This window comes from Vibrio sp. NFR (assembly GCF_027587095.1).
In the GTDB taxonomy this organism is placed as follows: domain Bacteria; phylum Pseudomonadota; class Gammaproteobacteria; order Enterobacterales; family Vibrionaceae; genus Vibrio; species Vibrio harveyi.
On record NZ_JAPPTN010000014.1, the window covers coordinates 57,672 to 115,342 of the forward strand.

52 protein-coding genes and 1 pseudogene (2 of these 53 cut by a window edge) are annotated in these 57,671 nt (G+C 47.0%); 36 read left to right on the top strand and 17 right to left on the bottom strand.

What is annotated here, in order from left to right; genetic code table 11:
- Both OH463_RS21905 and OH463_RS21910 read left to right on the top strand, forming a co-directional pair.
- Nucleotides 1-424 carry the 3' end of a methyl-accepting chemotaxis protein gene (locus OH463_RS21905; protein WP_017190943.1) on the top strand. The gene continues 1,457 nt to the left of window position 1, outside the view, so only the last 424 of its 1,881 coding nucleotides appear in the window; the start codon falls outside the window, past its left edge; it ends in the stop codon at nt 422-424.
- A gap of 123 nt (nt 425-547) precedes the next feature.
- Nucleotides 548-1,435 carry a DMT family transporter gene (locus OH463_RS21910; RefSeq protein ID WP_009702506.1) on the top strand — a complete coding sequence of 296 codons (888 nt, stop codon included), beginning with the start codon at nt 548-550 and terminating at the stop codon, nt 1,433-1,435.
- Between the two features lie 119 nt (nt 1,436-1,554).
- Here OH463_RS21910 and gpmM read toward each other — a convergent pair whose 3' ends face one another.
- A complete protein-coding gene (gpmM, locus tag OH463_RS21915; protein ID WP_005448323.1) occupies nt 1,555-3,087 on the bottom strand; it encodes a 2,3-bisphosphoglycerate-independent phosphoglycerate mutase in 1,533 nt (510 codons plus the stop codon).
- 486 nt (nt 3,088-3,573) lie between these two features.
- On the opposite strand from gpmM, the gene OH463_RS21920 reads away from it, so the two are divergent.
- From OH463_RS21920 to OH463_RS21940, 5 genes are all read left to right on the top strand, one after another.
- Nucleotides 3,574-4,008 carry a rhodanese-like domain-containing protein gene (locus OH463_RS21920; RefSeq protein WP_005448321.1) on the top strand — a complete coding sequence of 145 codons (435 nt, stop codon included), beginning with the start codon at nt 3,574-3,576 and terminating at the stop codon, nt 4,006-4,008.
- A 201-nt stretch (nt 4,009-4,209) separates the two neighbouring features.
- Nucleotides 4,210-4,674, top strand: a complete 465-nt coding sequence (gene secB / locus OH463_RS21925; RefSeq protein ID WP_005386410.1) for a protein-export chaperone SecB — start codon at nt 4,210-4,212, stop codon at nt 4,672-4,674.
- Between the two features lie 204 nt (nt 4,675-4,878).
- Nucleotides 4,879-5,916, top strand: coding sequence for an NAD(P)H-dependent glycerol-3-phosphate dehydrogenase (gene gpsA, locus OH463_RS21930; RefSeq protein WP_017190946.1), 1,038 nt, complete (start codon nt 4,879-4,881; stop codon nt 5,914-5,916).
- Nucleotides 5,917-5,994: 78 nt separating this feature from the next.
- Nucleotides 5,995-6,816: a serine O-acetyltransferase gene (gene cysE / locus OH463_RS21935; RefSeq protein WP_005381475.1), complete on the top strand. Its 822-nt coding sequence runs from the start codon at nt 5,995-5,997 to the stop codon at nt 6,814-6,816.
- A 26-nt stretch (nt 6,817-6,842) separates the two neighbouring features.
- The gene (locus tag OH463_RS21940; protein ID WP_269992635.1) at nt 6,843-7,991 is read left to right on the top strand and encodes a murein hydrolase activator EnvC family protein; all 1,149 of its coding nucleotides are present in this window, start codon (nt 6,843-6,845) and stop codon (nt 7,989-7,991) included.
- 95 nt (nt 7,992-8,086) lie between these two features.
- On the opposite strand, the gene OH463_RS21945 is transcribed toward OH463_RS21940, so the two are convergent.
- From OH463_RS21945 to epmA, 4 genes are all read right to left on the bottom strand, one after another.
- Nucleotides 8,087-9,043 (bottom strand): DHH family phosphoesterase, encoded by a 957-nt coding sequence (locus OH463_RS21945; protein ID WP_269992637.1) that lies wholly within the window; start codon nt 9,041-9,043, stop codon nt 8,087-8,089.
- Nucleotides 9,044-9,229: 186 nt separating this feature from the next.
- Complete coding sequence (locus OH463_RS21950; RefSeq protein ID WP_009704004.1) at nt 9,230-9,865, bottom strand: TetR/AcrR family transcriptional regulator; 636 nt, start codon at nt 9,863-9,865, stop codon at nt 9,230-9,232.
- A gap of 21 nt (nt 9,866-9,886) precedes the next feature.
- Nucleotides 9,887-10,261: a VanZ family protein gene (locus OH463_RS21955; RefSeq protein WP_269992640.1), complete on the bottom strand. Its 375-nt coding sequence runs from the start codon at nt 10,259-10,261 to the stop codon at nt 9,887-9,889.
- A gap of 9 nt (nt 10,262-10,270) precedes the next feature.
- Nucleotides 10,271-11,242, bottom strand: coding sequence for an elongation factor P--(R)-beta-lysine ligase (gene epmA, locus OH463_RS21960; RefSeq protein ID WP_029789516.1), 972 nt, complete (start codon nt 11,240-11,242; stop codon nt 10,271-10,273).
- Nucleotides 11,243-11,691: 449 nt separating this feature from the next.
- On the opposite strand from epmA, the gene frdA reads away from it, so the two are divergent.
- From frdA to frdD, 4 genes are read left to right on the top strand one after another with little or no spacing between them, the layout of a single operon-like run.
- Nucleotides 11,692-13,512, top strand: coding sequence for a fumarate reductase (quinol) flavoprotein subunit (gene frdA, locus OH463_RS21965; protein WP_005448312.1), 1,821 nt, complete (start codon nt 11,692-11,694; stop codon nt 13,510-13,512).
- Nucleotides 13,512-14,270, top strand: coding sequence for a succinate dehydrogenase/fumarate reductase iron-sulfur subunit (locus OH463_RS21970; protein ID WP_005425032.1), 759 nt, complete (start codon nt 13,512-13,514; stop codon nt 14,268-14,270). Before frdA ends, OH463_RS21970 begins: the two co-directional genes overlap by 1 nt.
- A gap of 2 nt (nt 14,271-14,272) precedes the next feature.
- Nucleotides 14,273-14,656, top strand: coding sequence for a fumarate reductase subunit FrdC (frdC, locus tag OH463_RS21975; RefSeq protein ID WP_005425044.1), 384 nt, complete (start codon nt 14,273-14,275; stop codon nt 14,654-14,656).
- Between the two features lie 12 nt (nt 14,657-14,668).
- Nucleotides 14,669-15,046, top strand: coding sequence for a fumarate reductase subunit FrdD (gene frdD, locus OH463_RS21980; RefSeq protein ID WP_005425034.1), 378 nt, complete (start codon nt 14,669-14,671; stop codon nt 15,044-15,046).
- Nucleotides 15,047-15,137: 91 nt separating this feature from the next.
- On the opposite strand, the pseudogene OH463_RS21985 reads toward frdD, so the two are convergent.
- The 3 genes and pseudogenes from OH463_RS21985 to efp all read right to left on the bottom strand — a co-directional run bounded on the left by OH463_RS21985 (nt 15,138) and on the right by efp (nt 18,307).
- Nucleotides 15,138-15,820 (bottom strand): annotated as a pseudogene (locus OH463_RS21985) (nitroreductase family protein).
- Between the two features lie 243 nt (nt 15,821-16,063).
- Entirely contained in the window at nt 16,064-17,467 is a 1,404-nt protein-coding gene (locus OH463_RS21990; protein WP_005425046.1) for an SPFH domain-containing protein, read from the bottom strand.
- Nucleotides 17,468-17,740: 273 nt separating this feature from the next.
- Entirely contained in the window at nt 17,741-18,307 is a 567-nt protein-coding gene (gene efp / locus OH463_RS21995) for an elongation factor P (protein ID WP_005425036.1), read from the bottom strand.
- 32 nt (nt 18,308-18,339) lie between these two features.
- On the opposite strand from efp, the gene epmB reads away from it, so the two are divergent.
- Together epmB and OH463_RS22005 are read left to right on the top strand one after the other, a co-directional pair.
- Nucleotides 18,340-19,362 (top strand): EF-P beta-lysylation protein EpmB, encoded by a 1,023-nt coding sequence (epmB, locus tag OH463_RS22000; protein WP_009698894.1) that lies wholly within the window; start codon nt 18,340-18,342, stop codon nt 19,360-19,362.
- A 94-nt stretch (nt 19,363-19,456) separates the two neighbouring features.
- Nucleotides 19,457-19,954 (top strand): MgtC/SapB family protein, encoded by a 498-nt coding sequence (locus OH463_RS22005; protein WP_005425045.1) that lies wholly within the window; start codon nt 19,457-19,459, stop codon nt 19,952-19,954.
- Nucleotides 19,955-20,030: 76 nt separating this feature from the next.
- Here OH463_RS22005 and OH463_RS22010 read toward each other — a convergent pair whose 3' ends face one another.
- The 3 genes from OH463_RS22010 to OH463_RS22020 form a co-directional block, all read right to left on the bottom strand.
- Nucleotides 20,031-20,594 carry a VC2662 family protein gene (locus OH463_RS22010; protein WP_005448292.1) on the bottom strand — a complete coding sequence of 188 codons (564 nt, stop codon included), beginning with the start codon at nt 20,592-20,594 and terminating at the stop codon, nt 20,031-20,033.
- Between the two features lie 473 nt (nt 20,595-21,067).
- Nucleotides 21,068-22,714, bottom strand: a complete 1,647-nt coding sequence (gene groL / locus OH463_RS22015) for a chaperonin GroEL (RefSeq protein WP_009698895.1) — start codon at nt 22,712-22,714, stop codon at nt 21,068-21,070.
- Between the two features lie 74 nt (nt 22,715-22,788).
- Nucleotides 22,789-23,079 (bottom strand): co-chaperone GroES, encoded by a 291-nt coding sequence (locus OH463_RS22020; RefSeq protein ID WP_005448290.1) that lies wholly within the window; start codon nt 23,077-23,079, stop codon nt 22,789-22,791.
- Nucleotides 23,080-23,308: 229 nt separating this feature from the next.
- On the opposite strand from OH463_RS22020, the gene OH463_RS22025 reads away from it, so the two are divergent.
- A complete protein-coding gene (locus tag OH463_RS22025) occupies nt 23,309-24,688 on the top strand; it encodes an MATE family efflux transporter (RefSeq protein ID WP_005448289.1) in 1,380 nt (459 codons plus the stop codon).
- Between the two features lie 112 nt (nt 24,689-24,800).
- Here the strand turns inward: OH463_RS22025 and pfkA are convergent, their stop codons facing one another.
- The 3 genes from pfkA to OH463_RS22040 all read right to left on the bottom strand — a co-directional run bounded on the left by pfkA (nt 24,801) and on the right by OH463_RS22040 (nt 27,589).
- Nucleotides 24,801-25,763 (bottom strand): 6-phosphofructokinase, encoded by a 963-nt coding sequence (gene pfkA / locus OH463_RS22030; protein WP_005448288.1) that lies wholly within the window; start codon nt 25,761-25,763, stop codon nt 24,801-24,803.
- Between the two features lie 284 nt (nt 25,764-26,047).
- Nucleotides 26,048-26,956: a CDF family cation-efflux transporter FieF gene (gene fieF, locus OH463_RS22035; RefSeq protein WP_005448287.1), complete on the bottom strand. Its 909-nt coding sequence runs from the start codon at nt 26,954-26,956 to the stop codon at nt 26,048-26,050.
- A gap of 123 nt (nt 26,957-27,079) precedes the next feature.
- On the bottom strand, nt 27,080-27,589 hold the full coding sequence (locus OH463_RS22040; RefSeq protein ID WP_005448285.1) for a CpxP family protein: 510 nt from the start codon (nt 27,587-27,589) through the stop codon (nt 27,080-27,082).
- 191 nt (nt 27,590-27,780) lie between these two features.
- Here OH463_RS22040 and OH463_RS22045 point away from each other — a divergent pair, with 191 nt between their 5' ends.
- The 4 genes from OH463_RS22045 to trmL all read left to right on the top strand — a co-directional run bounded on the left by OH463_RS22045 (nt 27,781) and on the right by trmL (nt 31,164).
- The gene (locus OH463_RS22045) at nt 27,781-28,470 is read left to right on the top strand and encodes a response regulator (RefSeq protein ID WP_005448283.1); all 690 of its coding nucleotides are present in this window, start codon (nt 27,781-27,783) and stop codon (nt 28,468-28,470) included.
- Nucleotides 28,470-29,873 (top strand): envelope stress sensor histidine kinase CpxA, encoded by a 1,404-nt coding sequence (cpxA, locus tag OH463_RS22050; RefSeq protein ID WP_029789519.1) that lies wholly within the window; start codon nt 28,470-28,472, stop codon nt 29,871-29,873. Before OH463_RS22045 ends, cpxA begins: the two co-directional genes overlap by 1 nt.
- A 72-nt stretch (nt 29,874-29,945) precedes the next feature.
- Complete coding sequence (locus OH463_RS22055) at nt 29,946-30,554, top strand: superoxide dismutase (RefSeq protein ID WP_029789520.1); 609 nt, start codon at nt 29,946-29,948, stop codon at nt 30,552-30,554.
- Nucleotides 30,555-30,684: 130 nt separating this feature from the next.
- The gene (gene trmL, locus OH463_RS22060; protein WP_005440442.1) at nt 30,685-31,164 is read left to right on the top strand and encodes a tRNA (uridine(34)/cytosine(34)/5-carboxymethylaminomethyluridine(34)-2'-O)-methyltransferase TrmL; all 480 of its coding nucleotides are present in this window, start codon (nt 30,685-30,687) and stop codon (nt 31,162-31,164) included.
- 70 nt (nt 31,165-31,234) lie between these two features.
- Here the strand turns inward: trmL and OH463_RS22065 are convergent, their stop codons facing one another.
- Nucleotides 31,235-31,753 carry an FxsA family protein gene (locus OH463_RS22065; RefSeq protein WP_005448278.1) on the bottom strand — a complete coding sequence of 173 codons (519 nt, stop codon included), beginning with the start codon at nt 31,751-31,753 and terminating at the stop codon, nt 31,235-31,237.
- Nucleotides 31,754-32,177: 424 nt separating this feature from the next.
- On the opposite strand from OH463_RS22065, the gene aspA reads away from it, so the two are divergent.
- The 10 genes from aspA to OH463_RS22115 all read left to right on the top strand — a co-directional run bounded on the left by aspA (nt 32,178) and on the right by OH463_RS22115 (nt 43,809).
- A complete protein-coding gene (gene aspA / locus OH463_RS22070) occupies nt 32,178-33,629 on the top strand; it encodes an aspartate ammonia-lyase (RefSeq protein ID WP_005428778.1) in 1,452 nt (483 codons plus the stop codon).
- A gap of 178 nt (nt 33,630-33,807) precedes the next feature.
- Nucleotides 33,808-35,115 carry an anaerobic C4-dicarboxylate transporter gene (locus OH463_RS22075; protein WP_005448277.1) on the top strand — a complete coding sequence of 436 codons (1,308 nt, stop codon included), beginning with the start codon at nt 33,808-33,810 and terminating at the stop codon, nt 35,113-35,115.
- Nucleotides 35,116-35,276: 161 nt separating this feature from the next.
- The gene (locus tag OH463_RS22080) at nt 35,277-37,112 is read left to right on the top strand and encodes a protein-disulfide reductase DsbD (protein WP_269992647.1); all 1,836 of its coding nucleotides are present in this window, start codon (nt 35,277-35,279) and stop codon (nt 37,110-37,112) included.
- Nucleotides 37,113-37,307: 195 nt separating this feature from the next.
- Entirely contained in the window at nt 37,308-37,943 is a 636-nt protein-coding gene (locus OH463_RS22085) for a response regulator (RefSeq protein WP_005448275.1), read from the top strand.
- 291 nt (nt 37,944-38,234) lie between these two features.
- Nucleotides 38,235-38,861 carry a MarC family protein gene (locus tag OH463_RS22090; protein WP_005448274.1) on the top strand — a complete coding sequence of 209 codons (627 nt, stop codon included), beginning with the start codon at nt 38,235-38,237 and terminating at the stop codon, nt 38,859-38,861.
- 200 nt (nt 38,862-39,061) lie between these two features.
- Nucleotides 39,062-39,325 carry a DUF4212 domain-containing protein gene (locus tag OH463_RS22095; RefSeq protein WP_005448273.1) on the top strand — a complete coding sequence of 88 codons (264 nt, stop codon included), beginning with the start codon at nt 39,062-39,064 and terminating at the stop codon, nt 39,323-39,325.
- A 12-nt stretch (nt 39,326-39,337) separates the two neighbouring features.
- Nucleotides 39,338-41,065 (top strand): sodium:solute symporter family protein, encoded by a 1,728-nt coding sequence (locus OH463_RS22100; RefSeq protein ID WP_005448271.1) that lies wholly within the window; start codon nt 39,338-39,340, stop codon nt 41,063-41,065.
- Between the two features lie 260 nt (nt 41,066-41,325).
- Complete coding sequence (locus OH463_RS22105; RefSeq protein ID WP_017190956.1) at nt 41,326-41,811, top strand: hypothetical protein; 486 nt, start codon at nt 41,326-41,328, stop codon at nt 41,809-41,811.
- 215 nt (nt 41,812-42,026) lie between these two features.
- Nucleotides 42,027-42,407: a hypothetical protein gene (locus OH463_RS22110; protein ID WP_269992650.1), complete on the top strand. Its 381-nt coding sequence runs from the start codon at nt 42,027-42,029 to the stop codon at nt 42,405-42,407.
- Between the two features lie 16 nt (nt 42,408-42,423).
- Nucleotides 42,424-43,809: a class II fumarate hydratase gene (locus OH463_RS22115; RefSeq protein WP_269992652.1), complete on the top strand. Its 1,386-nt coding sequence runs from the start codon at nt 42,424-42,426 to the stop codon at nt 43,807-43,809.
- 57 nt (nt 43,810-43,866) lie between these two features.
- Here OH463_RS22115 and OH463_RS22120 read toward each other — a convergent pair whose 3' ends face one another.
- Both OH463_RS22120 and OH463_RS22125 read right to left on the bottom strand, forming a co-directional pair.
- Nucleotides 43,867-47,298, bottom strand: a complete 3,432-nt coding sequence (locus tag OH463_RS22120; protein WP_009698905.1) for a hybrid sensor histidine kinase/response regulator — start codon at nt 47,296-47,298, stop codon at nt 43,867-43,869.
- 143 nt (nt 47,299-47,441) lie between these two features.
- Nucleotides 47,442-48,632, bottom strand: coding sequence for a 3-phenylpropionate MFS transporter (locus tag OH463_RS22125; RefSeq protein ID WP_269992654.1), 1,191 nt, complete (start codon nt 48,630-48,632; stop codon nt 47,442-47,444).
- Between the two features lie 241 nt (nt 48,633-48,873).
- On the opposite strand from OH463_RS22125, the gene OH463_RS22130 reads away from it, so the two are divergent.
- From OH463_RS22130 to dusB, 8 genes are all read left to right on the top strand, one after another.
- A complete protein-coding gene (locus OH463_RS22130; RefSeq protein ID WP_269992656.1) occupies nt 48,874-50,700 on the top strand; it encodes a DUF294 nucleotidyltransferase-like domain-containing protein in 1,827 nt (608 codons plus the stop codon).
- A 35-nt stretch (nt 50,701-50,735) separates the two neighbouring features.
- Nucleotides 50,736-51,368 (top strand): 3'-5' exonuclease, encoded by a 633-nt coding sequence (locus OH463_RS22135; RefSeq protein ID WP_167425338.1) that lies wholly within the window; start codon nt 50,736-50,738, stop codon nt 51,366-51,368.
- A gap of 218 nt (nt 51,369-51,586) precedes the next feature.
- Nucleotides 51,587-53,539: an acetate--CoA ligase gene (gene acs / locus OH463_RS22140; protein ID WP_269992660.1), complete on the top strand. Its 1,953-nt coding sequence runs from the start codon at nt 51,587-51,589 to the stop codon at nt 53,537-53,539.
- Between the two features lie 307 nt (nt 53,540-53,846).
- A complete protein-coding gene (aroQ, locus tag OH463_RS22145) occupies nt 53,847-54,296 on the top strand; it encodes a type II 3-dehydroquinate dehydratase (RefSeq protein ID WP_005448261.1) in 450 nt (149 codons plus the stop codon).
- A 60-nt stretch (nt 54,297-54,356) separates the two neighbouring features.
- Complete coding sequence (gene accB, locus OH463_RS22150) at nt 54,357-54,824, top strand: acetyl-CoA carboxylase biotin carboxyl carrier protein (RefSeq protein WP_009698908.1); 468 nt, start codon at nt 54,357-54,359, stop codon at nt 54,822-54,824.
- Nucleotides 54,825-54,838: 14 nt separating this feature from the next.
- Nucleotides 54,839-56,182, top strand: coding sequence for an acetyl-CoA carboxylase biotin carboxylase subunit (gene accC, locus OH463_RS22155; RefSeq protein WP_005440401.1), 1,344 nt, complete (start codon nt 54,839-54,841; stop codon nt 56,180-56,182).
- A 130-nt stretch (nt 56,183-56,312) separates the two neighbouring features.
- Entirely contained in the window at nt 56,313-57,200 is an 888-nt protein-coding gene (prmA, locus tag OH463_RS22160; RefSeq protein WP_009698909.1) for a 50S ribosomal protein L11 methyltransferase, read from the top strand.
- Nucleotides 57,201-57,339: 139 nt separating this feature from the next.
- On the top strand, nt 57,340-57,671 hold the 5' portion of the coding sequence (gene dusB / locus OH463_RS22165; protein WP_005448258.1) for a tRNA dihydrouridine synthase DusB. The gene runs 637 nt beyond the window's last position; 332 of the gene's 969 nt are visible here — the first part of the coding sequence; the start codon lies at nt 57,340-57,342; the stop codon falls past the right edge of the window.

Here is a 57,671-nt window from a genome sequence, read left to right on the forward strand (position 1 = left end):
GCAAGGTCGCGGCTTTGCCGTGGTTGCCGATGAAGTACGCGTACTTAGCCAACGCACCCATGGTTCGACGGAAGAAATCCGCACCATGATCGAAACGTTGCAAAACAACACCAAACTGGCAGTAAATAGCATGCAAACCAGTACCAGTTTGGCAGATACTAGCGTGGATTATGCTCAGCAAGCACACGACAGCTTAACCAGCATTACTAACTCGATCACTGAGATCAACGACATGGCAATGCAAATCGCAAGCGCAGCAGAAGAGCAACGCGCGGTAAGCGAAGACATCAGCCGTAACACGCAAGGCATTAAAGACGATGCCGATATGATTGCCGAGCAATCACTTAAGAGCAGTGAAGGTTCACGTCAGATGTACGATACCGCCAATACGATGCGTGAAAACATCAGTCGCTTTAAAGTGTAATCCTCCCCATCAAAAGCAGCTCAACGAGCTGCTTTTTTATTGGCATAAATATGCGCTTTTAGATCTTTATAAATTCATGCATATTAAAGCCTCTCCCCTGCTCTACAAGGATGTCTCGCAATCATGGGTTATGAATGGCTGGCGCTGTGCGCTGCTTTCTTATGGGCTGTTTCTAGCTTAATTTCTGTTGTTCCCGCTCAACATCTCGGGGCGTTTGCTTATAGTCGATGGCGTATGGGCTGTACCGCAGTCATCCTCTCCACGATGGCGTGGTTCACGGGGGGCTGGCTAAGTGTCTCCACCGAACATATTACGCCAATGATGGCGTCCGGTTTAATTGGCATCTTTATTGGCGATACCGCGTTGTTCGCCTGTTTGAATCGCATGGGACCACGCCAAGCAGGCTTGTTGTTTTCTTGCCATGCGGTGTTCTCTGCCATCTTGGGTTACTTCCTATTTAGCGAAAGCATGACTGGCACGGAGTTGATTGGTGCAACCTTAGTCTTCAGCGGTGTCGTAATGGCGATTTTCTATGGTCGACGCGGGCAAGCTAGCAACGCGCTAGAAGAGATCAAAGGCAACGTTTGGATTGGTATCGGGCTCGGTTTAACCGCCGCTATGTGTCAGGCTCTGGGTGGCATCATCGCTAAACCTGTCATGCAAACCACTGTTGACCCTGTCGCCGCCTCTGCCATTCGTATGATCAGTGCTTTCGTCGCACATTGTGCACTTTGGTTAATTGGCGCCAAAGTCGCTCGCGCGACTCAAACCATCACATGGAAAGTCTTTGGCATTACAGCATTAAATGGCTTTTTGGCTATGGCGATTGGTATGACATTGATTCTTTACGCCCTGCGTGAGGGTAACGTGGGAATGGTAGCGCTGCTTTCTTCAACAACACCTATCATGTTGTTGCCACTACTGTGGATTTATACCAAGAAACGCCCAAATCGATTTGCTTGGTTAGGCGCTGCACTAGCGGTTATTGGTACGGGCATCCTAGTGCAATAGTTCAGGTTCAATTAGGGTCTATTGACCTTAATAACTCTTCGCCTTACTCAACACAGGATCGCAGACACAAAAAAGCCCGAGTCGAACTCGGGCTTTTATCATTCTGAATCGTCAGTTAATTACTTAACTAGCACTTCACCAGACATTTCTGCAGGGATTTCTAGACCTGCTAGAGAAAGCATTGTTGGCGCAAGGTCAGACAGTTTACCGCCTTCTTTGAACTCAACCGCTTTGTCACCTACGTAGATTAGAGGTACTGGTAGGTTAGTGTGAGCAGTGTGGATGCCGCCAGTTTCAGGGTCGATCATCATTTCTGCGTTACCGTGGTCTGCCGTGATCAACAGTTGACCGCCAACTTCTTTGATCGCTTCAACCACTTTACCAACGCTTTCGTCTAGAGCTTCGATTGCTTTCTCTGCAGCTTCGTAAACGCCAGTGTGGCCAACCATATCTGCGTTCGGGTAGTTACAGATGATAGTATCGAACTTACCAGACTTGATAGCAGCAACCATCTTCTCTGTTAGCTCTGGAGAGCTCATTTCTGGCTGCATGTCGTAAGTTGCTACTTTTGGAGAAGCAACAAGTTGACGCTCTTCACCTTCAAATTCGTTCTCAACACCGCCGTTGAAGAAGAAAGTCACGTGTGCGTATTTCTCTGTTTCAGAGATACGTAGCTGAGTTTGACCTTGCTTAGATAGCCACTCACCGTAAGTGTTTTCTAGAGACGCAGGTGGGAATGCGATAGCTAGAGGGATATCAGCCGCGTATTGAGTCAGCATTACAAAGTTGATTGCTGGGAATGCAGCACGCTCGAAGCCGTCAAATGCAGGAACGAATGCACGCGTGATTTGACGCGCACGGTCAGCACGGTAGTTCATGAAGATAACTGCATCGCCATCTTGCATGATTGCGTCTTCTTGACCTTCCGCTTTAATAGCTGTTGCTTTAACGAACTCATCGTTTTCGTCACGAGCGTAAGCCGCTTCTAGACCAGCAACCGCTGTTTCTGCAGTGAACTCAGCTTTCGCTTGAGTTAGAAGATCGTAAGCAACTTGAACACGATCCCAGTTGTTGTCACGGTCCATTGCATAGTAACGACCAACTAGAGAAGCAACACGACCTTTACCTAGTTTCGCAAATAGATCTTGGAAACGTTGTAGTGAGTTTTCGGCACTACGTGGTGGCGTATCACGACCGTCTAGGAAGCAGTGTAGGTAGATCTTTTCAGCGCCACGAGCTGCTGCCATTTCAACGGCTGCATAGATGTGGTCTTCGTGAGAGTGAACACCACCTGGAGACATAAGACCCATGATGTGTACTGCTTTTTCAGCTTTTACTGCAGAATCGATAGCTTCTACTAGTGCCGCTGTCTCAGCAAATTCACCATCAGCGATAGACTTAGTGATGCGAGTTAGATCTTGGTATACAACGCGACCTGCACCGATGTTGGTGTGACCAACTTCTGAGTTACCCATTTGACCATCAGGTAGACCAACGTCCATGCCTGAAGCAGAGATAAGAGTGTGTGGGTTATTCGCAATCAGTGCATCCATTACTGGTGTTTTAGCATTTGCAATTGCGTTACTTGCTGTGTCTTCACGGTAACCGTAACCGTCAAGGATAACTAGAGCCAATGGCTTCTTAGCAGACATAGTGATGACCTCATCAAATTTAAGTAACTTTCGGTGTAGAGCTTCGCTGCTCCATCTAACCTTGAAACAAAACTAGCGTAATTTTACTACACTTTTTAACCAAAACTGTAGGTTAAGATCAAATAATGTTTGCGATTTATTGTTGCTATCTTACAAGTTAGCAAGCAATCCGACCTAGTCAGCAAACGTGTTCCACAAGCATAGTCACTTTCAAGATGCTTTGTACGACCACCGAAATACTTTGTTGAAAAACTTTTTGTTGTAACCCATTGTGCGCTTTTTCGACCAGAAGTGAAGTCAATTACGCCGATTGAATTGATAGGAGGAAGTGATAATAAGATTGCATGAATGACTAGCTTCAACCAGTTTGCTGGGAGCGCTTAGATCTCAATTATTCGTTAGAAAATTTTAACCCTCTCGCCTAAGGCGGCTATCCCCGCTATACTCCTGCTTTATTTTTCCGCCAACAGTGTAAGAGCTCAGGACATGCAAGAGTACATTGATTTTTTCCAACAGAACATGATTCTATCTTTGGTTTGGGTAGGTCTTCTTGTCGCATTCATCATGAACATCGTGAAATCTGCGACGGCAGCATACAAAGAGATTAACGTGAACCAATTGACTCACCTTATGAACCGTGAAAACGGCGTTGTGGTGGATATCCGCTCTAAAGATGAGTTCAAACAAGGTCACATCACCGACGCACTTCACATTTTGCCGTCTGATATCAAAGCAGGTAACTTTGGTAGCCTTGAAAACCGTAAATCAGACCCAATCATTGTGGTATGCAAAACGGGTCAAACCGCTCAAGAAAGTGCAAACCTACTAGCGAAAGCAGGCTTCGAAAACGTAAGCCTACTGAAGAACGGTTTGATTGCATGGAACGAAGCGAACCTTCCACTAGTACGTGGTAAGAAATAAGGTCGCGGTAAAACAATTTTGCCAGCCTCGTTTATATAAACTGAGCAAATAGAAAGCAGTTGAAGCACTAAGTTGTGATGCTTTGCACGTAATACGCGCTTCATCTAGTCAAGGTAGATTTGCTCAGTTAGTCTCAGGACAAACCATATTTCTGGGTTTAGAAAATCCTAGACCCAACAAATGTTTATTAAGGATTTAAAAATGGCTGAAGCAGCACCACAAGACGCACAACAAAACTTTGCAATTCAACGCATCTTCCTAAAAGACGTTTCTTTCGAAGCGCCTAACTCTCCAGTAATCTTCCAAAAAGAGTGGAACCCAGACGTTAAACTAGACCTAGACACTCAAAGCCGTGAGCTTGGTGAAGGTGTTTACGAAGTTGTTCTACGTCTAACAGTTACTGTTAAGAACGAAGAAGAAACAGCGTTCCTATGTGAAGTTCAACAAGGTGGTATCTTCACAGCTGAGCAAATGGAAGCAGGTCAACTTGCACATTGCCTAGGCGCATTCTGCCCGAACATCCTATTCCCATACGCTCGTGAAACTATCTCTAGCCTAGTAGTTAAAGGTACGTTCCCTCAACTGAACCTAGCACCAGTTAACTTCGACGCGCTATTCATGAACTACCTACAACAGCAAGCTCAACAAGGCGAAGCTGAAGCGTAATTCACGTTTTGTAAGTGACGTGTTGCCCTTCCTAAGAACGAGCTCACGTCATATACCTGAAGAAAATGCACAAAGCGTCCTCTCTGCGATGCAATGTGCATTTTTTATTTCTGATAAAAGTTCCTAGTTCCTAACCCCTAGAGAGCGTAAACTCTGGCGATTATGAACTAGATTCTACTAGTAGAAAGGCAATTAGGCGGTAGCATGACACAAGCAAATACAAACAATGCTTACGGTAAAGACATCGCAATGACTGTGATTGGTGCAGGCTCATACGGCACTTCTTTGGCAATCTCCCTTGCTCGTAACGGCGCAAACGTCATCCTATGGGGTCACGAGCCAGAGCATATGGCACGCCTTGAAGCAGACCGTGCCAACCACGAATTCCTACCTGGTATTGATTTCCCAGAGAGCTTGATTATTGAATCGGATTTAAAAAAAGCCGTTCAAGCAAGCCGTGACTTGTTAGTTGTGGTTCCTAGCCACGTTTTTGGCATCGTACTGAACAGCTGTAAGCCTTTCTTACGTGAAGATTCTCGTATTTGTTGGGCAACCAAAGGTCTTGAGCCAGAAACGGGTCGTCTACTAAAAGAAGTAGCATTCGATATCATCGGTGACAGCTACTCGTTGGCAGTTTTATCCGGTCCTACATTTGCTAAAGAGCTTGCGATGGGAATGCCAACAGCAATTTCTGTAGCTTCTCCAGACGCGAACTTTGTTGCTGATCTGCAAGAGAAAATCCACTGCAGCAAAACCTTCCGTGTCTACGCAAACAACGACTTTATCGGCATGCAATTGGGCGGTGCGGTGAAAAACGTTATTGCCATTGGTGCAGGTATGTCTGATGGTATCGGTTTTGGTGCCAATGCCCGTACAGCACTGATTACACGTGGTTTGGCAGAAATGAGCCGTCTCGGTGCCGCACTAGGCGCACAACCAGAAACCTTTATGGGTATGGCTGGCTTGGGCGACCTCGTCTTAACTTGTACCGATAACCAATCACGTAACCGCCGTTTTGGTTTGGCACTAGGTCAAGGTAAAGACGTCGACACTGCGCAAGAAGAAATCGGTCAAGTCGTTGAAGGCTACCGCAACACCAAAGAAGTTTGGATGCTCTCTCAGCGCATGGGCGTAGAGATGCCAATTGTTGACCAAATTTATCAAGTATTGTATCAAGGAAAGGATGCACGCCTGGCAGCGCAAGATTTACTTGCTCGTGACAAAAAAGCCGAAGGAAAGTAGCAATCTACCGCCTTTTGCACCTCATCTGAGAAGAATAGAAGTTGTCGGGTCACGGAAGAACCACTCAGGATATTGAGAATGAAACACTGCGAAAAACAAAAAGTCTGGAACAAAATTGTTTCAGAAGCCCGTGAGATGTCAGAGCAAGAGCCTATGCTGGCGAGCTTTTATCATGCGACCATCATCAAGCATGAAAGTCTATGTGCCGCATTGAGCTACATTCTGGCCAACAAATTGAACACCGCTTCCATGCCAGCAATGGCAGTGCGTGAAGTGGTTGAAGAAGCCTTTGCCGCCGATCCAACCATCACCGACGGCGCGGCTTGTGACATTTGTGCCACGGTTAATCGCGACCCTGCTGTTTCAATGTACTCAATGCCATTGTTGTACCTGAAAGGCTACCATGCTCTGCAAGGGTACCGAGTGGCAAACTGGTTATGGAAGCAAGGTCGTCACGCTCTTGCGACTTACCTGCAAAATCAGATTTCTGTAGCATGTCAGGTCGATATTCACCCTGCAGCGCGTATTGGTAGTGGTATCATGCTAGACCATGCAACTGGCATCGTGATTGGTGAAACCGCCGTTGTCGAAAACGACGTATCTATTCTGCAAGATGTCACTCTAGGTGGTACCGGTAAAGAATGCGGTGACCGTCACCCGAAAATTCGCGAAGGTGTAATGATCGGAGCTGGTGCTAAAATTCTTGGCAATATCGAAGTGGGCGAAGGCGCAAAAATTGGCTCTTGCTCTGTGGTATTGCAAGCAGTGCCGCCACACACAACCGTGGCTGGTGTGCCTGCAAAAATTGTTGGTCGTCCGAAAACGGACAAACCTTCTCTCGATATGGATCAAGGCTTTAACGGTAAATCGCAAAGCTTTATCCATGGGGATGGTATTTAATCGTCATCTGATCCTTTGACAATAATGTGGTAGGTAACTCTCAAGTGCGAAAACAAAATCACCCAGTGCTACGCTCGGCTATTTTATTAACTTGTGCTTTATCTGCCACATATCCCCTCACCTCTTTCGCCGCAAGCCAACAAGAGCTCAAAGGCGTATCTAGCGAAATCAATCGCCAGAAAAAATCGCTAACTTCTCAAGAAAAACAGCTCAACGATCTACAAAAATCGCTGAAAAGCCAAGAACTCGGTATCTCCAAGTTAGAACGCGAGATCAAACAAACCAAAGCAGACTTGGCACAAGCGGATCAAAACATCAGTAAATTGGAAGAGAAGATTACGCTGCAAGAAGCTCAACGTCAGGCACAAGAAGAAGAGCTCAAACAACTGATTCAAACCTACTACGTCACGGAGCGTGCGAAAGCCAATGGGCATCTCCTTAACGAAGGCGTAGAAGAAGATCGCATCAGCCAATACTTTCAACATCTTGCCAAAGCTCGCGCAGAAGTCATTGATGCGATCACCAAAACCACCCAAGAGTTGGCGCACAACAAAAACCAACTCGAACTGGAAAAAGACCAAATTGAAACCTTGCTCAAACAGCAATCAGAAAAACGTTCGTCTTTAGCAAGCACGCAGTCGAAACGTAAAGGTACGCTGAGCAAGATTCAAAAGAGCATCAAAGATGACAAACGTTACTTAGCAGAACTGCAACGTAACGAAACCCGTCTAAAGGCCGAGATAGCGAAAGCAGCAAAACGTAATGCAGTACCGATGGACGGTATTGCAAAACAACGTGGAAAACTACCGTGGCCGTTGAAAGGTCGCGTACTGCACAGCTTCGGTACCAAACAAACAGGACAGGTAAACTGGAAAGGCATGGTGTTGTCTGCCAGATACGGTCAGCAAGTCAAAGCCGTTTACCCAGGCACCGTGGTATTTGCTGAATACCTGCGAGGCTACGGCTTAGTCGTGCTGCTTGATCACGGGAAAGGCGACATGACGCTTTACGGTTACAACCAAGCTTTGACCAAGAAAGAAGGTGATAAGGTGACCGCAGGTGAAGTGATTGCACTTGCAGGTGATACTGGTGGTCAAGACAGACCTTCACTGTACTTCGAAATTCGCCGTAACAGTGAAGCGCAAAACCCGAAATCTTGGTTAAAGCGTTTATAACTGCCGTTTATCATCGCAGTTCTAAACTGCACTATCGCGACACAAAAACAAAGGAGCCACTCGGCTCCTTTGTCGTATTCGCATTCAGAAAAATGCTAGGCGTAGTAAGTCTCTACTGCGTCGATGAAAGCACTGACATCGTCTTTGCTTAATGCATTAATGCCTGCTGCGGCTTCTCGCCCCCCACCTGTTGGGAACTGCCCACACACTGCCACCGCACCTTGCTTGTTATTCAGTGGCGCACGAAGAGAAACAGTGTAAGTGCCGTCAGCGTTTTCCGTTAACACCGCATGCGCAGAGTCTGGAGTTTGGTTTGCAAGCCAGTTGCCATAAACACCACTGATTCGGCGTGATGCCGCATTGTCTGGCAATTCAAACAGCTTGAACTTAGTGCTTTCGTGAGTCGCAGGGACGGCGAGTGCTGCGTCCATATCTTGCTGATAAGCCGATTGTAATTGATAGTAAGGTGACGCTTTATCTGCTATCGCATCGAATGGTGAAGCGTATTGCTTTAATGCTTGATACAAGTCCGCAGGATGGAAATGAAGGTCGTCGACTTTCGAGCCATAACCGTTGTAATTAATCAACGTCCCGAGCTCTTTTAACTGCGCTTTTTGCGCTTCATTGAGTCCGGCTTTATCCGCCAACACATCCGCCTTAGCAATCAAGTTATCGCCATAAGCAGCAGTGATTGCCCAAGTATGGAAACGTCCTTCCAACAACTGATCGACAATCAAAGCAGTACACATATTAGCATCGAGGTCGATGTGCGCGTCCAAATTACCATGCTGAGGGATCTCACCCGCTTTGTGGTGATCGGCGTAGAAAACATGCGCGCCTTGAGCTAAAGCTTGCTCTAAACCTACCATGTTCTTTTCCATTGAAATGTCCAACACCGTCAGTTCATCACCCGCTTGCACATCCACTTTCTCCACCAGCTTGATGTCGCGCTTTACGCCCGTCACCAACTCAGCGTTGATAGGATCCGCTAAACGCAATTGCAGCAATGCGATGATGCCGTCGGCATCGCCATTAAAAATGTCGTAATTCATTGAACGATAGTTCCTTTATCGAGAGTCATACCCCAACGGATGCTTTTAGGGTGCATGAATCCTATTGTGCGAAATGAGCACAGCAAGTCAACTCAAGGAGGGAGTTGAAAATGAGAGCTGCGCTCTAAACTTTAAGCGTAGAACCATACTCTCATTTTCTAGATTTAATAAGGAGGGAAAATAGTATTAACTGTGCAGTCGGCTCACCGCTTCTTCAAGCAGTAGCAATTGCTCCATACCTTGCTCGGTTGCCACTGGTTTAACGACATTGAGCATTTGCAGCATACCTTGTTTTACCATTTGCTCGGTAATTTCGGTCTTTGGTGACATCGCTGACTGGTAAGCTAACCAACTACACGCAATAAGGTGCAGTGTACAAACCAGTGATTTCAACTGCTCTTTATCAACATTCAATAATTTCAAAGACACAAACTCTTGCATGATCGCAATCAGGTTGGCTTGTAGCTTCTCTTGAACATCAATGTATTCATCATGAAGTTGTTCGTCTCGAGAAAGGATTTCGGGAAGATTCGCGTAGAAAAAACGGTACTTCCACATCAAAGTGAAGATCGAGTCGAGGTAGCTTTTCAGCATGGTCAGGCTCTCTTGAGAACCTTGAATAGGGGTAAAGCGTTCTAGCAGTTCCGCAGAGTATAGCGCGAAGATCTCACGCACAATTTCCTGCTTATTACGGAAGTGGTAGTAAAGGTTGCCTGGGCTAATTTCAATATGGTCAGCAATGTGATTGGTTGTGATATTGCGCTCACCATGTTGGTTGAACAACTCCAGTGCGGCATAGACGATTTTGTCGCGCGTTTTCATGGTTATCGTATTCCCTCTTCATTAACGAATCGAGTATAGCGACTTCACCAACCTAGGTCGATAGAGGCTCCAAATACGGTAACATAGCAGACCAGTTAGAATACCAATCGAGTTCGCAATCAAGTCGAGCCAAGAGGTTTGGCGTCCCACATAACCTTGTAAAACTTCAATCACAGCGCTGAATAAAAGAATACTCAGTGCCACAATCCAACTCTGACGCCAACTTGCTACACAGAAGCAGCCCAAAAAGCCAAAACCACTGTACGCCATCGCATGCTGCATCTTATCCAAATATGCAATGTTGCCCCAATCTTGCAACTCTCCCGAGCTCAGAGACAAGTACGCAATCAAAGTCGCATAACTAAGCAGCACCAAACGTCCAGCAGTCAGGTTCATTATTTATCCTTAAGCAATAGGGAATGGAAAAGCGGTCACTTGGTCGATATGGTCACAACCCAGCGCCAACATGATCAGGCGATCAACGCCTAACGCCACACCTGCGCAATCCGGCAAACCTGCTTCTAATGCGCCAATCAAATGGTAATCAATCGGCTGTGGTTTCAAACCCATTTCCAGACGCTTAGCATTATCTTGTTCAAAACGCGCCAATTGCTCTTTCGGGTTATCCAGCTCGTGGAAACCGTTCGCCAGCTCAATGCCTTTGAAGTACACCTCGAAACGATCCGCCACTCGGTTGTCTTGCGGATTGATCTTTGCCAGCGCCGCTTGCGATGCAGGGAAGTCATACACAAATGCAGGCGCTTGTTGACCAATCTTAGCTTCGACACCAATACTGAAAAGTAGTTGCAGCAAGGTATCGCGATCCTCCTCTGGCTCAGCAATATCACTTAGCCCTAGCTTAGCCGCGACCACTTTTAGCTCTTGCATCGAGCCTTCTAAAGGGCACACGCCTAGCACATCAATAAAAGCTTGCTGGTAAGTCATACGTTCTGCCGCACCACACTTCAGCACCAGTTGAAGTAGGTCATCCATCTCATCCATCAACTTATGGTGATCAAAACCAATCCGGTACCACTCCAGCATGGTGAACTCGGGGTTGTGATGACGACCATTCTCTTCGTTACGAAACGCTTTGTTAATTTGGTAGATACAGCCGCTGCCCGCCGCCAACAAGCGCTTCATATGGAATTCAGGGCTGGTCATAAAGAACAGTTTGCTACCGTCGGCATAACCCGGTCCAACAAACTCTGTTTGGAAGGTATGCAAATGAATGTCCGTCACCGTGGCGTGACTCATGGCTGGCGTGTCAACTTCCATCACCTGTCGCTCGGCAAAGAATTGACGAATAGCGGTGATCAACGCAGCACGTTGACGAAGTTGTTCCATAGAAGCGGTAGGTTGCCAGGTCGTTTGCATAACAAGAGTCTCAATACATTGGTGAGCGAGGAAAATAGCAATTTTGGCACGCTTTGCCTAGTTCATCGATAGGGGATTCCTCTTAATTTCATCCGTCTAAATACGAATAAAACTCGATTAAAACTGAAGCAAGCATTTCACGTTCCACAGTACAAAAAACACTCACAATTAATCCTATTATCAATGAGGGTAATGTCGTGCAACACCTATGTAACATTGAGCGAGTTTACGTTTATCCCTCAACCGTTTCGTGCCGTGATAGCAGTCACATAACCTAGAATTTCTATGCTCTTGTGTGCATTACCGGAGAAAAAACCCAAATACATCAATTTTTCTGCCATAAGGCTCCCCTACACTAACCCTACTACTTTTGAGGGATTGCCTTAAAACCCTTCCCTCACACTCACAATAACAAGCGGATTTCCGCAATCACACACTGGAGGATAACTGTGCAAATTATCACCACAGATATCGCAGTCATCGGCGCAGGCGGCGCTGGTCTTCGTACTGCTATTGCAGCGGCTGAAGCAAACCCGGACTTAGAAGTAGCACTTATTTCTAAAGTTTACCCAATGCGCTCCCACACGGTTGCTGCAGAAGGTGGCTCAGCAGCAGTTATCAAGGATGAAGATAGCTTAGACAACCACTTCAACGACACTGTTGGCGGTGGTGACTGGCTATGTGAACAGGACGTTGTTGAATACTTTGTAGAGAACGCGACTCGCGAAATGATCCAAATGGAGCAATGGGGTTGCCCATGGAGTCGTAAAGAGAACGGTGAAGTCAACGTACGCCGCTTTGGTGGTATGAAGGTTGAACGTACTTGGTTCGCTGCAGATAAAACTGGCTTCCACATGCTTCACACGCTATTCCAGACGTCGATGAAGTACGACAACATCAAGCGCTTTGATGAGTACTTTGTTGTCGACTTGCTTGTTGATGAAGGTGAAGTACAAGGTCTGATTGCAATCCACATGTCTGAAGGTGAACTGGTTACGATTAAGGCGAAGTCTGTCGTACTAGCAACGGGTGGCGCAGGTCGCGTTTACCACTGTAACACCAACGGCGGTATCGTAACGGGCGATGGCATGGCGATGGCTTACCGTCACGGCGTTCCTCTACGTGATATGGAATTCGTTCAGTACCACCCAACAGGTCTTCCTGGCACTGGTATCCTAATGACTGAAGGTTGTCGTGGTGAAGGCGGTATCATCGTCAACAAAGACGGCTACCGTTACCTACAAGACTACGGTATGGGTCCTGAGACTCCAGTGGGTCAACCTAAGAACAAATACATGGAACTGGGTCCTCGTGACAAAGTTTCTCAAGCTTTCTGGCACGAACAACAGAAAGGCAACACCATCAAACACCCTCTTGGTGATGTGGTGCATCTAGACCTTCGCCACCTAGGTGAAGAGTATCTACAAGAGCGTCTACCGTTCATTTGTGAGCTAGCGAAAGCTTACGTGAACGTTGACCCAGCAAAAGAGCCAATTCCAATTCGTCCAACGGTTCACTACACCATGGGTGGTATTGAGACTAACGGCGAATGTGAAACTCGCATTAAAGGTCTATTCGCGGTTGGCGAATGTGCGTCTGTTGGTCTTCACGGTGCAAACCGTCTAGGTTCTAACTCGCTGGCTGAGTTCGTGGTATTTGGTCGCGTTGCGGGTGAACAAGCGGTGAAACGTGCTGCAGAATTCAAAGGCTGGAACGAAGAGTCTATCGCGACTCAGGTGAAAGCAGTTGAAGACCGTATTGCCGCTCTTATGAACCAAGAAGGTGATGAAAACTGGGCAGATATCCGTACTGAAATGGGTCACACCATGGAAGCAGGTTGTGGTATCTACCGCCAAGAAGACTTGATGCAAGCAACCATCGAGAAAATCACTGAGCTGAAAGAGCGTTACAAGAAAATCAGCATCAAAGACAAAGGCAAAGTGTTCAACACTGACCTTCTTTACGCTATTGAAGTGGGCTACGGTCTAGAAGTCGCAGAAGCGATGGTTCACTCTGCAATCCTGCGTAAAGAATCTCGTGGTGCCCACCAACGTCTAGACGATGGTTGTACAGAGCGTGATGACGTGAACTTCCTGAAACACTCGCTTGCTTTCTTCAAAGAAGATGCAGCACCAAGTATCGACTACAGCAACGTGACGATTACTAAGTCACAGCCTAAAGCGCGTCTATACGGTGAAGCAGCAGAGAAAGCAGCAGCAGCTGAAAAAGCCGCTGAAGCAGAAGCGAAGAAGGCAGAGGAGCAAGCATAATGTCATCAAACCGCATTCAAAAAGTCGACATTCTGCGTTACGACCCAGAGAAGGACGCAGAACCATATACTCAAACGTTCGAAGTACCTTTTGATGAAACCATGTCTGTGCTTGATGCGCTTGGTTACATCAAAGATCACCTAGACAAAGATCTGTCTTACCGCTGGTCTTGTCGAATGGCGATCTGTGGTTCTTGCGGCATCATGGTAAACAACGTGCCTAAGCTAGCTTGTAAGAGCTTCCTACGTGATTACCCGAATGGCGTGACTATCGAGCCACTAGCAAACTTCCCAATCGAGAAAGACTTGATCGTGGACATGACGCCGTTCATCGAGCGCTTAGAAGCTATCAAACCTTACATCATTGGTAACGACCGCAAACCAGAAGACGGCACAAACCTGCAAACGCCTGAGCAAATGGCGAAATACAAGCAGTTTGCTGGCTGTATCAACTGTGGTCTGTGCTACGCAGCATGTCCTCAGTTTGGTTTGAACCCTGAGTTCATCGGTCCTGCTGCTCTAACTCTGGCACACCGTTACAACCTAGACAGCCGTGACAACGGTAAAGATGAGCGCATGAAGCTGATCAACGGTGAAAACGGCGCTTGGGGTTGTACGTTCGTAGGTTACTGTTCTGAAGTTTGTCCGAAGAGCGTAGATCCTGCTGCGGCAGTAAACCAAGGCAAAGTAGAGTCTTCTATGGACTTCGTAATTGCTATGTTGAAACCTGATGGTTCACCGAAAAAAGTGGAGGCATAAGGATGAGCAACCGTAAACCTTACGTTCGTGAAGTAAAACGCACTTGGTGGAAGAACCATCCTTTCTACCGCTTCTACATGCTACGTGAAGCAACTGTGCTTCCTCTAATCCTGTTCACTATCTTCCTGACTTTCGGTCTAGGTTCTCTAGTGAAAGGTCCTGAAGCTTGGCAAGGTTGGTTGGAGTTCATGGCAAACCCTATCGTGGTAGCGATCAACATCGTTGCACTACTAGGTAGCCTGTTCCACGCACAAACTTTCTTCAGCATGATGCCACAGGTTATGCCAATTCGTCTGAAAGGCAAACCAGTGGATAAGAAAATCATCGTTCTGACTCAGTGGGCAGCAGTTGCGTTCATCTCACTGATCGTTCTCATCGTGATGTAAGGAGCTTGAGTAATGAAACCAAATTATAGTGTTAATACAGCACCGAAACGTTCTGATGAGCCAATCTGGTGGGGTCTATTTGGTGCCGGTGGTACTTGGTTCGCAATGATCACGCCAATCACGGTACTCGTACTCGGCATCCTAGTTCCACTAGGTGTAATTGATGCAGAAGCAATGAGCTACGAGCGCGTATCTGAATTCGCAACCAGCATCATTGGTGCACTGTTCATCATCGGTACGCTAGCACTGCCAATGTGGCATGCAATGCACCGTGTACACCACGGCATGCACGACCTTAAATTCCACACAGGGGTGGTAGGTAAGATCGCATGTTACGCATTTGCAGGTCTTATCTCTGCACTGGCTGTTGTCTTTATCTTCATGATTTAAGACGCTGACGGAAAATGAAAAAAGCTGGCACCTCGCCAGCTTTTTTATTGCCTGTTATTTGGTTTATCGTCAGCGCTATTCGTTTCAGACACTATTCAATAAAGGTCGCGATTTCATCCAGTGACTTTTTGTGCATTGCATGCTCCGGAATAGTCGCATCTTCTTCCGGATAACCGGTCACAATTAACATATACGGACGGTCAACATCGTTGTCTCGCCCACAAATCTTACTCAAGAAACTCATCGGCTTTGGCGTGTGAGTCAACGTACCCAAACCGGCGTTATGCAATGCTTGAAGCAAAAAGCCTGTGGCAATCCCTACTGACTCGTGTACGTAATAATTGGTTTGTTCCCCATCATTGCTCATGCCACCTTTCTTTTGCGAAAACACAGCGATCAGCCACGGCGCTTTTTCCAAATACGGCTTACTGGCATTCGTGCCGAGTGGTTTCAGTGCATCTAACCATTCTTGCCCAGCTCGACCTTCATAGAAAGAACGTTCTAATTCTTCAGCGGCTTGGCGGATCTGCCCTTTCACTTCCGCACTGTTAATCGCAACGAAATGCCAAGGTTGATGGTTTGCCCCACTAGGTGCCGTACCTGCCGCTCGAATACAGTGCTCAATCACTTCTTTCGCAACTGGGCGATCAGAGAAACTTCGAATGGAATGACGGCGCTGGAGTTGCTCAAGATTATGTACAGCTCTTGCTGCCATTTCTTGCGGAGGGTATTCCACAAAATCATTGAGTGGATGGGTTGCTCTTGGTTCGACATAGTGCTTCCTTGCGCTTGTTGGGTGTTGATTCACTATAGCCACAAATTTCACCCTCGCCTTTTTATCTTCATAAAATCAATGTGATATTGAGATAAAGTGCAAATATTCAGCACTATTTTGCCAACAAAAAAGAGAGGCTGATAACTCGTATCAGCCTCTGCGTTACTCTGATTTGTACAGTTATCAGAGCTTTTAGTCACCTATGATCTTTTTGCTTTTTGAGCTTTTGACCACCAATGATCTTATTGCTGTGTGACCTTCTTAGTTTGGTCCATTAAGCCCAACGCGCCAAAGCCAGTAATCACATCAAGGTTGGTTTTAAGACCTGTTTCTTCACCACCACCAATGTAGTTTTGTGGCATCTGCACTTGGAAGTTTTGTAGGTTGTTGTACAGCGAGTTCGCCACGTCTCGATTCAACTCGGCCAAGTACACTTCTCGGTTTGCACCCAGTGCCGCATACTTCGCTTTCAAGACTTCCGCTTCTGCACGACCTTTTTCAAGAATCGCTTTTGCTTCAAATTCCGCAGACAAAGCATTGGCTTTTTGAATCGCTAGGTTAGCTTCCGCTACTGCTAGCTCTTTCTCTTTTTCCACCTCAGCCAGTCGCTTAGTTTTCTCTACTTCAACAATTTCACGCTCCGCAATTTGACGCGCAACTTCGACTTCTTTTTGCTGTGCGATGATCGCGAGCTCTTTGCTACGCTGAGCATCTTGTACTTCACGAGTACGTTGAATCTCTTTACGTAACTGCTCAGTCTCTGCCTGTGCTTTGGAGGTCTCTTGCTCCTGAATCGCACGAATACGGTCGGCAACTAGACGCTTCTTATCTGCCAACAACTGATCAAGCTGTTTCTCTGGCTGCGGGTCACCGATGGTCACCTGCGTCACTTGAATACCGTATTGCTGTAGCGGGTTATCCTGTCGGATTGGTTGCCCAGTTCCATCCACAACCGGAACCGTCTTCCACACCAATTGGTTAGTGCGTTGCAGTTGGTTCGCATTCGATTGGTTAGCACCTACTGGAGCAAGGTCTAGCTCTTCCACTTCTACCTGACGACGCTCAGTCAGATAAATGCCTTCACGCAGTTGATCACCCAGTTTGGATTTGAACTGGTTCAAACCACCTTGGAAGAACTCTTCCCCCGTGTACTGGGTCGCGGTAATCACTGTCACGTTACGTGCGTTCTTCACCAACAGGGCATCGATAAGGTTGCTGTTGTTGCGGAACTCTTTGTGCATCTTCTTAACCGCTTCAGGATCATTGCTGAGCTTAAAGCGGAATGTCACCGGAATTTGACCAATGTAGGTATCGGCAAAGCGAACCTGCACCGCATCAAGGCGTTGATAAAAATCCTCGCCCTTGCTGTTACCAAATGACACGGTGATCACTTGGTCATACTTGGTGATCTTAGACAGGAACGGCATACGAAAATGAATGCCCGGCTCCGTGAATACATCCAATTCACCGGTGATGTTGTTCTGATGCACATAGCTGTAACCCGCATCGGTCATTAGCACTGAGCTGTTAATTGTTAAGCCTATGGCCAGCAGCGGGATACCAAATACGGCTGCTTTCAATCCTTTATGTAGTAACTGACGTCTCTCTTCCACTTTTAAACCTCTTCCTAAGCCTCTGCTTTCCATTTTGTTCTCCTTTTTAGGTTGTCATTGAGTTAAATCGATAAAAATCAAATTGCTATACAACTCGCTGACAACGAGGACTAATGTATCAAATTGTGACATTAAGAAATAATCGAAAGATTCATGAAATAAATAAGATTTTTACGAATAATACAAAATCATTTAAAATTTGCGGAGGATATCGATGTTTTGCACAGAAGCATTAAAAGGAGGGGAATTGCAGACAATAAAAAAGGCCGCCGAAGCGACCTTTTTCATCAAATACGTTTGAGTGAATTACTTCACACGACCTACGTATTCAGCAGTACGAGTGTCAACTTTGATCACTTCACCGATTGCGATGAATAGTGGAACACGTACAACAGCGCCAGTTGATAGCGTAGCTGGTTTACCACCTGTGCCTTGAGTATCACCTTTCAGACCTGGATCTGTATCTGTAACTTCTAGCTCAACGAAGTTTGGTGGAGTAACAGTAATTGGGTTACCGTTCCAAAGCGTGATCATACAAGTGTTGTTTTCTACCAACCACTTAGCGTTGTCGCCAACTGCTTTCGCGTCTGCAGCGATCTGCTCGAAAGTTTCGTTGTTCATAAAGTGGTAGAATTCGCCGTCTGAATATAGATAATCTAGGTCGATATCCATTACGTCTGCCACTTCACAAGTGTCACCAGACTTGAATGTTTTCTCTAGCACTTTACCAGAAAGAAGTTTACGAATTTTAACGCGGTTGAACGCTTGGCCTTTACCTGGTTTAACGTATTCGTTTTCCAGAATTACACAAGGCTCGTTATCAAGCATTAACTTAAGGCCGCCTTTAAATTCATTGGTGCTAACTGTAGCCATTTTTTCCTCTTACATTCTTAGAGCTAAATTCAATGCCGCACATAATAACCCGAAAAGTCGAATCTGTTGAGCAAAACTGGCTCAAACAGTTAGCGAATGGGATCTCTGATCCTGCAAAATTGCTGGAAATGTTGGAAATTGATCCATCGCCATGGCTGGACGGGTTTGCTGCGCGCAAGCTGTTTGCACAGCGTGTACCGCAAAGTTTTGTCGATAGGATGGAAAAAGGCAATCCTTACGATCCACTTTTACGCCAAGTATTACCTTTGAGCGAAGAATTTGAGGTCCATGAAGGCTATTCCAATGATCCGCTAGAAGAGCAAGACAATGACATTCCGGGATTGCTGCACAAGTATCGCAACCGCGCCTTGATGATTGTGAAAGGCGGCTGTGCGGTAAATTGCCGTTACTGCTTCCGCCGCCACTTCCCTTATCAAGAAAACAAAAGCGGCAAGCAAGCATGGACTAAGTGCCTTGAGTACATGGCACAACAACCTGAGCTAAACGAAGTGATCTTCTCTGGTGGCGATCCTTTGATGGCAAAAGACGATGAGATCCACTGGCTATTGGAGCACATCGCACAAATTCCACATATCAAACGCCTGCGTATTCACAGCCGTTTGCCTGTCGTGATTCCTGCTCGTATTACTGATGAGCTATGTCACCTACTTCGCGCTTCTCGTCTGCAAATCATCTTGGTGACTCATATCAACCACGCCAACGAAATCAACGCTGAGTTTGCCGCTCAAATGGCGAAGTTGAAGCAGGCTGGCGTTACCTTGCTAAACCAGGGGGTACTGCTGAAAGACGTTAACAACAGCGTTGAAGCACAAGTTGCACTGAACGAAGCGTTATTTGATGCTGGCATTTTGCCTTACTACTTGCACGTTTTAGATAAAGTCCAAGGCGCGGCACACTACTTTGTTTCCGATGAAGAAGCGAAAGAGCTCATGCGTGGCGTAATCACGCGAGTGTCTGGATATTTAGTGCCTAAATTGACCCGTGAAATTGGTGGTCGACCAAGTAAAACACCACTGGATCTGCATCTAGAGTAAGTTGCTTGCCGTATAAAGATTGTCGTTACGAGTAAAAGCTTTTGTTCGCTCAGGCGGTCTTATCTATGCATACTCCGCAAATTTGGAGGTTAAGATGCAAGCAACTTTTGAACACTATTTCGATCTTGGCCCATTCAGTTGGGCGGCATTACTTTGCTGCGCAATCAATGGTTTGATGATTGGCATTGAGCGTCAAACTCGAGGTAAACCCGTTGGTATTCGTACTGCAATTCTCGTCATATCAGGTACTTACCTATTTATGTCAATGGCGGTTTCACTTTCACCAAACACGTTAGACCAAGCTCGTGTTCTTGGGCAGATCATTACTGGTGTTGGCTTTTTAGGTGCAGGTGTGATGATGACTCAAGACGGCAAAATCCACGGTGTGACTTCAGCAGCAGTAATTTGGGTATTGGCAGGCTTGGGCTTGATGATTGGCTTAGGTTACTTATCGCAGTCGATCATTATTACCGTGTTGGCATTGACCGTTTTGCTCGGTGTAGACCGGGCAGAAAACCGCGTTAAAGCTTTGCGCCGCGGTGTGCACCAGAAAATGCAGCAGCGAAAAACATCCACACGTTTGATCAAATAATCCATTCAATAAAAAGACCCTGACGTCTCGCCGGGGTCTTTTTGTATCTGGCATTTATCGTGGAAGGTCGCGGAACTTATTTCGCAAAGTTCACGATAGGGAAACACTTGAAGAAACCGTTGTCCGCACAGTTTAGAAGACCAATTTGAACACCATCGATTTGGTCAGTCATGTTGAAGACACCAAGCTGGAAGTTAGATTTTTTAGAGATACTTGCCAGACCAATGTCTGCCATTGTGTAACCTTCAGAGTAGTTCACCGCACTCCAGTTCAAACCTTTCACATTGTTTGTTACGTTCACTGCACCCAAGTTAACACCGTTCGTCTGACCTTGGTTCCAGTTAAATAGACCCAGAGAAGCACCTGTCATTTCTTGATTTACTTTTGATGCACCAAAGAAAAGACCGAAGTTCACACCGGTTGTACGATCTGTTTCAGACATACCAAGTAGAGAGAAATCGACACCTTTCACTTCGTTCACCTGACCGTGAAGAACAGCAAGACGCACACCACCAACTGAAGAGTTAGAAGGCGCGTTCGTGTTGTCGATTGTAGAGAACATAACTGGTGAGCTGTCAGCAAGAGCAACAGGTGAAGCGATAACGGCTGCAACAGCCAGTGACGTCATTAGCTTTTTCATTTTCATCTCCATGGGGATTTGTCTTTTACAACATAGTGTAGTGTTCAGAGTTTGCGCTATTTTTAGTTGATGAATGTTAGCGCTAAGTCATATTTAACTGAGTGAATATTTAACCCAATAATTCACACGCATTATTTATCCGCTTTTTTCCTAAACTCTGATGATTAGTAACCACTCAATTTCGAGTGTTTCCGTCAATGTTCTCAGCACTCAGCTCAATCCAATAACACCTTGCTCTGCTATGTCTAACGAAGAAGAATCAGAATTTCCCTACAACTCAATCTCACCCACAAACAGCCTCAATTCACAAACATAAAAAAGCCGAGGCATTCACCTCGGCTTCCTAGTTTGGTTTGGTCGGTTGTCTTTAAGCTATAACGTCTTAGAGCAAAGAGAAAGCGCGGAGTTTACGCACGTAAATGGGCACTTTCGATGCAGCTATAAGGCGTTAGAGCGACAAGACAAGCAGCAAATTACATCATGCCGCCCATACCACCCATACCGCCCATACCACCCATGTCAGGCATACCTGCGCCTTCTTTTTGTGGTAGGTCAGTAACCATCGCTTCAGTTGTGATCATTAGACCTGCAACTGATGCTGCAAATTGTAGAGCAGAACGCGTTACTTTAGTTGGGTCTAGGATACCCATCTCTAGCATGTCGCCGTACTCGCCTGTTGCTGCGTTGTAGCCGTAAGAACCTTCACCTGCTTTCACGTTGTTCGCTACTACTGACTCTTCATCACCCGCGTTCTTCGTGATTTGACGGATTGGCGCTTCCATTGCACGTAGTGCAACGCGGATACCAACGTTTTGCTCTTCGTTGTCGCCTTCTAGGTCAACAATCTTAGATGCTGCACGGATTAGTGCTACACCACCACCAGCAACAACGCCTTCTTCAACCGCTGCGCGAGTTGCATGCAGTGCATCTTCTACGCGGTCTTTCTTCTCTTTCATCTCAACTTCAGTTGCTGCACCAACTTTGATTACTGCAACACCGCCTGCTAGCTTAGCAACGCGCTCTTGTAGTTTCTCTTTGTCGTAGTCTGAAGTTGCATCTTCGATTTGCTGACGGATTTGAGCAACACGACCTTGGATCATTGCTTCTTCACCCACGCCATCGATGATGGTTGTGTTTTCTTTTGTGATTGCAACGCGCTTCGCCTGACCTAGGTCTTCTAGTGCTACTTTTTCTAGCTCTAGACCAACTTCTTCAGAAATCACGATACCGCCAGTTAGGATAGCGATGTCTTGTAGCATTGCTTTACGACGGTCACCGAAACCAGGCGCTTTCACAGCTGCAACTTTCACGATGCCGCGCATGTTGTTCACAACAAGTGTTGCTAGTGCTTCACCTTCTACGTCTTCAGCGATGATAAGTAGTGGGCGAGATGCTTTTGCTACTGCCTCTAGTGCTGGAAGAAGTTCACGGATGTTCGATACTTTCTTATCGATCAGAAGGATGAATGGGTTTTCTAGATCAACAGAACCTGCTTCTTGGTTGTTGATGAAGTAAGGAGATAGGTAACCGCGGTCGAACTGCATACCTTCAACTACATCTAGCTCATCTTGTAGTGCTTGACCTTCTTCAACAGTGATAACACCGTCGCGACCAACTTTTTCCATTGCTTCAGCAATGATGTTACCTACGCTTGAGTCAGAGTTCGCAGAGATAGTACCAACCTGTGCGATTGCTTTGGTGTCGTTACACTCAACAGATAGCTCTTTTAGTTGCTCAACTGCTGCGATAACTGCTTTGTCGATACCGCGCTTAAGGTCCATTGGGTTCATACCCGCTGCTACTGCTTTTAGACCTTCATTTACGATTGCTTGCGCTAGTACGGTTGCTGTTGTTGTACCGTCACCCGCTGCGTCGTTTGCTTTAGACGCAACTTCTTTAACCATTTGTGCGCCCATGTTCTGGAATTTATCTTCCAGTTCAATTTCACGCGCTACTGATACACCATCTTTAGTGATAGTTGGTGCACCAAAAGATTTGTCTAGAACTACGTTACGACCTTTAGGACCCAGTGTTACTTTTACTGCGTCAGCTAGAACGTTTACGCCTTCTAGCATTTTAACTCGTGCGTCATTACCAAATTTAACGTCTTTAGCAGCCATCTTTGATTTCCTTTCTAAATTCTGTTTTCGATTTCGTTTTTGAATCAGAGCAAAAAATTACTCAACGATTGCTATTAGTCGACAATAGCCATGATGTCGTTTTCAGACATTACTAGCACTTCTTTACCGTCGATTTTTTCAGTTTTAGTACCGTAACCTTCAGCGAAGATAACAGTATCACCAACTTTAACGTCCAGCGGTAGCACTGTGCCGTTCTCTAGGATGCGGCCTTTACCCACAGCTAGAACAACACCGCGAGTCGATTTTTCCGCAGCAGAACCAGTTAAAACGATGCCACCAGCTGACTTTGATTCAACTTCTTTACGTTCAACGATAACTCGGTCATGTAATGGACGAATGTTCATCGGTCGTCTCTCCTGAAAATTTCCATGTTTATTTGATAATTGCCCGCGCAGGGGCACGTGATCACTATATAAGGGGCAAAGCTAAGGATCCCAAGGGGTAGACGTGAATTTTTTGTGACTTAGTTAAAATAACCGGCAGCTAAGCAACGGTTTGCGCGCGAAATGCTCACTCGCCGAGGCAACGGCTTTCTTGTATCCTTGCCCTTCCCTCACCAGATAGATGTCAAAAATGCTGGAAAAGAATAAGCCGGACAATCAGACTCAAGACAAGCATGGTTTGTTGACCGCGCCCATTCCTGACACCTTACGCAAAATGACCGTCCCCATGACCATGGGCATGATCGCGATTTTGATGTTTAACTTGGTCGATACCTTTTTCATCTCGCTATTGGGTACCGAAGCGCTCGCGGCAATCAGTTATACCTTCCCAGTAACCTTTGCTGTGAACTGCATCACTATGGGCATTGGTATGGGTCTGTCGACCAATATCGGTCGCCTGTTGGGTCAAGGAGAGTCTTCTCAAGCAGCACGTTTTACTAGCCATGGTTTATTACTGGCAGTTGCTCTAGTTACGATTGCTTCAACGCTAGGTTTGTTTACCATCGAGCCATTATTCAGCTTCCTTGGCGCAAAAGAAGATTCCATTCCACTGATCAAGCAGTACATGCAAGTCTGGTATCTGACAATTCCCCTGCTGGTGATCCCAATGGCAGGCAATAGCGCTATTCGGGCGACTGGTGATACCAAGACTCCGGCGAAGATAATGATGCTCGCTGGATTGATTAACGGCATACTCGATCCATTACTCATCTTTGGCTACGGTCCTTTTCCTGAGCTCGGCATTCAAGGCGCTGCGATTGCTAGTGCATTCAGTTGGTTTGGTGCTTTGTGCGGTTCTTTCTATGTATTGATCAAACGCGAAAAGCTGCTTGCGGCCCCACAATGGCAGTGCATCAAACAAGATTGGCAACAAACGCTCAAGATCGGTACGCCCGCTGCTCTCTCGAATGCGATGACGCCGCTATCTGGTGCGATTCTGATGATGATTTTGTCTCACCATGGCACCGCAGCGGTTGCCGCTTATGGCGCTGCGCAGCGAATTGAGTCGATCTTGATTTTGGTGTTGATGTCACTGACTTCTGCACTCACCCCGTTTATGGCGCAAAACTTTGGGGCTAATAACCCTGCTCGTGCATTCGCTGGCTGGTTCCTGAGCATGCGCTTTGCGGTGGTGTTCCAAGGCTTTATCTTTTTGATGATGGTGCCCCTTAGCATTCCTCTCGCAGCACTCTTCTCCCAAGAAGCGGCAGTAAAAGACTTGCTGTGGCATTACCTCTTAGTCGTGCCGTTTAGCTATGGTTTCCAAGGTATTGTGATGATGCTGGTGAGTGGCTATAACGCGATGCACAAACCGCTGCGCGCCTTTCAATGGAGCTTTATGCGCTTGTTCGTCTTTACGCTGCCAGCGGCATGGATTGGCAGTCAGCTTTATAGCATCGAAGGTTTGTTCATTGGTATTGCTCTGGGTAACACACTAGGTGGTTTGCTAGGGTATCTCTTTGCCCTGCGCGAGCGTCGTATCACATTAGCAGAGCACGCGAGCTCTTAGTTCCGCATAAAGCCAGTTTCAATCTCAGACGGACTTCAGCTTAGACAAGTTTCGGATAATAAAAAACCGCGGATAACCGCGGTTTTTTAGGTTTTGACTTTATCAAGCAGGCTTAGAATAGCTCTTCAGCAACTTGGTATAGGTCGTTGCGTACAGGACGCTTCATGTTCTCGATAGCATCGATGATGTCGTGGTGAACCAGTTGCTCTTTCACGATACCAACACAACGACCGCCGTGGCCTTCCATTAGTAGGTGAACAGCATAGTTACCCATGCGAGACGCTAGAACGCGGTCAAATGCAGTTGGACGACCACCACGTTGGATGTGACCAAGAACCGTTGCACGAGTCTCACGACCTGTTGCCGCTTCGATCTCTTTCGCTAGTTCGTTTGCATCCATCATCAGCTCAGTTAGCGCGATGATTGCGTGCTTCTTACCTTTAGAGATACCGTCTTGGATGTTACCAATCAGCTTCTCTTTATCTAGACCAGTTTCTGGAGTAATGATGTACTCACAGCCACCTGCGATTGCAGACATCAGAGTTAGGTCACCACAGTGACGACCCATGATTTCTACGATAGAAATACGCTGGTGAGAAGAAGACGTGTCGCGTAGACGGTCGATTGCGTCGATAACTGTGTTTAGCGCTGTTAGGTAACCGATTGTGTAATCTGTACCTGCGATATCGTTATCGATTGTGCCTGGTAGACCGATACATGGGTAACCCATCTCAGTCAGTTTCTTAGCACCCATGTAAGAACCGTCACCACCGATAACAACTAGTGCATCGATACCGTGCTTTTTAAGGTTCTCAATCGCTTGTTCGCGTACTGCCACTTCCTTGAATTCAGGGAAACGTGCAGAACCTAGGAATGTACCACCCTTGTTGATCACATCAGAAACGCTAGAACGATCTAACCTTTCGATGCGGTCTTCGTAAAGACCTAGGTAGCCATCGTAAACACCGTAAACTTCCAATCCCTCAGATAGTGCTGTACGAACTACGCCGCGTACTGCAGCGTTCATACCAGGTGCGTCACCGCCACTTGTTAAAACACCGATCTTCTTAATCATGCTCACCCTCGATCTTTGGCAATCAATTATTTAATTTTCTTTTAGGCCCCTTGTTACCAAGCAACCTGCATAATCCAGAACTGTGCGTTATGTTACATTTCCTCTACAGGAATACCAATGAAAACACACTTTTTTATGTAACTTTTCTACTTATGTAAGAGTATTACAGTTTCTCTTTGCAACTTCGTTGATTCACATCAGGATCACGATTCTTAATAAGTAGTGATGGAAAGATAGTCAATAAGCGCCTATTTGTCGTCAGGCACAGCCTGATTTTTCGACCGTTACCAATCTTGCGCCTTCTGGTCTCTTTCTGGACCAAACACCACTGACAATGGATCTTGATGGATCAGCACATCCGCTTCCGGGAACAGCTCAAGTAGATTATCTTCTACTTTATCGGCAATGTGATGGGCCTCGATCAAACGTAAGTTATCATCCAATTCTAAGTGCAGTTGGATAAAGCGCGTTGGACCAGACATCCGTGTACGTAACTGATGCACACCCAATACCCCTTCCACTTTTAAGCACTCTTGACGAATCTGTTCCAACTCTTCATCTGGCAGCTTTCTATCCAACAAGGTCTGAATCGCTTCGCTGACCATCTTGAATGCGCTGTATAAAATAAAGATACCAATACCCACCGCAAACACTGCATCGGCTTGCGTGACACCAAAGTAACTCAAACCTAATGCCACCATAATGGCACCATTCATATACAGGTCTGTTTGGTAATGCAGTGAGTCGGCGGCGATCGCCTGACTGCCCGTCACACGCACGACATGCTTTTGGAACATCACAAGTCCAAAAGTGACCACCATAGCAAATAGAGAAACGTAAACACCGAGCTCTGGAGCGTTTAATTCATGTGGGCGGAAGAAGCGCTCGACACCGTTCAGGATCAAGAACACCGCTGAACCAGAAATAAACATCGCTTGTGCCAGCGCCGCCAACGACTCGGCTTTACCGTGACCAAAAGTATGTTCTCTGTCGGCAGGTTGTAGGGAATAGCGCACCACAATGAGGTTCACCACCGAAGCGGCGATATCCAGCATGGAGTCAATTAAAGAGGCAAGTAAGCTGACTGACCCCGTCACCCACCAAGTGATGACTTTGACAATCAAAAGAAGCGTCGCAACGATGGTTGCCGTCCAAGCTGCCATCGTCACTAAACGTGCGTATTGCTGTTTCATAATCAAATAGTTAACTCAAACCGTGCTTTGAGTATACCTTGAGAATGACTTAATGAGTATGAAATCGCCAAGATCAAAAAGAGGCAGCACTCTGGCTACCTCTCTTACATTATCTTTCAGCGATTAGCTGTTGTGGTGCTTTTCCATGCGTTTTTGCATTTTTTCGCCACACTTTTGTTGACGCTCTTTTTGTAGCTCAACAAATTTTGTTTTTTGCTCAGGAGTCAGAACACTCAGCATTTGGTGCTTTTTCTCCATCATCTTAACGCGACGCTCAGTTTGCTTCTCAACCATCTCTTTTGCTAGGTCGTTTGCCGCTGCTGCATCGAAGTTATCAGCCAATAGCAGTGCTTGAACCTTTTCGTGGTGCGCTTGACGCTCAGCCATACGTGCTTCTTTACCATCCGCGAATTTTGCTTTCATTTCCGCTTTGTTCGCTTCACGCATTTCTTTTAGTTGGTCTTTTTGTGCATCAGTTAGGTCTAGTTGACGCATGATACCGCGGTCCATACCCATACCACACTCACCGCGATGACCTTTGTGGTCTTTACCGCCAAATGCGAATGCACTCGCTGTACCTAGAGTTAGAGGTAGAACAACAGCCGCTAGTACCAGTTTCTTTGCAGTTTTCATAATACGATTCCTTACACAGGTTAGTGATTCTTCTGAGCTGTTCTCACAGCGCTTGAGTGTAGAATACGACCTACTAGGTAAAGCGACGTATAGAGACCGTAAAGAATCGTAAAGAGTGATTTTTACACTCATTCTTCACCGTCATTACCATGTAATATTAAAACAACTACGAATGATAAATAGGTACTCATATGGCGAACATTCTTTTGATTGATGACGATACCGAGCTAACCAGCCTACTTAAGGAAGTGCTGAGCTTCGAAGGTTTTAACGTCAACGAAGCCAACGATGGAGAAGCTGGTCTCGCGGCAGTCACTGACGAAATCGACCTTATTCTGCTCGATGTCATGATGCCAAAACTCAATGGAATGGAAACCTTAAAGCGCCTGCGTGAAAACTGGGAAACGCCTGTTCTAATGCTGACAGCTAAAGGCGAAGAAATCGATCGCGTGATCGGTCTTGAACTGGGTGCGGATGATTACCTGCCAAAACCATTCAGCGACCGCGAACTACTGGCACGTATCCGAGCAATTTTACGCCGCACAAGCAGCACTCAAAAGAGCACTAAAAACGGCGACTGCATTGAGTATCAAGAAATCAAACTCTATCCAGGCAAACAGGAAGCCTATTGTGAAGAGGTTCTGCTGGATTTAACGACCACAGAGTTCGCCTTGTTGACTCACTTTGTACAAAATCCGGGGCAAGTCCTCACTAAAGAAACCCTGAGTCTTGACGTGCTTGGTAAGCGCCTTGCAGCCTTTGACCGCGCGATCGATATGCACGTGTCCAACCTACGGAAGAAACTGCCAGATCAGAGTAACGGTAAGCCACGCATTAAAACCCTACGAGGGCGCGGCTACATGTTGATTGAGGAGGATTAATGCGAGCACCACGCTTCAAACTACCGAAGATAAACAGCTTGTATGGACGCATCTTTGCCATCTTCTGGTTCACCATGTTTTTGGTTCTGATGGCTGTGCTGTCACTACCTCATCTTGATCCACGGAAAGCGCGCGACATTCCAAAAGAGCATTATCAACGTATGCTTGAAATACGTGACGGTATTGAGAAGAAGTATCGCAACCAAGATAACCTCGGCAAAATCTTATTTAGCCTTGAAGGACAACGACGCAGCAAGCATGACCCACGTCCAAGGATCTTCTTTTCCGATCACGAAGGGAATGTCTTAAGCACCTCGAGCCACAAAGACTTTAAGCTGCGTGCACTGCAAAATTTTGTCACCAGTATTGAAGATCAGTCACAGCCGAAACAAAAACTCTACGGTCGTTACATGATTGCAGGTCCAGTGCCAATCAATGTCGCTAATTCAGAGCTACTGATGTACGTCGGCTTTAAGTGGAACGAGCCGCCACCAATCATGTTACGCCTGTTTGACCACCCATTGCAGTTGCTGCTCGCCGTTATGTTGGTGAGTACACCGCTATTATTATGGTTAGCATGGGCATTGAGCCAACCAGCTCGACGATTGGAAACCGCAGCACAACGCGTTGCTAAAGGTGAGTTTGTCATCGATCCGAATCTAGAGAAAGGCACCACCGAGTTTCGCCAAGCAGGTACGAGCTTCAACCAAATGGTCGAGGCTGTGAATCAAATGATTTCTGGTCAGCAGCGTTTACTCTCAGACATCTCACACGAGCTGCGTTCCCCACTCACTCGCCTGCGTATGGCAAGTGCGTTGGCGACTCGTAAACAAGGTGAAAGCCCAGAGCTAACTCGTATTGATACCGAAGCGCAGCGCTTAGAGCAGATGATTGCCGAGCTGCTTGAACTGTCGCGCATGCAGGTAAACAGTCACATGACGCGCGAGACTCAGCCAATTGTCAGCTTATGGGAAGAGATCATCAAAGACGCGCAGTTTGAAGCCGAGCAAATGGGTAAAACCCTTAGCTATTCAACCTTACCGGATCGCAGTATCTCTGGTAATCCTAAATTGTTGATGAGCGCGGTAGAAAATATCATCCGCAACGCGATTTACTACGGCAAAGATGAAGTAAGAATCGACATTCAGGATTCATTCGATACCCTCAGCATCGTGGTTGACGACAATGGGGAAGGCGTACCTGACGAAGAATTGGAAGCAATTTTCCGCCCGTTTTACCGTGTATCTACAGCACGAGATCGCCATTCAGGTGGTACTGGCTTAGGATTAACCATCACCGACAGTGCGATTCGTCAGCACAGCGGTTCGATTGTTGCTAGCCGTAGCCCACTCGGCGGTTTACGTGTCACCATCACCCTACCATTGATCAGCGCAGGCAAATAACCTTACAAAGATCAAAGTTGATAATGATTTTCATTAACATTAAAGTAAATCCTCCATAAAGGAGGATTTACAATGTCGCACATTTTCCCAGAGCTTCCATACGAATACGATGCGTTAGAGCCGTACATCGATGCGAAAACAATGGAAGTTCACTACAGCAAACACCATAAAACTTATTACGACAAATTCATGGCTGCCGCAAAAGGCAGCGCTCTCGAGACCCAAAGCCTCGATGACATCTTCGCTTGCATTTCTCAACACAGTCCAGCTATCCGCAACAACGGTGGCGGCTATTACAATCACATCATTTACTGGAACTGCATGTCACCAAACGGTGGCGGTGAACCTCAAGGTGCTCTAGCGCAAGCCATCAACGACAAATATGGCGATTTCGAAAAGTTTAAAGATGAGTTCGCACAAGCTGCTATCAATACTTTCGGCTCTGGCTTTGCTTGGCTGGTCGTAAAAGATGGCGATATTCACATTACGTCAACGAGTAACCAAGACAACCCTCTAATGGACGTTGCCGCGGTACAAGGTGAACCAGTCCTAGCATTGGATGTGTGGGAACACGCATACTACATCAGCTACCAAAACCGTCGTCCTGAATACATCGACGCATGGTGGAATGTGGTCAACTGGCGCGCAGTGGAAGAGAACTACGCTCGCGCTCTGAGTTAATCTATCTAAATGAGGGCAACACACTGAAGTGGTTGCCCTCTTCTATTACCCGTCATTGTGTTGAATCTCGCTTCTCATGGTGACTTGGGTATATACTGCTCGCCTGTTTTGACCAATCTAATTCAATACCATGTTTGATATCGCTCTATACGAACCAGAAATCGCGCCGAACACCGGCAACATCATTCGCCTGTGTGCTAACTGTGGTGCGAATCTCCACCTGATTGAGCCGCTGGGTTTCGATCTAGAAGAGAAGAAAGTCCGCCGCGCAGGTTTGGATTACCACGATTTGGCTCGCGTGACGCGTCATAAAGATTATCAAGCATTCTTGGAATACTTAGAGAAAGAGAAACAAGGCAACTACCGTCTGTTTGCATGCACGACCAAAACCACAGGTCATCACGTCGATGCAAAATACCAAGAAGGCGATGTTTTGATGTTTGGTCCGGAAACGCGTGGTCTGCCAGCAGACGTGATCGATAGCCTGCCAATGGAGCAACGTATCCGCATTCCAATGATGCCGGACGCACGCAGCCTAAACCTATCTAATGCCGTAGCTATCATTGCGTTTGAAGCGTGGCGCCAGATGGGCTTTGAAGGCGCGTTGTAAGCACAGCAAATGACAGATACTAAAAAGGGCGCTGAATGCGCCCTTTTGCTTTTTTTACTTACCGATTGAATCAGTTGAGCTTGTTACGATCATTGTCGTCTTTACGCTCGTATTCACCTTCGAAGGTGTTGCCGTTATCCGATTGAGAATCAAATGGGTCACGACGGAACGGGTCTTGCTCAAATGGACCTTGATTTGAGAAGCCACCTTGGAAGCCGCCACCGTTCATGGTCTTCACCACCATCTTACTCATTAGGTATTTGGCAATTGCCGCTCGCGGTGCTGGCAATAATACCAACATACCCAATGCATCGGTCATGAAACCTGGGGTTAACAACAGCACACCGGCAACCGCCAGCATCACACCTTCAAAAATCTGTTGCGCTGGAAGCTCACCTTGCTCTAAGCGCCCTTGCACCGACATTAGCGTCTGGATGCCTTGGCTACGTACCAAAGACGCACCAACAAATGCAGTAATCAACACCAAAGCAATCGTAGGCCAGAGACCTAAGAAGCCTCCCACCTGAATAAATAGGCCGATTTCGATGATCGGGACGAAAATAAACGCCAATAATAAGATAGGAAACACATGCCCTCCTTTGTTGGATTCAGTGTAATGGCAAAAGCCTACTAAGCTCAAACGAATCGTTGTAAAAAAGCGTGTTCACCCTAGGGAGAATGCATTGTGCAAAAAGCGCTCTTTGAACAAAGGTGCATATACAAAAATTGATCGTTGAAAAGTGCTATTTTCGGACTCTTAAAATCCATGTTTGTCGAGGAAAAACATCTACCCATAAAGGGTTATTAATATCCCGTTCATACTTTGCAAATTATTGACGCATTAAAAGCGAAAAAGGTGATCCACTTACTATTTTTATGCGCTAGGTGCAGTATGATGTGCCACATAAGTCAGGACGGTTTTTCCAGCCAAAAACTCTGATGAATGGATTCTTGATTGCAGAAATGGCTAATAAATAACTTAAATATCAGAATTATTATCTAAGGATCCTGTTATGGCTACACTATCTGATGCTCCAAAGACAGCAAACCAAGCCACTCGTATTGAAGAAGATCTATTAGGCCAACGTCATGTCCCTGCCGATGCTTACTACGGCATCCACACACTTCGCGCTATCGAAAACTTCAACATTTCAAGCACTACCATCTCTGACGTACCTGAATTTGTGCGTGGCATGGTAATGACTAAGAAAGCCGCTGCACTAGCAAACAAAGAGCTAGGTGCGATTCCAAAAGACGTTGCTAACTACATTCTAGAAGCGTGTGATTTGATCCTTGAAACAGGTAAGTGCATGGATCAGTTCCCTTCAGACGTATTCCAAGGTGGCGCAGGCACGTCAGTTAACATGAACACAAACGAAGTTATCGCGAACGTTGCACTTGAACTGATGGGCAAGGAAAAAGGCCAATATGAGTTCATCAACCCGAACGATCACGTTAACAAGAGCCAATCAACAAACTGTGCGTACCCAACGGGCTTCCGTATCGCGGTTTACAACAGTGTTCATCAGTTGATGGAAGCGATCGAATACCTAAAAGGCGCATTCGAGCTTAAAGCACAAGAATTCAAAGATGTGTTGAAGATGGGTCGTACTCAGCTTCAAGACGCGGTTCCTATGACTGTAGGTCAAGAGTTCCACGCATGGGCAGTAACACTAAACGAAGAAATTCGTGCCCTAGATTACACATCTAAACTACTACTAGAAATCAACCTAGGGGCAACGGCAATCGGTACTGGTCTAAACGCACCAACTGGTTACCAAGCACTAGCAGTGAAACACCTAGCGGAAGTCACTGGCGTTGAAGTGGTTGCAGCAGAAGACCTAATCGAAGCAACCTCTGACTGTGGTGCCTACGTGATGACGCACGGTGCGCTGAAACGTCTAGCAGTGAAACTATCGAAGATCTGTAACGACCTTCGTCTACTTTCTTCTGGTCCACGTGCAGGTCTGAACGAACTGAACCTACCAGAAATGCAAGCAGGCTCTTCAATCATGCCAGCTAAAGTAAACCCAGTTATCCCTGAAGTAGTAAACCAAGTTTGCTTCAAAGTTCTAGGTAACGACAACACGGTTTCTTTCGCAGCAGAAGGCGGTCAGCTACAGCTTAACGTAATGGAACCAGTTATCGCACAAAGCGTGTTCGAGTCTATCTCTCTACTACACAACGCGTGTGTGAACCTACGTGACAAATGTATCGATGGCATCACTGTGAACAAAGAAGTTTGTGAGAACTACGTTTACAACTCTATCGGTATCGTAACTTACCTAAACCCATACATCGGTCACCACGAGGGCGATATTGTGGGTAAGATCTGTGCTGAAACAGGTAAGAGCGTACGTGATGTGGTTCTAGAACGCGGTTTATTAACTGCAGAAGAGCTAGATGACATCTTATCGGTTGAAAACTTCATGCATCCGACTTATAAGGCGAAACGCTACGAGTAATCGTATATGTAAAGGGGTCCCTAACGGGGCCCTTTTTTAGGCTCTGATACGGTTAACCACATTTTTTATGCGCTTTTTATTGCCGTAAGCCGATCAGGTTCTGATTTTCTGAACACTTACTCCTGTTCCTGAGTGCTCAAAAAATCAGAATCATTAAAAAACTAAAAGAGGTATCAATATGGTAATGGTCGAACTCTTCGTGGTTCTGCTCTTCATCTATTTGGGGGCAAGAATCGGTGGTATCGGCATTGGTTTTGCCGGTGGTGCTGGGGTAATTGCATTGTCTTTAATCCTAGGCGTACCGACAAGCCAAGCTTACATCCCTGTCGACGTAATCCTGATCATCATGTCTGTAATTACCGCTATCGCAGCAATGCAAGTGGCGGGTGGTTTGGACTGGATGGTTCAAGTTGCAGAAGACTTTTTGCGTAAACATCCCGAACGCATCACTTTTTACGCGCCTATCGTGACATTCCTAATGACACTGATGGCGGGTACAGGTCATACCGCTTTCTCTACTCTACCTGTAATTGCAGAAGTAGCAAAAGGTCAAGGCGTTCGCCCTTCTCGTCCACTGTCTATCGCGGTAGTTGCATCGCAAATCGCTATCACTGCATCGCCAATCTCAGCGGCAGTTGTAGCGTTCGCAGCAATGCTTCACCCATTCGGCGTTGACTACTTGACGCTACTAGCGATCTGTATCCCAACAACGTTCATCGCTTGTATGATCGGTGCATTCGTTGCGAACTTCATGGGTAGCGAACTTAAAGACGATCCTGAATACCAAGATCGTCTAGAGAAAGGTCTGATTAAGCTAAACACTGAATCTAAGCGCGAAATCCTGCCAACAGCGAAGAAAGCGACATTTATCTTCCTAGGTGCGATCGCATTCGTAGTGTGTTACGCAGCAGCAATCTCTGGCTCTGTTGGCCTTATCGAGAACCCTGCTCTAGGTCGTAACGAAGCAATCATGACAGTAATGCTCGCAGCTGCGGCAGCTATCGTAATGAGCTGCAAAATCGATGCTGGCAAAATCCCAGCAGCAGCGACATTCCGCTCTGGTATGACAGCGTGTGTGTGTGTTCTTGGTGTAGCATGGCTAGGTTCTACGTTCGTTAACGCGCACGTTGACGGCATCAAAGAAGTGGCTGGTGCGCTACTAGCAGACTACCCATGGATGCTAGCACTTGTTCTATTCTTTGCTTCAATGCTGCTTTACTCGCAAGGTGCAACTACCGTTGCGCTTATGCCAGCAGCACTAGCAATCGGTGTGGCGCCACTTACCGCAGTTGCGTCTTTCGCAGCAGTAAGTGCATTATTCGTACTACCTACCTATCCAACGCTGCTTGCGGCAGTTGAGATGGACGACACGGGTTCAACTCGTATCGGTAAATACGTATTCAACCACCCATTCTTTGTACCTGGTGTGGTAACCATCGCTTCTGCGGTAGCACTTGGCTTCGCATTCGGTGGTCTGCTGATCTAGTAGAAACAGAGTCTTACTCGGGGAGCTTCGGCTCCCTTTTTTATTGCCTGTCGCATTGGAGAGCGCTTAACAAATCTTCACTTCCATGAAACTTATTGGCTAGTCAGCAGGTCTGATTGAGTTACACTAACGGCAATTATCTAAGATGAATTGAACCTTTTATGCGTGCATTACTCTCCGTCTTACTCTTAGGGCTTATTACCTTCTCTGCGCCTTCTTTTGCTTTGTTTGGCAATGATCAGTTAAACAACAGTCAAAGCAACGCTTTTGGCAGCAGCAACGATACCTTTGTACCTGTCGATCAGGCTTTCCCATTCAACTACTACCAGCAAGACGGCAAATTAATGTTGGATTGGCAGGTACGTGATGGTTACTACCTGTATCAAGAACGCCTATCGGTAGCGGGTGAGAAAGTATCGCTAGGCGAACTGCAAATGGAAGATGGAACGCCGCATAAAGATGAATTCTTTGGTGACGTACATATCTACGCTCAGCCTCTGTTCGTTAACGTCCCAATGCACGACTGGCAAGACGGAGCACGCGTGGTAGTACAATACCAAGGTTGTGCGAAAGCAGGCTTCTGTTACCCACCAGAAACTCGCGTGATTCCTATCAGCGCGTTTACTTCGTCGAGCTCAGATTCAACAGCGGCGACGACAACACCAAAAGCAGAGCAAGCACCAACAGCAACGCCACCAGCGGCGCAATCATCTAGTTCTAGCGACACACCATCGACGCCAGTAACACAGCAAGATAGCCTTGCCGCAAACCTAGCTGATAACTGGTGGACGCCACTTCTGTTTTTGGCGCTTGGCGTAGGTTTGGCATTTACACCATGTGTACTGCCGATGTACCCAATTCTGACCAGCATCGTGCTTGGCAGTGGCAAACTAAGCCAAAGTCGCGCGCTAGGTTTGTCGTTTGTCTACGTGCAAGGCATGGCGCTGACTTATACCCTACTGGGCCTTGTGGTGGCGTCTGCGGGCATGCAATTCCAAGCAGCGATGCAACACCCTTATGTGTTGATTGGTTTGAGTGTGCTGTTCGTGACGCTCGCCCTGTCTATGTTTGGCGTTTATAACCTGCAACTGCCAAGTGGGGTACAAACTTGGTTAAACAACCTCAGCAACAAACAACAAGGTGGTAGCAGCGCAGGTGTATTCGCCATGGGTGCGATTTCTGGTCTGGTGTGCTCCCCATGCACCACGGCTCCTCTGTCTGGTGCGCTACTTTACGTTGCACAAAGTGGTGACTTACTGACAGGTGGTATCGCGCTCTATGCACTAGCAATGGGTATGGGTATTCCACTCATTCTTGTTGCAGTATTCGGCAACAAACTTCTGCCAAAAGCAGGAGGTTGGATGGATCGCGTTAAGACTCTGTTCGGCTTCATTCTACTGGCTGCTCCTATCTTCCTACTTGAGCGCATCTTGCCAGAAATGTGGGCTACGGCATTGTGGTCAGCACTGGGTATCGCGGCTTTTGGTTGGCTATACCACATCAAAAACAGCCTAGAATTTGGCGGTTGGAAGCAAAGCGCAGTAGGCATCATTGCTGTGCTTGGTTTGTTTGCTTCTGCTCAACCAGCATTGAACTATTGGTTTGGCGGCAACACCACTACACAAACTCAGCAAGCAACAGTGAGTTTTACTCGTATTGCTAACGTGGCTGAGCTTGAGGCTGCACTTGCTCAGGCGAAACAAGTAGGTAAACCAGTGATGCTGGATTTCTACGCCGACTGGTGCGTAGCATGTAAAGAGTTCGAGAAGTACACCTTCCATGACCCAAGCGTCGAAGCCAAACTACAAGACTTCGTTCTTCTGCAGGCGGACGTGACCAAGAACCAAATTCAGGACATCGAGCTGCTTAAACATATGAATGTACTGGGTTTACCAACGATTGAGTTCTGGGATGCCAATGGCGAACATGTTTCAAACGCTCGTTTGACGGGCTTTATGCAAGCCGAGCCTTTCTTAGAGCACATCAACCGATTCTGATGATGAATCATTCAAACGCCAGTGATTATTCACTGGCGTTTTTTGTTGTCTCAATAAAACTGAGAAAGTTGCGTTTATATGCAATTTTTCTAATAAAAGTCGATTTAGTTCAGACTTTTAGCGGATAAATATTGTCCACATTCTTAAAGGTGGACAATAATTCCATTAACGAAATAGTCAAAAGTGTTTAACGTCATGGATTCGACCTACACCATTATCATCGCTGATGATCACCCGCTGTTCCGCAATGCCTTGTTCCAATCGGTACACATGGCTGTGAGTGGTGCTAACCTTCTCGAAGCGGATACGCTGGATGCTCTACTCGCGTTGCTGGAAAAAGAAGAAGAGCCAGATTTGGTGTTGTTAGATCTCAAGATGCCAGGCGCAAATGGCATGTCGGGGTTGATTCACCTTCGTGCTGAATACCCAGATATCCCAGTGGTGGTGGTATCTGCCAGCGAAGAAGCAAGCGTGGTCACTCAAGTGAAAAGCCACGGTGCGTTCGGCTTTATTCCAAAATCGAGCGACATGCGTGAGCTAGTCAATGCCCTTAACCAAGTCCTTAATGGCGACCCATACTTCCCAGAAGGCTTGATCACCAATAACGCAGCTTGTAATGACTTGGCAGAAAAAATTGCCGCACTTACCCCCCAGCAATACAAAGTGTTGGGCATGCTTTCCGATGGCTTACTCAACAAACAAATCGCTTACGAGCTCAATGTCTCCGAGGCCACCATCAAAGCCCACATGACCGCAATTTTCCGCAAACTAGGCGTGAAGAACCGAACTCAAGCCGTCATCCTACTGCAGCAAATGGAACCCGAGCAGTAATGTGTTAGTAAATATATCTAATTCACATTTATATGACGCAAAAAGAACAACAGACGTTAAAATGATAATGCCAATCACAGTGAGTCAGAGCTTATAAATAGCGTAGGAAAAAGGCTTCAGAACAAGGCGAAAATTTTCGATAAGTAGTTCTCCTACAATCGAAATTTTTAACGCCGTTATCGAGCGTTTTCACAAGCTAGAATAAGCGATTACTAGCTACGATTGGCATAGATTGCACCACGCAGCCTTTTTCATCCCTCTGTTAAACCGCTAACTCTGGGAGGTCATACTTTGCTAAGTATTCTCGTCACTCAATTCGTCGTACTCTGGGCCGTCATTGACCCGATTGGTTCAGTACCCGTTTATCTATCACAAACTCAGCACCTTACGGCAAAACAGCGTCGTCTCGTCGCGTTGAAAGCCATTGCTATTTCGATGGGTGTGTTGCTGTTCTTTCTTATTGCCGGTCAGTTGTTGCTGGAAGCAATGCAAATCCCATTGCCCGCGTTCCAAGCCGCTGGTGGCTTAGTGTTATTGCTGTTTGCATTGTCGATGATTTTTGGTGAGAGCAAGCCAGAACAAGAACAAAAACTGGGCGAAGAAGTCAGCCACTCCGATCTCGCTGACTTAGCCGTTTACCCTCTTGCGATCCCTTCGATTGCATCGCCGGGTGCAATGATGGCTATCGTGATGCTCACCGATAACAACCGCTACTCTTTCGTCGACCAAGCAATGACCGCAGGCGTCATGATTGCGGTACTTCTGGTTACCCTATTCTTGTTACTGGGTGCAAACACGATTCAAAAAGTGATTGGTAACGTAGGCGCAGCCATCATCAGCCGCGTAATGGGGCTTATCCTTGCTGCTGTTGCACTGAATAATTTGCTGCTTGGTATAAAAGATTTCTATGTTAATTGATAAAACTCTTAGACCTTTGGCTAATTTAACATCAAATTAACATCACACTTTTATTCCCACTTCTTCTCAAACGCCCTAAAAATGGGCGTTTTTGCTTTTTAGCATCCCGACTAAAGTTGAAAAGAGTTCTTGCCAGTGCCTTGCTAATGTACATGTTGAAACATTTTTTTAACAACAATACCAATCGTAAGGAGACGGCAATGGCATTTGAAAGCGAAGAAAGAGCCAAAGCCTACTGGGACAAGAACGTGAAGCTCATGATTACCCTGATGGTCATCTGGTTCGTAGTGTCTTTCGGCTGCGGCATTTTATTTGTCGACGTACTTAATCAATTTCAATTAGGTGGATACAAACTCGGGTTCTGGTTTGCTCAACAAGGTTCCATCTATGCCTTCCTAGGTATTATTTTCTACTACGCGTGGAAAATGCGCCAAATCGACCGTGAATTCGGCGTAGATGAGTAAGGAGTAACTCAGATGGATTTGAAAACTATTACCTATCTGGTGGTTGGCGCGACGTTCGTCCTCTACATTGGTATTGCGATTTGGGCTCGTGCGGGCTCAACCAAAGAATTCTATGTAGCAGGCGGCGGTGTAAACCCTATCGCTAACGGCATGGCAACCGCAGCAGACTGGATGTCAGCAGCATCGTTCATCTCAATGGCAGGCTTAATTGCCTTCATGGGGTACGGAGGTTCGGTATTCCTGATGGGCTGGACAGGCGGTTACGTACTACTGGCACTTCTGCTTGCACCATACCTACGTAAATTCGGTAAGTTTACTGTGCCAGAATTCGTAGGTGAGCGTTTCTACTCTAACGCAGCGCGTATCGTAGCAGTTGTGTGTCTTATCATCGCATCAGTGACTTACGTTATCGGTCAGATGAAAGGCGTGGGCGTGGCGTTCGGTCGTTTCCTAGAAGTGGATTACTCAACAGGTCTACTGATCGGTATGTGTATCGTATTCATGTACGCCGTTATGGGTGGCATGAAAGGCATTACCTACACGCAGATTGCTCAATATTGCGTACTCATTCTTGCTTACACTATTCCTGCAATCTTTATCTCTCTGCAACTAACAGGTAACCCACTACCACAGATCGGCTTAGGTAGCACCATCCAAGGCACCGATGTCTATCTACTCGATAGGCTCGACCAAGTAGTCACCGAGCTCGGCTTCAGTGAATACACCACCCAAGTTCGTGGCGACACGCTAAACATGTTCGTGTACACCATGTCATTGATGATCGGTACTGCGGGTCTGCCACACGTAATCATCCGTTTCTTTACCGTTCCTAAGGTTCGTGATGCACGTACATCAGCAGGTTGGGCGCTAGTTTTCATCGCTATCCTTTACACAACAGCACCTGCAGTATCTGCTATGGCGCGTCTAAACCTAATGGATACCGTTAACCCAGCTCCGGGTCAGCACCTTGCTTATGATGAGCGTCCTGACTGGTTCAAGAACTGGGAGAAAACAGGTCTACTAGGCTTTGATGATAAGAACGGCGACGGTCTGATCGAGTACACATCAAACCCAGCAACCAATGAGCTGAAAGTTGACCGTGACATCATGGTACTAGCAAACCCAGAGATTGCTAAGCTACCTAACTGGGTTATCGCACTTGTCGCAGCAGGTGGTCTGGCGGCAGCACTATCGACGGCTGCAGGTCTACTACTGGCGATTTCGTCCGCGATATCCCATGACTTAATCAAAGGTGTGATAAATCCGAACATATCCGAGAAGAAAGAGCTGCTCGCGAGTCGAATCTCCATGGCAGTTGCCATCGCGGTCGCCGGTTACTTAGGCTTGAATCCGCCTGGGTTTGCAGCCGGTACGGTAGCGCTCGCCTTCGGTCTGGCGGCATCCTCCATCTTCCCAGCGTTGATGATGGGTATCTTCAGTAAGAGCATCAACAAAGAAGGCGCAATCGCGGGTATGATTGCGGGTATCAGTATCACGCTATTCTACGTATTCCAGCACAAAGGCATCCTATTTGTTGCTGACTGGACTTACCTACAAAGCTGGGGGCAGAACTGGTTCCTAGGCATCGAACCAAACGCATTTGGTGCAATTGGTGCTGTGTTCAACTTCATCGTGGCATTCGCTGTATCGAAAGTAACGGCAGAAACACCACAAGAAGTAAAAGACCTAGTCGAGCACGTACGTGTACCAGCAGGCGCTGGCGGTGCGGTAGACCACTAAAATATAACGCAAACCACAAAAGCCCCGCTTGGGGCTTTTTTATTCACTTAACTTATTCTAATAATTAGAGATTCCCTGAACCGTAGCAAGGAAGCATACCAATGCCATTGATTATATGTTCAGGGGTTACGCGGAAAAAATCGCTTAGAACAAGGCAAAGATTGCTGCAAGCTAGTTGCTCTAACTTCAAAATCTTTAACGAAGTTATTAGCGATTTTAGCCAGTAAAAATGAACAGATAATTGATGGGATTAGTATTTTATGTTCAAAAACAAGCACTTTATTATCGCTCTGTTGATCGCCCCAATTCTGTCTTTGATCGCTTATTTCGGTACAGACATGGCTCTGAGTGAAAAGCCTCATGCCGCTAAAGAAGGGGAAAGCTACAAACTCGCCAGCAAGTCGAATTGCCGTTATACCAGTGGCTTGTGTGATATGGAGAATGGTGACTTTAAAGTGAAGTTTCGCTCAGAAAAGCTGACTCAAGATAGCCTAGAGTTGTCTTTACATGCGGCTTATCCACTGGAAGGAGTGAAGCTTTCAGTCGTGGATAGCCAAGAGCAAAACGCACAACCAATTGACATGAAGCCAGCGGATCAAGCCGGACAAAGCTGGACCATCACTTTGCCTAAGCCTGCATCAGCCGAGAGTTGGCTACGTGTTGCGATTCAATCTGAAGGCACGCTCTACTACGGTGAAACGCAAACAGCGTTTGTGAAATACGAAACCCTGTTTACGGACAAATAACTTACTTGCTTCATAAGGCTTGAAGACGCATTTGAGCCAACCTTATCTCGCGAAAGAATACCGAGCTTAATTGTAGGGATTGAGCTCTCCCACTTCAGCCGATACTGAGTCCGAGTATCGGCTTTTTTTGTTGTGTTATTTCCTCAAAAAAGCTGTGGTTGCTAATCGACAATTAATTGATAATAATTATCATTATCTTAAGTATCGAGGTAACTATGGACAGCAGCCAAGCCATCTACAACGCCTTTTTTAAAGCGCAAGACCGATTCCTTCATGTGTATGCGCCAAGCGGCTTCGAACCCGATGTGATCCATGATTACATCCATTGGGGTATGGTGCTGTCGTCCATCTACGATCACGATGCAGAGCACGAAAACCTGTTGCTGTGCGAGCTGTATTTGCGCCAAGTCTACTTCCATCTACTTGATGCCATTCAGGACCCTGCGCGCAGCCGCATCTTCTGCCGAGTCTGCCTCGATTCTATTCACACTCCGCTACTTTGTCTCAAACGTTACTACTACCAATTTGAGGATGGCGATGTGAAATTTCTCTCATTACAACAACAATTACGTCTGATACAGACGCCACTCGATTAAACAAAAGGAACCTACCATGACCACGGAATTCCGTATCGAAGCGGACAGCATGGGCGAAGTCAAAGTCCCAGCCAACGCTTTGTATCAAGCCCAAACTCAACGCGCTGTCGATAACTTTGCTTTCAGCAAACACACCATGCCGACAGGGTTTATTCAAGCACTCGCTCACATCAAACAAACCGCAGCGCTTACCAATGCTCAACTTGGCTTGCTAGAAGGTGATATTGCCAATGCCATCGCTGATGCCGCGCAAGCCATCATTGATGGTAAACACATCGATCAATTCCCTATCGATGTATTCCAAACTGGCTCGGGCACGAGCTCAAACATGAATGCCAACGAAGTGATTGCAACATTGGCATCTGAGCATCTAGGCGGAACAGTCAATCCAAACGATCACGTCAATATGGGTCAAAGCAGTAACGACGTAGTGCCTACTGCGATTCAAGTTAGCTCTGCAATTGCGATTGAAAAACAGCTACTGCCTGCACTGTCCCACCTAAGTGAAACACTAGAGACTAAGCAGCAAGCTCTGAAAGATGTAGTGAAAACAGGTCGCACGCACCTCATGGATGCGATGCCAATTACCTTCGCCCAAGAGCTTGGTGGCTGGCAGTTCCAAATCGAGCACGCCAAACAAGCCATCGAACAAACACTGCCAGCTGTGAAAGCGTTAGCCCAAGGCGGAACAGCGGTAGGCACAGGGATCAATGCCGATCCACGCTTCGCCGATCTTTTTGCTGATAACCTAACGCAATCAACGCGCATAGAGTTTGCTTCAAGCAAAAACTTCTTCTTCAACCTCAGCAGTCAGGATGCGATCGTCGCCCTATCGGGACAGCTCAAAACAGCAGCAGTTGCGATCATGAAGATCGCAAACGATCTTCGCTGGATGAACTCAGGTCCACTAGCCGGCTTAGGTGAAATCGAACTGCAAGGCTTACAACCGGGCTCTTCTATCATGCCGGGCAAAGTGAACCCTGTGATACCAGAAGCAGCAGCCATGGCGTCGGCACAAGTGATTGGTAACGACGCAACCATTACCGTTGCCGGTCAATCGGGTAACTTCCAACTTAACGTGATGCTGCCAGTGATTGCTCATAATGTACTAGAAAGCACTGAACTGCTGTCGAACAGCGCCGTTGCTTTGGCAGACAAAGCCATCGCGACGTTTGAAGTGCGCCAAGACAACCTTGATGTTGCACTGGCGAAGAACCCGATTCTGGTCACCGCACTTAACCCTGTGATTGGCTACCTAAAAGCAGCGGAAGTGGCGAAGAAAGCCTACAAACAAGGTCGCGCTATCATTGATGTCGCGGAAGAAGAAACGGACTTAGATCGTGCCACATTAGAAAGATTGCTCGATCCAGCCAAACTGACTCAAGGCGGCGTTGCAGAATAAGCCACCGACCGATCACCCCCTTAAAGCAAAAGACCTCCAATCGGAGGTCTTTTTTTTCTAGGCGACTCGATTGAGTACCGAACGTAATTTCAAAGGTTTCACCGGTTTGGCGATAAAACTGAACCCATTGGCTTTAATGCCTTCCATCATGTCATCGGTTCGATCGGCACTGATGATCACCCCTTCAAAGCGATTACCCAGACGCAAGCGGCATTGCTGCAACACTTCTAATCCTGTTCGACCATTGTCTAAACGATAATCGGAGAAAATCACATCCGGCAGCCAATCGTCTTCGATCGCTTTCAGACTCTCAACGATGTCGGTCGCAATGCGAATATCACAGCCCCAGCGTGAGAGTAGATTTTCCATTCCAACCAGAATGTCTGGCTCATTATCGACACACAGTACACGAATATGACTTAAATCGGATTGTGCACTCTTCACAGCTTTGACTGCCGGAATGTGCACCTTCTCTGCCTTATCTAAGGTAATCGAGAACACGCTGCCTTGACCAAACCAAGAACGCATCGAGATTTCATGCCCTAGTACTTGAGCAATACCTTTCGAAATAGCCAAGCCTAACCCTAAACCTTGGTCAGAACGAACTTGAGTACCGCGATTAAACTCTTCGAAGATCTCTTGTTGCTTCTCTTCTTCGATGCCCATGCCGTTGTCCCATACATCAATACGCACTCGCCCTTGTACGCGACGCACACCGAGCGCCACTTTGCCATTCGGGCTATATCGGAACGCATTGGTAAGGAAGTTCTGTACCACGCGGCGTAGCAATTTCGGATCAGATTTCACCATCAAAGACGATGGGATCATGGTGAACTCAATGCCTTGTTGTTTCGCCAATGCGCTGAATTCCGCATTCAAGTTTGCCAACACATCATTGACCGCAAAACCATGCACATTAACGTCCAACTTGCCTGACTCCAAACGCGAAATATCCAGCAAATCACCAATCAAATCTTCTGCTGCGCCTAATGCACTCTCAATGTGGGTCGACAGCTTTTGGGTTTCACTGTCTTTGGCGACTTCCGACAAGGAAGAAGCAAACAGCCGCGCAGCATTCAACGGCTGCATCAAGTCATGGCTTACCGCAGCTAAGAAACGCGACTTGGACTGCGACTCATGCTCAGAGCGTTGGGTTGCTGCTACCAGTTGTTTGTTCAGTTGTTCCAACTCACGAGTACGGGCACGAACGCGTTCTTCTAGTGTCTCATTAGCGTCTTTCAGAGCTTGCTCTGCATCGCGGAACACGGTGATATCGGTAAAGCTCATCACGAAGCCGCCACCTGGCATCGGGTTACCTTGCACTTCAATTACGCGACCATCTGGACGCACACGGGAAGAGGTATGTCGTGTCCCTTGCTCAAGGTGATAAACACGGCGACGAACGTGGTCTTCAGGGTCACCCGGACCACATAAACCTTGCTCAGCATTATGACGAATCACATCCGCAATCGGACGCCCGACCTGAATCAAACCCGGCGGGAAAACAAATAACTCCAGATAACGTTGGTTCCACGCCACCAGCCTTAGTTGCTTGTCGACCACTGCGATGCCTTGCCCAATGTGTTCAATCGCACCTTGCAATAAGCCACGACTGAAATCGTACAGCTCTGAGGCTTCATCAACGATGGTCGCCACTTCCTCAAGCTGCATATTTCTGCCTTGCAAAGCGGAAGTAAGTACTAACTTAGCTGAAGAGGCACCAAACACACCGGCAAGTACACGTTCGGTGTGTCGAATCAAGGTAGAAGGAGCTTGTTGGTTGGGAAGTAGCTCTTCGCGTTGCTGACTCCAATAGGTTTGGAAGGCGGATTTCACTCGCGTTCGTCCCACAAATCGTGACGCTAACATCTCCAGTTCACTGACCGTCACACGGCTCTGATACAAGCTGATGTTTTCACTTTCAGGCAACGGCGTACCAACGAATGACGCCGATTGTAAGCGTTCACTTATGCTTGGGCGCGTAGCTAGTGATACCGCAACAAAACACGCGGTATTCGCCACCACACTGAGGATCATGCCCCAGTCGGAAACAGCAATACCAAAGCCTGCCAATAAATCAGGCGGAGTGATCAACCAAATCAGCAAGTTGTTGCTTGCGTCACCCGCTAGCATGTCGGTTTGGCTCATCAAAGTAATCAACCAAATGGTGAAACCCACCAGCAGACCGACATACACGCCTTTCTTGTTGCCCTGACGCCAATACATACCGCCAAGCAGAGAGGGAGCGAACTGGGTAATCGCTGCAAACGAGAGAAAACCTATCGCAGAGAGTGAGTGGATACTATCTAAAGCCTGATAAAAGCCCCATGCACCAATCAAAAGAAGCAGAATAAGCCCGCGACGTATACGTAATAACAGCGTAGAGAAATGGTGATGATTACGTTTTGATAACTTCATCCGGCGCAAAATCAGCGGCATCACCAAATCGTTAGATACCATGATCGCTAAGGCAATGGTCGAGACGATGACCATGCCGCTTGCCGCAGAGGTACCACCTAAAAATGCCAGCAAGGCGATGTCATTCGCGCCCACCGCCATCGGCACACTGATCACGTACGTATCGGCAGGGCTGCCACTCAACAGGCTTTGCCCTACCCATGCGATTGGCAGAACGAAAATGCCCATCAGAATCAGATACAGCGGGAACAACCAACGCGCGACGTGTAAGTCTTGCGCGCGTTCATTCTCGACTACCATGGTGTGGAACTGACGTGGCAAACAGACAATCGCCAGCATCGTCAGAATGGTATGAATCAGCAAGGTCGGAATGTTAGGTGACTCATAGGTTTCAGCAGCGATATCAGCGAGGTGGAAGCTCTCGGTATCCATCGCGAGCCAAACAATAAACACGCCCACCACTAAAAACGCCACCAGCTTGAGCACTGATTCAAACGCAATCGCCATCATCATGCCGCGGTGATGTTCGGTGTTATCGATATGACGCGTACCAAACAGCATGGTGAAGATCGCCATCGCCCCGACCACAAACCAAGACACGCTGTAGTTTTGATAACTGAGATCAGATGCTAAATCTGGTGCGATGATCTCCAACCCCATGGTGATGCCGCGCAATTGCAAAGCGATATACGGAAGAATGCCTGCCACCGCGATTAAGGTTACAACCACCGCCAAGCCTTGCGATTTGCCATAGCGGGCGGCAATAAAATCGGCAATGGAGGTGATGTGCTCGCGCTTGGCAATCAAGATAAGCCGAGCGAGGACGCGCCAGCCGATGGTAAACACGATGATCGGCGCGATATAGATGGGTAGGAAGGACCAAGGATTGTTGCTCGCCTGTCCGACCGTGCCGTAGAAGGTCCACGACGTACAGTACACCGCAATCGACAAACTGTAGATCCATGGTCGCCAACGCGCTAACCATCTCTTTTGTTTGTCACCGTACCAAGCGATTAAAAACAGGATTCCCAAATACGCCAAAGAAACGGGAATCACTAGCCATCCTTGCATCCGATATCCTTTCTTACTTTTCTTGCCTTTCTTGCTGTTATTAAAGCAAGGAATAAAAAAAACTCTCCATAAGGGAGAGGTTTCATTTAACACTGCTTTCACAACAGAGACAAAGGTTAGTTTTTAATCTCTGTCACAGAAGCTTAATTCTGTACTTCGGGCGCATTGGCTGAGAGGTCAACCACATTACTTTCATCATTTTGAGGCTCAACTTTGATAAACAGTGCAATAAAGCCCATCGCCGCCATCAACCAGAAGATATTCGCACCCCAGTGCTCGTAGCCCCAACCACTGATCACCGTCATCAACGCGATAAACGCACCCAGTGGAATTGCGTTATATAGTGCCTGCAATGCCACCATCTTGTTCTCTGCTGAGTTCTGGATGTATTGAATGGCAGCAATGTGCGCCATTGCAAACGTCACGCCGTGAAGCATTTGCACTACCACCAACGCCAAAATAGAGGTCGTAGACGCAGTCATTCCCCAACGTAGCATCACACCACCAGCCGCAACCACAAACAGAGTGCGCAAAGACCAGCCAGCGAATAGACGCTTACTCAGAGCAAACACAGCAACTTCAGCTGCCACGCCCAAGCTCCATAAGTAGCCAATCACATCTTCTGAGTGACCAGCCGCTTTCCAGTGAATCGCGCTAAAACCGTAGTACGCCGCATGGCTGCCTTGGATTAACGCCATTAATACAAGGAACTTCACGACCGGTTTATCCGTCAGTAACGCTGAGAGTTTTGGGCGCTCAGAATGTTGACCTTCGCGTGTTACTGGCATTGGGTTGATGTTACGCATTGCAAATAAGAGCGAGATAAACACACCGACCATCGCCGTGTACAAAATCATGTCAGAGCCAAACTCTGCCACCAAGTAACCCACCACAGTCGAGCCTGCAATAAAGGCAACCGAGCCCCACAAACGGGTACGACCGTAATCGAGCATTTTCAAACGCGCGTAGTAGTTCGCCATCGCATCAGACAGAGGCACTACAGGACCACAACACAAGTTAAACAAGACGGTGGCAAGCGCCATTAACCAGAAGTTGCCGCCAGTGAAAAAGTGGAAACCAACAAATATAAGGGCAGCAAAACTCAACCAGCGCAATGCAGGCATTAGGTGTTCGACTTTATGCAAACGTGGGGTAAGTACCATGTTCGCCACACAACGCGTCGCTAAACCTAGCCCCACTAACAGACCAATATCTGTTGGAGAAACGCCCTGCTCTTTAAACCACAACGACCAAAATGGCAGATACACGCCATACGCAAAAAAGAATCCGAGAAAGTACTGGGAAATCCAGCCATACGGAGAGGGTTTCAACATCACTGACATCCTAAAAAACGACAAAAACTAACGACTTCCGCCACGTAAACGTTTGGGACGCGGAATTATGGATCGCAATGCGTAATAGAAAAAGGGAAGAATCGGCAACTTACCGTTTCCTCAATGGCACAGGGTCTCGAAATGCAAAATTAGATTGTGACGATTTAGACCAAAGTCGTCTGGCTTCGGCAGGGAAATTTGTCAGACTTAGAATGTGTTCCCACCAAATTTAGGTGCTCTCATGCCTGACAAATTTAATATGCAATCTCCACCGTTCGACCGCCTGACTGACGCACAGCAAAATCGACTGCGCTCGTCTCTTGATGTGGCGTACTACCGAACGCGAGATGTCATTTTAGCTTGTGGGCAAGACAACCCTCACCTGCACGTGCTGATTAAAGGTGCCGTAGAAGAGCGCTCAAAAGATCAAGACGAAGTGTTTGCTCACTACGCCAACGACGACATGTTTGATGTGCGGTCTTTGTTTGAAGAAAGCGTGCGCCATCAATATGTGGCACTGGAAGATACCCTCTCGTATTTGCTGCCCAAAGAAGTGTTTCTTGAGCTGTACAACGAGAACGGACAGTTCGCTGCCTACTTCGATAACAACTTATCGAAACGCCAAGCCCTCATTGAAGCGGCTCAACAGCAACAAAACCTCGCGGAATTCATTCTGACTAAAGTCGATAGCAGTATCTATCATCCACCAATGCTATTGGCGCCCGATATGCCAATTAATCAGGTCACCAAAACACTTAAAGACAATGGCATTGATGCCGCTTTGGTTCAGCTTAACCAAGATGACCCACGCCTAGAGCAATATCCATCGGCACATCCCTACGCGATAGTTACACGAACCAATATGCTCCATGCCGTGATGCTTGACGACCACCCACTCGATACGCCAGTGAGTGAGATTGCGACCTTCCCTGTTTATCACGTCGATGATGGCGACTTCTTGTTTAACGCCATGATCACCATGACGCGTAATCGCATGAAGCGTCTAATGGTGTGCGAAGGCAATCAAGCGGTCGGTATGTTGGACATGACGCAAATCCTCAGTGCGTTTTCCACTCACTCACACGTACTAACACTCAGCATTGCGCGAGCAACCAGCGTGGAAGAGTTAGCCCTTGCTTCCAATCGACAGCGTCAGTTGGTAGACAGCTTGCTAACCAATGGCATCCGTACTCGCTTCATCATGGAGCTGATATCTGCTGTAAATGAACAAATCATCGAAAAAGCGTTTGAGCTTGTGGTGCCACCAGCACTGCACGATCACTGTTGTCTGATTGTGCTTGGCTCGGAAGGTCGTGGAGAGCAAATCCTCAAAACCGATCAAGATAACGCACTGATCATCCAAGATGGGCTGGAATGGGAACATTGCTCCGAAGTCATGCAAACCCTCACCCACACCTTACAGCAACTGGGCTATCCACTCTGCCCAGGCAAAGTCATGGTTAACAATCCTAAGTGGGTTCGAACGCAGCAAGACTGGATAAAAACGCTCGATGGTTGGATTGCCAAAGCACAGCCAGAACAAATCATGGATTTAGCCATCTTCAGTGACGCTCATGCGGTCGCAGGCAATCGAGAGTTGCTCACGCCTATCGCCGAGCACCTTAGAGACAGCATGAAAGATCGTATGTTGATTCTGTCCGATTTCACTCGCCCTGCTCTGCAGTTTTCCGTGCCTCTTACTCTGTTTGGTAACGTAAAAAGTGCTAAAGATGGGCTGGATATAAAGCGCGGCGGCATCTTCCCTATCGTACATGGCATTCGCACCTTGGCATTGGAATACGCGATTGAAGAGAAGAACACTTTCGAACGTATCGAAGCACTGAGAAACAAACGCATCTTAGAACCAGAAACCGCCGATAACCTCAATGAGGCACTGAAGCTGTTCTTCAAGATCCGTTTGAACCAGCAATTAAGTAGGCAGGAAGCACTGAACAACATCGACATTAAACAGTTAGACAGGACAGAACGAGATCTACTGCGCCACAGCTTACACGTGGTGAAGAAGTTTAAGCAGTTCTTAGGCTTCCATTATCAAATCCGTGATTAGAGTCTTTTAGGCAAATAAGACGAGAGGTAACAGGGATGAATTGGCTACAAAGGAAATACTGGCATTACAAGCTGAAAGGCTCACCTTATCAGCCACTGTTTGGTTCGCCACAAAAAGGCGAGTTTGTCTCTCTCGATTGCGAAACCACCAGCTTGGACCCAAATAGAGCCGAGCTGGTCACCATCGCTGCGACCAAAATCATCGATAATCGCATCATCACCAGTAAACCGTTCGAAGTTCGACTGCGCGCCCCGCAATCACTCGATTCAGGTTCAGTAAAAATTCACCATATCCGCCACCAAGATTTGGTGGATGGCATCAGTGAAAAAGAAGCGCTCATCAAGCTACTCGACTTTATCGGCAATCGTCCTTTGGTTGGCTACCACATTCGCTACGACAAAAAGATCCTCGACCTCGCTTGTCTGAGGCATTTAGGCTTTCCACTACCGAACCCGCTCATCGAAGTGAGCCAGGTTTATCACGATAAGCTCGAACGTCATTTGCCTAACGCCTACTTCGACTTAAGTCTTGATGCGATTTGTAAGCACCTTGAACTGCCGATTCAAGACAAACACGATGCCCTGCAGGACGCAAAATCCGCCGCTTTAGTGTATGTGCGCCTAACTAAAGGCGATTTACCAAACCTGAGCGTGCCTTATACCCAATAGGTTCAATACTCAGCTTTCGATCCACGTCCCACATTCGCTTTAAATTCAGCAATATCGCGGCGCATTCCTCACTCTCATCCTAAAGTCTAATTGTGGAAATACGCGCTGTGACTGACAGTTATATGCACAGCAACGTTCTTGATGAATCACAGACTAAAGAACGGAAACCGCCCTACAAAAGACGAAGGTCGAGAATTAAAGGCACAAGGAGAGAAGCCATGAGCGAAGCCCACGTTTATCCGGTAAAAGAAAATATTAAAAACCATACGCATGCGGATAATGACACTTACCTAGCCATGTATCAGCAGTCGGTAAGCGACCCTGAAGGCTTCTGGAGCGAACACGGTAAAGTTGTCGATTGGATTAAGCCATTCACTCAAGTTAAAAACACCTCTTTCGATACTGGTCACGTCGACATTCGTTGGTTCGAAGACGGCACGCTGAACGTATCTGCAAACTGTATTGACCGCCACCTTGCCGAGCGTGGCGATGAAGTCGCGATCATCTGGGAAGGCGATGATCCTGCCGACGACAAAACCCTTACATTCAAAGAACTACACAAAGAAGTGTGTAAGTTCTCTAACGCACTAAAAGAGCAAGGCGTGCACAAAGGCGACGTGGTTTGTCTTTACATGCCAATGGTGCCAGAAGCGGCTATCGCAATGCTGGCATGTACGCGTATTGGTGCGGTTCATACCGTGGTATTTGGTGGTTTCTCGCCAGAAGCACTGTCCGGTCGTATCATCGACTCAGACGCGAAAATCGTTATCACCGCTGACGAAGGCGTTCGTGGTGGTCGCGCAGTACCACTGAAGAAAAACGTTGATGAAGCACTGACAAACCCAGAAGTAAAAACCATCGACAAAGTTGTCGTTCTAAAACGCACGGGTGGCAACATTGATTGGCACGAGCACCGTGACGTTTGGTGGCACGAAGCAACGGCTGTCGTTTCTGACGTATGTCCACCTGAGGAGATGAAAGCGGAAGACCCTCTATTCATTCTTTACACTTCAGGCTCAACAGGTAAGCCAAAAGGCGTGCTGCACACTACAGGTGGTTACCTAGTGTACGCAACCATGACCTTCAAATACGTGTTCGATTACCAAGAAGGTGAAACGTTCTGGTGTACTGCGGATGTGGGTTGGATTACAGGTCACACTTACTTAATTTACGGTCCACTGGCGAACGGTGCGAAGACCATTCTTTTCGAAGGTGTACCAAACTACCCAAGCACGGCTCGCATGAGTGAAGTGGTTGATAAGCATCAAGTAAACATTCTCTACACTGCACCAACAGCGATTCGCGCCCTAATGGCGAAAGGTAACGAAGCGGTAGCCGGAACATCTCGTTCAAGCTTGCGTGTAATGGGCTCAGTAGGTGAACCTATCAACCCAGAAGCATGGGAGTGGTACTACAAGACCATTGGTAATGAAAACTCACCTATCGTTGATACTTGGTGGCAAACAGAAACAGGCGGCATCTTGATTGCGCCACTACCAGGTGCAACCGATCTTAAACCAGGTTCTGCAACTCGCCCATTCTTCGGCGTACAACCAGCGCTAGTGGACAACATGGGTAACATCATTGAAGAGACCGCAGCAGAAGGTAACTTAGTGATCCTTGATTCATGGCCTGGTCAGATGCGTACTGTTTACGGCGACCATGAGCGCTTTGAGCAAACCTACTTCTCTACCTTCAAAGGCATGTACTTCACCAGTGATGGCGCACGTCGTGACGAAGACGGCTATTACTGGATCACAGGTCGTGTAGATGACGTACTGAACGTTTCAGGTCACCGTATGGGTACCGCAGAGATTGAGTCAGCACTGGTTGCACACGATAAAATTGCGGAAGCAGCGATTGTCGGTATCCCTCATGACATCAAAGGTCAGGCAATTTACGCATACGTCACGCTTAATGATGGTGAGTTCCCATCAGCTGAGCTGCACAAAGAGGTGAAAGACTGGGTACGTAAAGAGATAGGTCCAATCGCGACACCAGACGTGCTGCACTGGACAGACTCTCTACCAAAAACTCGCTCCGGTAAAATCATGCGCCGCATCCTACGTAAGATTGCAACGGGTGATACCAGCAACCTAGGTGATACTTCGACACTGGCAGATCCAAGTGTTGTAGACAAGCTAATTGCAGAGAAAGCAGAACTGGCATAACACCCAGCCCCTGTTTTAAACGCTAGCCCTAAAAGCCACCATTGCATATGGTGGCTTTTTTGTGCGTGGACGCAAAATAAACCACAGAAAGCACATGGCAATTATGTTGTTTTTGTTAACTTGGTTACAGAAACGGCGGGGGTTATTGGGAGATTAGACCAGTAAATTGCTGCTAATTGCTGTGAATTAGCTATAATCTTGGTCGATTTTTTAAAATTTGCTCGGTTTTAACAAAAAAATCGTGCTGAATTATCGTATATTTGGGAATATAAACGTTCCACTCACGATAAAGGAAGATAGCAACATAATGTCTGCAAAGTCACGGATTCTAGTTCTAAACGGACCAAATCTTAATCTATTAGGTCTGCGTGAACCGACACATTACGGTAACAACACCCTAGCACAGATTGTTGACGCTTTGACTGAACAAGCTCACAACTCTGGGGTGGAACTTGAACACCTGCAATCGAATCGTGAGTACGAACTGATTGAAGCTATCCACGCTGCATATGACAAAGTGGACTTCATTATCATCAACCCAGCGGCTTTCACTCATACCAGTGTCGCGCTGCGTGATGCATTACTTGGCGTAGCCATCCCATTTATCGAAGTGCACCTATCGAACGTTCACGCTCGTGAGCCGTTCCGTCATCACTCTTATCTGTCTGATAAAGCAGAAGGAGTGATTTGTGGCTTAGGTGCACAAGGTTATGAATTCGCTCTGTCTGCAGCAATCGCGAAATTGCAGGCAAAGTAAACCAAACACTCTGCAGCCCTTTGGGGTTGTCTTAATCACAAGATAAAAGAGAAAGAAAAGATGGATATTCGTAAAATCAAGAAGCTAATCGAGTTAGTTGAAGAATCTGGCATTGCTGAGCTAGAAATCTCTGAAGGTGAAGAGTCAGTACGCATCAGTCGTAGTGGCCCTGCAGCGGCTCCAGCACCAGTTCATTACGCAGCAGCTCCAGTAGCAGCACCTGCACCAGTGGCAGCAGCTCCAGTAGCAGACGCACCAGCAATGGCAGCAGAAGCGCCAGCAGCAGTTCCTGCAGGTCACCAAGTTCTTTCTCCAATGGTTGGTACTTTCTACCGCTCACCAAGTCCAGACGCGAAATCATTCGTTGAAGTTGGTCAGAGCGTAAATGCTGGCGACACACTATGTATCGTTGAAGCAATGAAAATGATGAACCAAATCGAAGCGGACAAATCAGGTGTTGTAACTGCAATCCTAGTTGAAGACGGCCAACCAGTTGAATTCGACCAACCACTAGTTGTAATCGAATAAGCGGGGCTTGCCTTATGCTAGATAAAGTAGTCATCGCGAACCGAGGTGAAATTGCACTTCGTATCCTTCGCGCTTGTAAAGAATTAGGCATTAAGACTGTGGCAGTTCACTCAACAGCTGACCGCGATCTTAAGCACGTACTACTCGCAGACGAAACAGTATGTATCGGTCCTGCTCGTGGTATCGACAGCTACCTAAACATCCCTCGTATCATTTCTGCAGCAGAAGTTACGGGTGCAATTGCGATTCACCCGGGTTACGGCTTCCTATCTGAGAACGCAGACTTTGCTGAACAAGTAGAGCGTAGCGGTTTCATCTTCGTTGGTCCTAAAGCAGACACCATCCGTATGATGGGTGACAAAGTGTCCGCAATCAACGCAATGAAAAAAGCAGGCGTTCCTTGTGTACCAGGCTCTGACGGTCCACTAGATAACGACGAAGACAAAAACAAAGCTCACGCTAAGCGTATCGGCTACCCAGTAATCATCAAAGCCTCTGGTGGCGGCGGTGGTCGTGGTATGCGTGTTGTACGTTCTGAAGCGGAACTTGTTCAAGCTATCGCTATGACGCGTGCAGAAGCAAAAGCGGCGTTCAACAACGACATGGTTTACATGGAGAAATTCCTAGAAAACCCTCGTCACGTTGAAGTACAAGTGATTGCTGATGGTCAAGGCGGTGCTATCCACCTAGGTGAACGTGACTGTTCTATGCAGCGTCGTCACCAGAAGGTTGTTGAAGAAGCTCCAGCACCAGGTATCACTGAAGAGATGCGTAAATACATCGGTGAACGTTGTACACGTGCATGTCTAGAAATCGGTTACCGCGGCGCAGGTACGTTCGAATTCCTATACGAGAACGGTGAGTTCTACTTCATCGAAATGAACACTCGTATTCAGGTTGAGCACCCAGTAACAGAAATGGTTACCGGTGTTGACCTAATTAAAGAACAGCTACGCGTAGCAGCAGGTCAACCACTGTCATTCACTCAGGATGACATCAAGATCCGCGGCCATGCGATTGAGTGTCGTATCAACGCAGAAGACCCTGAGCGCTTCCTACCTTCACCAGGTAAGATTGAACGCTTCCACGCACCAGGCGGTATGGGTGTTCGTTGGGAATCTCACATTTACACAGGCTACACAGTACCACCTCATTACGATTCAATGATTGGTAAACTGATCACTTACGGTGAGAACCGTGATGTAGCGATTGCACGTATGAAGAACGCACTAGGCGAGATGATCATTGAAGGCATCAAGACTAACGTTACTCTACAAGAATCAATCATGAATGATGAGAACTTCCAGCACGGTGGTGCAAACATTCACTACCTAGAGAAGAAGCTAGGCCTACAATAAGCCTTCGCTAACCTCATGATAAATGCCCACATCTGTGGGCATTTTTGTTTTGTATAAAGTCTATACTCAAACAAATCGTAGAGTTCTGGTAAACTCTGCGCCACTTCATTCACTTTAAGAGCAAAAACAAATGCCTTGGATTCAAATCAAACTCAACGCGACCAATGAAAACGCTGAGCAAATCGGCGACATGCTAATGGAAGAGACTGGTGCGCTGTCTGTAACATTCCTAGACGCGCAGGATACGCCTGTATTCGAACCTCTACCTGGCGAAACTCGCTTATGGGGCGATACTGACATTCTGGCACTGTACGATGCAGAAGCTGATACAAACTTCATCATCACTCAAATCAAAGCAAGCGGCATGCTTACTGACGATTTTGCTTACAAAGTAGAACAGCTAGAAGACAAAGACTGGGAACGCGAGTGGATGGAAAACTTCCACCCAATGAAGTTCGGCGAACGCCTATGGATTTGCCCAAGCTGGCGTGAAATTCCAGAGCCAGACGCAGTAAACGTAATGCTAGATCCGGGTCTTGCATTCGGTACAGGAACTCACCCAACTACGGCATTGTGTCTTGAGTGGCTAGAAGGTCTCGATCTATCAGGTAAGACGGTTATCGACTTCGGGTGTGGCTCAGGCATCCTAGCGATCGCAGCGATCAAACTAGGTGCAGAAAAAGTTATCGGGATCGACATTGATCCTCAAGCACTACAAGCATCTCGCGACAACGCTGAACGTAATGGCGTTGCCGATCAACTTGAAGTGTTCCTACCTCAAAACCAACCTGAAGGTCTAATTGCAGACGTTGTGGTTGCGAACATTCTTGCTGGTCCTCTACGTGAACTAGCACCAATAATTAAAGGTTTGGTGAAACCAAATGGTGACCTTGCGATGTCGGGTGTTTTAGACACTCAAGCAGAGGATGTAGCAAACCATTACCGTGACGAGCTTCACATTGACCCAATTGTAGAGCAAAGTGAATGGTGTCGTATCTCTGGTCGTAAGCAAGGCTAGACAAGGTTTTCAGGGCTAATTGTTTGAATTTCATACAAATTACAAAAACAATTTGTAAATGCTCAAATATTAGTCTTTTCACGCAGTAAAAAAATGCGTAAAATGCGCGCCCTTGCTGGTACAGAACTGTGATGACGTTTTGAAAATCGGAAACTATCAACTTAAGAACAATCTAATCGTAGCCCCTATGGCTGGTGTAACGGATAGACCGTTTCGCGAGTTGTGTCTTCGCTATGGTGCGGGAATGGCCGTCAGTGAAATGATGTCTGCTAACCCGAAACTATGGGGAACGTCAAAGTCGAAACAGCGCATGGTACATGAAGGCGAATCGGGCATTCGCTCTGTACAGATTGCCGGTTCCGATCCACAGCTTATGGCCGATGCGGCTCAATTCAGTGTTGAAAACGGTGCGCAAATCATCGACATCAACATGGGCTGCCCAGCAAAGAAAGTGAATAAGAAGCTGGCGGG

What these genes read in the sequence shown, in the direction of transcription:
- OH463_RS21910 (WP_009702506.1), top strand. Translation starts at nt 548, where the DNA reads ATGGGTTATGAATGGCTGGCGCTGTGCGCTGCTTTCTTATGGGCTGTT.
- gpmM (WP_005448323.1), bottom strand. Translation starts at nt 3,087, where the DNA reads ATGTCTGCTAAGAAGCCATTGGCTCTAGTTATCCTTGACGGTTACGGT.
- OH463_RS21920 (WP_005448321.1), top strand. Translation starts at nt 3,574, where the DNA reads ATGCAAGAGTACATTGATTTTTTCCAACAGAACATGATTCTATCTTTG.
- secB (WP_005386410.1), top strand. Translation starts at nt 4,210, where the DNA reads ATGGCTGAAGCAGCACCACAAGACGCACAACAAAACTTTGCAATTCAA.
- gpsA (WP_017190946.1), top strand. Translation starts at nt 4,879, where the DNA reads ATGACACAAGCAAATACAAACAATGCTTACGGTAAAGACATCGCAATG.
- cysE (WP_005381475.1), top strand. Translation starts at nt 5,995, where the DNA reads ATGAAACACTGCGAAAAACAAAAAGTCTGGAACAAAATTGTTTCAGAA.
- OH463_RS21945 (WP_269992637.1), bottom strand. Translation starts at nt 9,043, where the DNA reads ATGAATTACGACATTTTTAATGGCGATGCCGACGGCATCATCGCATTG.
- OH463_RS21950 (WP_009704004.1), bottom strand. Translation starts at nt 9,865, where the DNA reads ATGAAAACGCGCGACAAAATCGTCTATGCCGCACTGGAGTTGTTCAAC.
- OH463_RS21955 (WP_269992640.1), bottom strand. Translation starts at nt 10,261, where the DNA reads ATGAACCTGACTGCTGGACGTTTGGTGCTGCTTAGTTATGCGACTTTG.
- epmA (WP_029789516.1), bottom strand. Translation starts at nt 11,242, where the DNA reads ATGCAAACGACCTGGCAACCTACCGCTTCTATGGAACAACTTCGTCAA.
- OH463_RS21970 (WP_005425032.1), top strand. Translation starts at nt 13,512, where the DNA reads ATGTCATCAAACCGCATTCAAAAAGTCGACATTCTGCGTTACGACCCA.
- frdC (WP_005425044.1), top strand. Translation starts at nt 14,273, where the DNA reads ATGAGCAACCGTAAACCTTACGTTCGTGAAGTAAAACGCACTTGGTGG.
- frdD (WP_005425034.1), top strand. Translation starts at nt 14,669, where the DNA reads ATGAAACCAAATTATAGTGTTAATACAGCACCGAAACGTTCTGATGAG.
- OH463_RS21990 (WP_005425046.1), bottom strand. Translation starts at nt 17,467, where the DNA reads ATGGAAAGCAGAGGCTTAGGAAGAGGTTTAAAAGTGGAAGAGAGACGT.
- efp (WP_005425036.1), bottom strand. Translation starts at nt 18,307, where the DNA reads ATGGCTACAGTTAGCACCAATGAATTTAAAGGCGGCCTTAAGTTAATG.
- epmB (WP_009698894.1), top strand. Translation starts at nt 18,340, where the DNA reads ATGCCGCACATAATAACCCGAAAAGTCGAATCTGTTGAGCAAAACTGG.
- OH463_RS22005 (WP_005425045.1), top strand. Translation starts at nt 19,457, where the DNA reads ATGCAAGCAACTTTTGAACACTATTTCGATCTTGGCCCATTCAGTTGG.
- OH463_RS22010 (WP_005448292.1), bottom strand. Translation starts at nt 20,594, where the DNA reads ATGAAAAAGCTAATGACGTCACTGGCTGTTGCAGCCGTTATCGCTTCA.
- groL (WP_009698895.1), bottom strand. Translation starts at nt 22,714, where the DNA reads ATGGCTGCTAAAGACGTTAAATTTGGTAATGACGCACGAGTTAAAATG.
- OH463_RS22020 (WP_005448290.1), bottom strand. Translation starts at nt 23,079, where the DNA reads ATGAACATTCGTCCATTACATGACCGAGTTATCGTTGAACGTAAAGAA.
- OH463_RS22025 (WP_005448289.1), top strand. Translation starts at nt 23,309, where the DNA reads ATGCTGGAAAAGAATAAGCCGGACAATCAGACTCAAGACAAGCATGGT.
- pfkA (WP_005448288.1), bottom strand. Translation starts at nt 25,763, where the DNA reads ATGATTAAGAAGATCGGTGTTTTAACAAGTGGCGGTGACGCACCTGGT.
- fieF (WP_005448287.1), bottom strand. Translation starts at nt 26,956, where the DNA reads ATGAAACAGCAATACGCACGTTTAGTGACGATGGCAGCTTGGACGGCA.
- OH463_RS22040 (WP_005448285.1), bottom strand. Translation starts at nt 27,589, where the DNA reads ATGAAAACTGCAAAGAAACTGGTACTAGCGGCTGTTGTTCTACCTCTA.
- OH463_RS22045 (WP_005448283.1), top strand. Translation starts at nt 27,781, where the DNA reads ATGGCGAACATTCTTTTGATTGATGACGATACCGAGCTAACCAGCCTA.
- cpxA (WP_029789519.1), top strand. Translation starts at nt 28,470, where the DNA reads ATGCGAGCACCACGCTTCAAACTACCGAAGATAAACAGCTTGTATGGA.
- OH463_RS22055 (WP_029789520.1), top strand. Translation starts at nt 29,946, where the DNA reads ATGTCGCACATTTTCCCAGAGCTTCCATACGAATACGATGCGTTAGAG.
- trmL (WP_005440442.1), top strand. Translation starts at nt 30,685, where the DNA reads ATGTTTGATATCGCTCTATACGAACCAGAAATCGCGCCGAACACCGGC.
- aspA (WP_005428778.1), top strand. Translation starts at nt 32,178, where the DNA reads ATGGCTACACTATCTGATGCTCCAAAGACAGCAAACCAAGCCACTCGT.
- OH463_RS22075 (WP_005448277.1), top strand. Translation starts at nt 33,808, where the DNA reads ATGGTAATGGTCGAACTCTTCGTGGTTCTGCTCTTCATCTATTTGGGG.
- OH463_RS22080 (WP_269992647.1), top strand. Translation starts at nt 35,277, where the DNA reads ATGCGTGCATTACTCTCCGTCTTACTCTTAGGGCTTATTACCTTCTCT.
- OH463_RS22085 (WP_005448275.1), top strand. Translation starts at nt 37,308, where the DNA reads ATGGATTCGACCTACACCATTATCATCGCTGATGATCACCCGCTGTTC.
- OH463_RS22095 (WP_005448273.1), top strand. Translation starts at nt 39,062, where the DNA reads ATGGCATTTGAAAGCGAAGAAAGAGCCAAAGCCTACTGGGACAAGAAC.
- OH463_RS22100 (WP_005448271.1), top strand. Translation starts at nt 39,338, where the DNA reads ATGGATTTGAAAACTATTACCTATCTGGTGGTTGGCGCGACGTTCGTC.
- OH463_RS22105 (WP_017190956.1), top strand. Translation starts at nt 41,326, where the DNA reads ATGTTCAAAAACAAGCACTTTATTATCGCTCTGTTGATCGCCCCAATT.
- OH463_RS22110 (WP_269992650.1), top strand. Translation starts at nt 42,027, where the DNA reads ATGGACAGCAGCCAAGCCATCTACAACGCCTTTTTTAAAGCGCAAGAC.
- OH463_RS22115 (WP_269992652.1), top strand. Translation starts at nt 42,424, where the DNA reads ATGACCACGGAATTCCGTATCGAAGCGGACAGCATGGGCGAAGTCAAA.
- OH463_RS22120 (WP_009698905.1), bottom strand. Translation starts at nt 47,298, where the DNA reads ATGCAAGGATGGCTAGTGATTCCCGTTTCTTTGGCGTATTTGGGAATC.
- OH463_RS22125 (WP_269992654.1), bottom strand. Translation starts at nt 48,632, where the DNA reads ATGTTGAAACCCTCTCCGTATGGCTGGATTTCCCAGTACTTTCTCGGA.
- OH463_RS22130 (WP_269992656.1), top strand. Translation starts at nt 48,874, where the DNA reads ATGCCTGACAAATTTAATATGCAATCTCCACCGTTCGACCGCCTGACT.
- OH463_RS22135 (WP_167425338.1), top strand. Translation starts at nt 50,736, where the DNA reads ATGAATTGGCTACAAAGGAAATACTGGCATTACAAGCTGAAAGGCTCA.
- acs (WP_269992660.1), top strand. Translation starts at nt 51,587, where the DNA reads ATGAGCGAAGCCCACGTTTATCCGGTAAAAGAAAATATTAAAAACCAT.
- aroQ (WP_005448261.1), top strand. Translation starts at nt 53,847, where the DNA reads ATGTCTGCAAAGTCACGGATTCTAGTTCTAAACGGACCAAATCTTAAT.
- accB (WP_009698908.1), top strand. Translation starts at nt 54,357, where the DNA reads ATGGATATTCGTAAAATCAAGAAGCTAATCGAGTTAGTTGAAGAATCT.
- accC (WP_005440401.1), top strand. Translation starts at nt 54,839, where the DNA reads ATGCTAGATAAAGTAGTCATCGCGAACCGAGGTGAAATTGCACTTCGT.
- prmA (WP_009698909.1), top strand. Translation starts at nt 56,313, where the DNA reads ATGCCTTGGATTCAAATCAAACTCAACGCGACCAATGAAAACGCTGAG.